We start from the raw sequence: 42363 nt of genomic DNA, 5'->3' as shown, positions 1-42363 counted from the left end.
TAAGGTACGCCGCATCATGCGTGACTTGGGATTGGTATGCAAACAACCAGGGCCTCATTCATATAAATTAGCGACGGTGGAGCGGCTAGATATTCCAAACATACTTAACCGTGAGTTTGACGTTGATGGCCCAAACCAAGTTTGGTGTGGGGATATTACGTATATTTGGACAGGTAATAAATGGTCTTATCTAGCTGTTATTATCGACTTATTTGCTCGTCGTGTGGTTGGCTGGGCAATGTCAGATAAGCCTGATACTGACTTAGTTATTAAAGCATTAGATAGAGCATACGAGCAACGAGGCAAGCCACTTGGGCTTATGTTTCATTCAGACCAAGGCAGTCAGTACAGCGCAAAAAGGTTTCAACAAAGGCTGTGGCGTTACCGTATAGAACAAAGTATGAGCCGCCGAGGAAATTGCTGGGATAATGCCCCGATGGAGCGCCTATTTAGAAGCTTAAAAACGGAATGGGTTCCTTCGTTAGGTTATAGTAATTACCAAGAAGCTGAAAAAGATATTAGCTATTATTTAATGAATTATTATAACTGGCGCAGGCCACATAGCCACAACCAAATGGTTGCCCCTGCTATAGCAGAAGAAAAACTTAATTTACTGTCCGGAATTAGTTGACCACAACATTATAGTCTGGATAAAAAATCTCTACTCTGTCCCAAAATTGCTTACTGTGATTTAAATACCTTAAATGAGCAAGCTCATGCACTATTACATAATCAATAATTCTATGAGGTGCTCCTATTAAATGTAAATTAAACGACAATTCTCGCTTACTGTTACAACTGCCCCAACGACGCTTGTAAACAGCTAACGTTAATTTTTTCGGCAACACCTCATCCATTTTTTCACAATAAAAAGCAATACGCATTTCCACATAAGCCGCTAACTTTTCTTCTAAATAGCGTTTAATTAAACTCTCATATTTATTTTTATAATTTTTTACACGACTAGAGTGTGTAACATATAGCGCGTTATTATGCTCTTTCACGTCAGATGATGGGCCTTCACGAAAAATTAATTCAACCGACTCAGAAAAAATCTTTATTTTATTTTTCTCAATTGGGTACTGTTTAGTGTCTATTACATTAAGCTGCTTTTTTAATTGTGTTTCTATCCAATGTTGCTTTTCGAGTAACCAACTATCGATTTGTTTTATCGGCACATAATGAGGTGCGAATACGGTTACTGTTTGATTATATATTTTTATAGCCACTGTCTTTCTGCGCTTACTTTTTTTAAGTTGATAATCAAACACTACTTTCTCTCATTAATTTAATTCTTTGGCCCGTTTCAACGCTATTGGTTTTTACCCTGCTTATTTTTCATTTTAATTATTAACTTTACTTAAAATAAATATAAAAAATAATAACTTGAAAACTATACGTTAAAAATTGAAACGAACTCACCTTTTATACCGCACTCGTCAATTAAGTATTTATTTATATGATAATTATATTAAACTACTCACTTAAAGACTAATTTTTGAGCCAATATGCTATCTGCGTTTTTTGTAACAGACCATGACCCTAGCCTGATAATTAACGGGGTATATGACCCACTTTTAGTATCTATATCTATTTTAATAGCGATATTCGCCTCTTTTTTTACAACTAGGCTCATTGATTTAGCAAAAGAAACAAAATTTTATAATTATAGGCGTTTAGCAAAATTCACTGCCGCAGCAATATTTTCAGCAGGCATTTGGAGTATGCACTTTATCGGTATGCTGGCCTTCTCTCTGTGCACAAATATCAAATACGACCCAACAATAACTATTTTATCTTTTCTCCCTGCTTTTTTTGCTTGCCAATTTGCTGTATCTATTTTAATTAACAAAAAAGCGACCTTCAAAATACTTGGTTTATGTTCTGTATTATTAGGCGCTGGCATAGGTACAATGCATTACAGCGGCATGGCCGCTATGGAGTTGGCGCCTTTGTTACGCTACGACCCACTTACCTTTGTTTTATCGCTCTTTGTTGCCGTCGCTTTATCATTTATCGCCCTGTATAGCCGGTTTAACCTTACTAAGGTTTTCCCTAAATTAACAGCGCTACAAAGCCGTACCATAAGCGCAATTATTTTAGGCTTCGCTGTTGCAGGAATGCACTATATGGGCATGGCCGCAACACGCTTTGTTGCAACATCGCCTTTACTATTTAACGATGCTAATGCGTCTGCAGGCCTTACATTTGTTGCAATAGCCGTCGCAACCGCAACGATAGCAATTACGAGTGTGGTTGCCGTTATAAATGGCATGGTTCGCTATAAAATGTTGTTAGAGGAAAAGTCTGCCGATGAGTCTCGGTTAAATGCCATTCTAGAAACCGCAATTGACGCAATAGTCACCATTGACCATGCAGGAATTATTTTAAGTTTTAATACCTCCGCCACTTATATTTTTGGCTGGCAAGAGCAAGAAGTTAAAAACAAAAACATAAAAATGTTAATGGATGATAAAATTGCAAAGCATCACGATCAATACCTTGCTAATGCTGAAAATACTTACTCTGAAAAGGTTCTTGGTGTTAACCGTGAAATTTTTGCAAAGCATAAAGAAGGTCATCTTTTCCCTATTCGTATCGGTATTGGCGAAGTTAACCAGCCCGGACAAACTCCTCTATACGTAGGTTATATTACCGACTTGACCGAACAGCGCGAATTACAACGCAGCCTTGTTGAAAAAGAGCAAAAATACCGTTCTTTAATAAACAATATGCCAGGTGCTGTATTTAGATGTAGGCTAGATGATAATTGGAGTATGTTATTTATAAGCCCAAGTATTTTAGAGCTAACAGGTTACCAATCAGATGAATTTACTGAGCATTGCTTAGAGTTTAATGATCTTATTCTAAAAACAGATCAGCAAGCCGTTATGGATGCAGTATTAAAAGCAGTCCAAGATAAACGTCAATACTCTATCGAGTATAGGATTCGTCACAGAAATGGCAAAGTGTTATGGCTATTAGACCAAGGTAGCTTTTATTATAATAACCAAGATAAAGCTCAGTGGATAGACGGCGTACTTATTGATATCACCGAGCGTAAAGAATACGAAGACAAACTCGAAAAAGCTAAACTCCAAGCTGAAGAAGCCGCACAAGCTAAGCAATCATTTATGGCTAATATGAGCCACGAAATACGCACTCCTATGAACTCAATTATAGGTTTTAGCGACTTGCTTATGGATACACCGCTAAATCATGACCAGCAAAAGCATCTTGTTACTGTTAATAATGCAGCCCGTTCACTACTTCGCTTGCTTAACGAAGTACTCGATTCAGCAAAATTAGAGCGTGGCAAGCTAACAATAGAAGCGGTACATTTTAGCCTTAAACCCGTTATAGACAGTATTATTTCAACCTTTTGGTTAGAGGCAAAAAAGAAAGATCTTATACTCAATCTAACTATTAAAGAGTCAGTGCAAAACACTTACTACGGCGATCCTGACAGGTTAAGACAAATATTAACCAACCTGATTGGCAACGCGATTAAGTTTACAGAGCGCGGCTCTATAACCATAACAGTGAGTACGACACAAAACGGGCACTTATTTTTTGAAGTACAAGACACAGGTATTGGTATTGCACCGGACAGAGTAAGCGCTATTTTTCAGCCTTTTGTTCAAGCCGACGGAACTACAACACGTCGCTTTGGTGGAACAGGGCTTGGTACAACCATAAGTAAACAATTAGTTGAACTTATGGGGGGGACTATAAATTTAGTCAGTGAGTTAAATAAAGGCACCTGCTTTTATTTTTCGCTTCCTCTAAAGGTGGGTGATGAAAATAAAATTGATCATTTTGATGGCCTTCACACACAATTGCCTGCGCTAAGAGTATTAGTCGTTGACGATATAGAACAAAACACAGAGCTTCTCTCGTTATTACTCTCAAGAGATCACCATACTGTTACGAAAGCGAGTAACGGGTTTGAGGCCATTGCAACTTTCCAACAACACGATTTTGATGTGATTTTGATGGATATCCATATGCCGGAATGTGATGGGATTGAAGCATCTATAAGAATACGAGAACTAGAAAAGCAAAAAAAATTGAAAAACACCCCAATCATTGCATTAACAGCCAGTGTTTTGCAGCAAGACAAACTTTCGGCCAAAAAAGCGGGGATGAATGGGTTTGCAAATAAGCCGATTGATATTAATCAGCTAAACCAAGAAATCGCGCAAGTACTGGGTTTAGGCGTTTCTAAAGAAATAGAAATTGCGCAAACTGACCCTAATGCTAAACATATCGACTTTAAAAAAGGGTTAGCCTTATGGGGCTCTAAATCTAAACAACTAACTGAAATTACTAAATTTACAAACGATAGTGATAATCGATTTGAACTTTTGTTAAATGAGCCTCAGCTAAACTCTCAAAGTAGCTATAGTTTAATACATACACTAAAAGGCATTTCTGGCAATTTGGGCCTAATTGCGTTGATGAAGCTTTTATCCAACTTAGAGCAAGCTATTAAGCAAGGTAATAGCGTTGATGATATTTTAAAAGCAATAAAAGCTGAGTTGGTTATTATTTCTAAGTTGTTAACAGTCAAAAAAACTGAACCACTCAGTAATCCTGAAAATAATCAAACAGTTACTTCCAACACTGAACTAAAATTATTGTGTGAAACACTCATCGAATCCGCAAGAAATGCTGAATTTAATGACACTGCACTTAGTGGTCTTCAAAGTTGTTCAAATGGTTCATTCGTGAGTAATATTCAAGCAATAACCGACGCCTTTGATGAATTTGATTTTGATAATGCACAGGTTAAGTTAAACGAATTACTAAAAAAGCTAAACGATATATGAGTATATAAATGATTTTTTCTGCACAAAGTCCCAGAGTATTAATTGTTGATGATGAGCCGGCAAACCTAAAAGTGATGCGTGAAATATTAGGCGATCAGTACCGACTGTCGTTTGCAAAATCTGGAACAGCGGCCTTAACTTTACTTGAAAAAGAGTTACCTAAGCTTATTTTACTCGACATTATGATGCCAGACATGAATGGGTTTGAAGTATGTGAGCACATTAAAAGTAATCCAAAAACAGCGCATATTCCCGTTATTTTTGTCACTGCGCTCGGTGACGAAAGTGACGAGTATAAAGGGTTTGAATTCGGTGCTGTTGATTACATAACCAAGCCAATAAGCCCTGCAATTGTAAGAGCGCGTGTTAAAACCCATCTTTCATTAGTACAAGCTGAGCAATTAAAGCAGGCACATGTAGATTTAGTTCAACGTTTAGGGCGTGCAGCTGAGTATAAAGATACCGATACGGGTGAACACATAGTTCGTATGAGTCAGTATAGTAAAGTTCTTGCCTTAGGAATTGGCATGTCAGAAAATCAAGCAGAGCTCTTGCATCAAGCAGCGCCTATGCATGATGTTGGAAAAATAGGTATTCCTGATACAATTTTATTAAAACCCGGAAAATTATCTGTCACAGAGTTTGAACACATGAAAGAGCATGCCTTAATTGGCGCAAAGATTTTAGCTAACTCATCTTCCCCGCTATTACAACTTGCTCACAAGTTAGCAATTGAGCATCACGAAAAGTGGGATGGGTCTGGTTACCCATATGGTTTAAAAGGTGATGAAATATCCATCGAAGGCAGAATTATTGCTGTTGCAGATGTATTTGACGCACTGACTTCGAAGCGCCCTTACAAAGACGCGTGGAGTGTAGAAAAGACAATTTCACATATGAAAGAGCAAGCAGGTAGCCACTTCGACCCAGCTATTATTGACTTATTAGTTGAAAAACTGGACGAAATACTCACTATTAAACAAAGGAATCAAGAAAGTTAAACCTTTTTAGCACTGTGCGAACCTTGTTCAACATCTGGATAAAACGCCTTTATATATTCATAATCATGAGATGTTATTTCATGGCTATTACCGCTTTCATCTTTAAAATACATTGAAAACGTAACACCGTGGTCGGCCAATACTGCTTTTACATCCATTGCTTTAAAGTGCGCAAGCCACGCAATAAATTGCTCCCCAGTTGCAGCAAACGCGATACCCTTGCTACGAACTTGACCTTCAAACAATGCTAACCGTGTTGTCGCATTTTTATCTTGTAACGTTAATGGGCCTTTTCCGGTTTCATCCCAAAAGGCAAGTTCTTCTATAACCTTAAAGCCAAGAACTCGCTCAAACCACACTACTGCGCTGGGCAAGTTATCTACATTAATATGGCAATGGTCAATTCCTGACAAAAAAGGGATTGTTTTGTTACTCATACTATTCACCTACCTCAGACCTTAACTGCTCTAAAAATGCGTGCATATAGTGGGTGCGTTTATTCGCCTCCTCTTTCGCTGAGGGGGTATTCATACTCTTGGCAATATTTAAAAGTTTTATAAAAAAATGATCTAGAGTAAATTTATTATCGTCTGGCTTTCTAGTTGTACAAAATGGATCATCAGCGCTATAAAGTAGGCGATTAATAGAGCCCCCTACTTTCATGCAACGGCTAATACCAATAGCGCCTAAGGCATCCATTCTGTCTGCGTCTTGTACTATTTGTGCCTCAACCGTTTTAATTTTAATATTGGCGCTAAAACTATGTGCAGCTATTGCATGATGAATATCTTCAAACAACCTTTCGTCATAACCTAAGCCTTGTAAAAACCCAATTGCTTTATCTGCTGCCATAGTCGACGCTTTGGCCCTGTCAGGGTGGTTTTTAGCAACAGCGACACAGTCATGCAACCATGCTGCGGGTAGCACAACAGCCATATTCGCTTTTTCAGCGTTGCAAAGCTGTATCGCCACTCTAACCACACGCTCTATATGGGTAATATCATGGGCTACATCGGCATGTATAAGCGATTTAATAAAGTCACGGCATTGCTCAGAAAGTAATTGTAATGACGGAGTTAACGTAGTTTCAACCAAGGTATTTTCCAAAAATTTATTAACACATTGAATTAACCTTACTTTACCGTGCTTTGCAGTTTACTTGCAAAACATTCATTGTATGTTGACCTTGCCTTGACTAAAATACAGCGCTTATTTACTACAACAGAGAAGTCTTATGTCATCTGCCGTTTACCTACAAGCTGGTCGCGATAAATCATTAAAAAGAAAACATCCGTGGTTATTTTCAAAAGCCATTAAAAAGATCAAAGGTAAACCAGGGCTTGGCGACACAGTCACCATCCATGATAGTGAAGGTAAATATTTAGCAACAGCAGCATACAGCCCGCACTCTCAAATTCGAGCTCGTGTGTGGAGCTTTGACGAAAAAGAAACTATTGATCAACACTTTTTTGAACGACGCTTACGCCGTGCATTAGAAGCTCGTAGTCAAGTAATCGAAGAAGGTGGATTAACCGGTTACCGATTATGTGCCGCTGAGTCTGATTACTTACCAGGTGTGACAATCGATAAATTTGATAATGTGCTCGTATGCCAACTTTTAAGCGCAGGAGCTGAGCGCCATAAAGGTGAAATTGTAGGCGCACTGATGGCTATATTTCCTGGCAGCAGTATTTATGAACGTTCAGACGTAGACGTACGCACAAAAGAAGGTTTAGAGCCAATTAAAGGTGTGCTTTGGGGCTCTGAACCAACACAACCAGTACTTATTGAAGAAAATGGTTTAAAGCTCGAGGTAGATATTTTAGAAGGCCATAAAACCGGGTTTTATCTAGATCAACGCGATAGCCGTGCAGCACTTGAGCGTTTTTCAAAAGATAAAACCGTGCTTAACTGCTTTAGCTACACAGGTACATTCTCACTTTATGCGCTTCGCGGTGGCTGTAAGCATGTTACTAATGTTGACGTATCACAACCGGCACTCGATACCGCAAAACGTAATGTTGAGCATAATAATTTAGATCTAAATAAAGTCGATTTTGTTAAACAAGATGTATTTAAACTTTTACGCCAATACAGAGACGAAGGTAAACAATTCGATACTATCGTTATGGACCCACCTAAATTTGCCGATAACAAGGCACAGCTAACAGGTGCATGCAGAGGCTATAAGGATATCAATATGATCGCTATGCAAATATTAAAGCCGGGCGGCACACTATTAACGTTCTCTTGCTCGGGCTTAATGGAACAAAATTTATTTCAAAAAGTAGTTGCAGACGCAGCACTGGATGCTGGAAAAGACTTGTTAATAATGGAACGTTTAAATCAGGCAGCTGACCACCCAATTGCGGGCAGCTACCCTGAAGGCTTTTACTTAAAAGGGCTTATTTGTAAAGTTTATTAATTAACATTTAATTGGTTAATTAAACTCTATTATCTCAAGCCCTGCTGTAATTGTGCCATCATCTTCTTTGCTGGCACGTATTACCTTAGCGGTCGCTTTTAACGGAGCAATACTTGGATGAGTTGATGCAATATCAACAGACAAAAGTGTATCAGGTTCTAGCAAATCATCTAAATGCAGCGATAAACCCGTTGCACTTAAGTCTACGCATTCAGCGGTATATGTTAAGCCTGCAACTGGCTCAATAGTTGTAAGCATAGCAGTAGCGTTTACCTGCATGCGTCTATAGTTTCGTTTATCTTCTGTGAACATAATTCCCTCTAAACTATTGTGTTTATTTGCTCTAACAGTGCGCTTATAGCGAATGGTTTCACTACATAAGCATCACATCCAGCGTCAAACCCCATTCTTTTCTCAAGCTCAGACTCAAGGCCTGATACCATAACCACAGGAATGCTTTTAGTTTCTGGCGTATGTTTTAGCATTCTGCATGTATCATAACCATCAAGGCCTGGCATACATACATCAAGTAAAATAATGTCAGGAGGATTGGCAATTGCAGACGCAAGACAATTCTGACCTGAGTCAGCATAACTAACGTCAAATTTAGACTCTAGTGCAGATTCAAGCATTTCATAATTGAAATACTCGTCATCGACTACTAGCAGCCGTTTTGTTTTTGGTTCAATCACCGAGGACATGCTTATGTCGTTTCCTTCTCAAAACAAAAATAAATCCTACCTTTAAGGTACTAACCTTCTTAATAAATGCAAGCATTATTCTATTTCTTTTATAGCATTTAAAATTCGTTTAGACGAAATAGGGTAAGGCGTTCCTAACGTTTGTGCAAATAATGAGACTCTAAACTCTTGTTGCATCCAAAATATCGCTTCTATGTCGCTGGGTATCGGCATACCTTTGGGTATTTTATTCGTTAGCTTTTTATATTCAGTGGCCACTTTATCAAGCTCAAGTACACACAACCTGTCTCTATTAGGATCAACCGGAAGTTTTTCTAATCGCTTTTGAATCGCCTTTAAGTAACGAATTAAATCAGTGAGTTTAGTCGCGCCATGTTGACTAACAAACCCTTTAAAAATTAACGACTCAAGTTGCGATTTAATATCGCCATGAGCGGTGATCATGGTTAAATCAACCCGCCCTTTCATTTTTTTATGCAGCGCATGTGCAATACTGAGAACTTGTTCAACATGTATTGCTATGTCGACTACGGCATCACCTAGCTCGCCACGTATCTCCTCTTTAACGTTTTCAAACTCAGCGCTTGTTCTAATGTCGCCATACTTAAGTAACAAACTATCAACGCCTGCAGCAATGCAATCGTTAATTAAGTCGGCTATTTTTCCAAATGGATTAAAGTACAATCCCAACTTAGCCTTGTTAGGTAGATTCTGTTGTAAATATTTAATTGGTGAAGGCACGTTTAATAGTACCAATCGGCGAAGACCTTGTTGGTGAGCAGCCTGTGCCTTTATTTCGTTATCAAATAGCTCAACCGCAGCACTTGATTTTTTATCCACCAGCGCTGGGTACGCTTTTATTTCATACTGGCCTTGCTTTTTAACGTAAGACTTAGGCAGTTCACCAAAGTTCCATTGTGTTAAGTCTGCTTTTTCAATACCATCATCAGCTACTTTTGAAAGTGTTTCGGTTACCTCTCCTTGAAGCTCTGCCTTGAGCTTCGTAAGGTCTAAACCGCGAGCCAGTAATTTATTGTGCTCATCGCGCACCTCAAATTGTAAACGTAGATGAGGAGCAAGTGATGTTAAATCCCACGCTTCAGGGTCAACGCGCACACCAGTCATTCGCAATAAGCGTGTAGTTAGTGCGTCAAGTAAAGTGCCTTGCATTGGCTCTACCGCTGCAAGTACAGCATCTGCATAATTGGGAGCCGGTACAAAGTTACGACGAAGTGACTTTGGCAGTGATTTAATCAAACCACTTATTAATTCGTGCCTGAAGGCAGGAATATGCCAATCAAAGCCGGTTTCTTGCACTTGATTTAATAATGCAACAGGGATTTGTACAGCAACACCATCAACCGCTTGACCTGGGTCAAAGTGATACGTAAGCGGTAATATTAAATTATCTTGCTGCCACGTATCTGGATAATCAAATTCTGTAATACTGTTTGCGCCATGGCGCATTAACTCATCCCGAGTCATGTGAAGATAGTGTTTGTTTTGTTGTTTTTGGGTTTTATACCACTTTAAAAAAGCGGCTCGATTATTAATTTCTTTTGGTATTTTTTTATCGTAAAACTCAAATAAGGTTTGTTCATCAACTAAAATATCACGGCGGCGCGACTTGTTTTCAAGGACTTGTATATCTTCAATTAACTCACGATTAAACTGTAAAAAACGCTCGTTTAAACCAAGTTCTTGTTCAACAAGTGCAGTTCGCACAAACAGCTCTCGGCTAACCTTAGGGTCTATATTGCTATAAACACAGCGGCGTTTATTAACAACTAACAATCCGTATAAAGTTTGTTGCTCAAAGGCAATAACAGCTCCAGGTTTTTTCTCCCAATGGGGCTCAGAATAGCTGCGTTTTACCAGGTGTTGAGCTAAGGGTTCAACCCAATTGATATCGATTTTTGCATTAGTGCGCGCATACAATTTACTCGTTTCAACAAGCTCTGCTGACATAATCCATTTAGGCGCTTTTTTAAATAAACCCGAACCCGGAAAAATATGAAACTGACTATTACGCGCACCTTTATAAGCTTGTTTTTCGTCTTTAAAACCAATATGGCTAAGCATACCGCTTAGTAAGGCTTTATGTACTGCTTCGCCATCAGCAGCATCACTTGTTGCCTTCATACCCATTTCGTTACACACAGTACTTATTTGATAAACAATATCTTGCCATTCACGCAGGCGCATATAAGCTAAAAAATCTTTTTGGCATAACTTTCTAAACTGACTATTTGTCAGCTCACTTTGTTGCTCTTCTAAGTAATTCCATAAATTTAAAAAGGCAATAAAGTCTGAATCTGGATCATCAAAGCGACCGTGTTTTTCATTCGCTGCCGCGCGTTTTTCTTGAGGGCGTTCACGTGGGTCCTGAATGGATAAAGCAGCCACAATAATAATAACTTCACGCAGTGCACCTAGCTTATGCGCTGTTAAAACCATTTTAGCTAAACGCGGATCAACGGGTAATCGGCTTAACTCTCTACCCGATTGCGTTAACGCGGTTTTATTATCACGCTTAGCCGACTTTACTGCTTGTAACTCCTCAAGCAGAGTTAAGCCATCGCTGATATTTCTACTGTCTGGCGCTTGAACAAATGGAAATTGCGCCATGTCGCCCAAGCCCAAAGCAAGCATTTGTAAAATAACAGAGGCTAAGTTTGTACGCAGTATTTCAGGGTCGGTAAATTCAGGGCGAGATAAGAAATCATCCTCTGAATATAAACGGATACAAATACCCGCTTCAACACGTCCACAGCGGCCCATCCGCTGATTAGCACTTGCTTGTGAAATAGGCTCTATGGGTAAACGCTGTACTTTTGTGCGGTAACTATAGCGGCTAATGCGCGCAGTCCCTGGGTCTATAACATAGCGAATGCCAGGCACGGTCAGTGACGTTTCAGCCACGTTAGTCGATAAAATAATGTGACGGCGAGAGTGCGGCGCAAATATTCTGTTTTGCTCTGTATTTGATAAACGCGAGTACAGCGGTAATACATCGGTGTGCTTAAGATTACGTTTGCTCAACGCATCCGCAGTGTCGCGAATTTCACGTTCACCGTTTAAAAATATGAGTATGTCGCCGGGGCCTTCTGCACATAGCTCATCAACTGCATCAAAAATACCTTGTAACTGGTCGCCTTCGGCTTCCATATCGTCTTTTTTAATATCGCTAATTGGGTTGTAGCGAACATCAACGGGGAAAGTACGACCCGATACCTCAATAATTGGCGCATCGTTAAAATGCTTAGAAAAACGCTCTGGGTCAATGGTTGCTGAAGTAATAATAATTTTTAAATCAGGACGCTTTGGCAGCAAGTTTTTTAAGTATCCTAAAATAAAGTCAATGTTTAAACTACGCTCGTGGGCCTCATCAATAATGATAGTGTCGTATTGATTTAAAAAACGATCTTGCTGAATTTCGGCAAGTAAAATACCGTCAGTCATCAGTTTAATGTATGTATTGTTAGAAACCTGATCGCTAAAACGGATTTTAAAACCCACTTGTTGACCTAGTTCACACTTCATCTCATCGGCAATACGGTTTGCAACGGTGCGAGCGGCTAACCTACGCGGTTGCGTGTGGCCAATAAAACCATCGACGCCGCGGCCAAGCTCTAAACACATTTTAGGTATTTGCGTCGTTTTTCCCGAGCCTGTTTCACCAGCAATAATAACAACTTGATTATTTGCTATCGCGTCTTTAATGGCTTGTTTTTTTTGGCTTACAGGCAGCTGTTCTGGGTATGTTACCTGTGGCAAATTTGCTAAGCGTTTTTCTTTTGATTGTTGGCTGCGGGTTATATCTGCGGCAATTTTTTCAAGCGCATTGGCTTGTTTAGTCTCGTCGACGATTTTTTTAACGCCGTGAAGGCGTTTTTTGAAGATGAATTGATCTTTTTTTAAGCACGTTTTTAGCTCGCCAAACAACTGACCTAGGTTAACCACCCGCATACCTTATAAAATATGTTAAAGAGCCGTAATTGTATCAAAATTAACGGCTGGGGTTAATCCTACAAATCATTAAACGCTCAGTTGTTTGACATTTAATCACATGTACAAGGCCATATTTCTATTCGCCTTTAAAAATGCCAACATAAGTTGCTTGCGTATTCGATTTACTTGCGCGATACATCCCCGACGTATTAAACGGTAAGCTAATGTTGCCTTGCGTGTCGATAATAATCACACCGCCTGTGCCACCTATTGGCTTTAATACTTTGTTTATTACTTCATCACCGGCTTGCGCGATTGTACTGCCTTGGTATTTAACACGAGCGCAAATATCACTTGCCACGTTGTAGCGAATAAAATATTCACCGTGGCCGGTCGCCGATACCGCGCATGATTCATTTTCAGCAAACGTACCTGCACCTATAACGGGTGCATCTCCAACACGACCATAACGCTTTGCAGTCATTCCACCGGTTGATGTACCAGCAGCTAAGTTACCATTTTTATCAAGGGCAACAGCGCCAACGGTGCCCATTTTAAAGTTATTAGGGAGCGCATTGTGCGCGGCTTGATATGATCTACTTGTTGCTTTGGCTGTATCAAGCTTTTCTTTTGCTTTAAGCAGTGCATCATAACGGTGTTTGGTATCAAATAAATTATTTTCGATAAGTTCAATACCTTGCTCTTTTGCAAACTCCTCAGCACCTTGACCACTGAGCATAACGTGCACTGAGTTATCCATAACTAAACGGGCAAGCTCAATTGGGCTTTCTACATGTTTTACACCTGCAACAGCCCCTGCTTGACGGTTACGTCCGTCCATAATTGACGCGTCGAGCTCGTGCCCACCATCGTATGTATATACTGCGCCGCGTCCGGCATTAAAAAACTCAGACTGCTCTAATACTGTAATTGCAGCAGTAACCGCATCTAAGCTTTCCCCGCCTTTTTCTAGTATGCTGTAACCTGCCTCAACGGCCTCGGATAATTTAGCACGATAAGCTTTTTCTTGTTCGGGGGTAAACTTTGCTTTATCAATTGTTCCTGCGCCACCATGAATTGCAATGGCAAGCGGAGATTCTTTACTTAATGCACTGTGAGTAAACCCTATACATGCACTGGCTAAAATAGATAATAAGATTATTTTTTTCATGACTGTCCTTTCTCATCAAAGTAATAAAACTAATGTGAACGGTTAAAAAGCAAATTTCAACTAAAGTAAGTTTAAAGACATAAAAAAAGCGCCTTAAGGCGCTTTTTATTATTAACGTGTTTAAAATTAAGCTTGTTTAGCTTTTAAACGCGCTAAACGTGCTACTTGGTGAGTAGACGTTAAGAAAGAATAAATTGGTGCTAAATAACCGCGCTTACGAAGTTCTAAGAAGTCTTCATCGCTTAGCTCATTTAGTTTTTTCTCGTCGATAAGGTAGATACCGTTGATGTCTTTTTTCTCGCCTTTAATGTCTACTGTTAACGTTTGAGCAATTAGTAGCTCTTTATCAGCAAGAAATTTAGTGAATGCATCGGTTACCTGAGAAAACTCAATGAAAGACACTAGCGACTCTTTACGACGCTTTAAGTAATCTGTTTCTTCGCCGTTTTCAAATAATGCATTGCCATCTGTTTCACTTACAAGCGGGCTTGCTTCATCAATAACAATACCAAATTGGTCTTGATCTGGGTGTTTAACTAAACCAAGTGGGTAACGTGTAGAGGCCATTGGTGCAAAAGAAGCTGTCCACTTATCGCCTTCAACAAATAAGTTCTCGCCTGGCTCTAAACCAAACATTGCTACTGCTTGGAAAGTACCTGCTTCGTTATTTTTAACAAACGACATAGGAAACTCATTTGCTACGCGTGCAAACTCATGTGCAACTACAGGCACTAAATGTTGAGTTTTCATGAAATCTACATTGATGCCGTTTTGAATTTTAATGTTGGCATGTTTTTCGTTGTGTAAAGGCTGTACTTGTTGCTCCGCCATGTTACTGCTCCGTTTTTTTAAATTTATAAGTTTCATTGTTAATGCCTTAAGGCTAATGCTTTTGAGGTAAAAAAGGAAGGGAAAGTTTTATGACACAAGCCATCTAAAAATAAAATTTAAATAAATCTGCATGTTGTCAAAAAACATACAAGTAATAATTTTAAAACATGCTTAAAAATAAAGCGTTACACGGTTATTTAGCATACAAAGGGAGGTGGCTTATTTACAAACGTTAACAGACTTCTGTCTACAACCACGCTCATTGTGATGAATATTTAGGCAAAGAAAAAGGCAGCTAATTTAGCTGCCTTTATAAAATGGGGTAAGCGATACAAATTTACTTAAATTATGGAGCCCAATAAACTTCGATATTGATGCTCGGATGATTAAGTACTGCACGCAGTGGCATATCGTTAACATCACCACCGGCTTTAGCCTGCTTGTACACAGCAAGCTTTTCATCGCCGCTGATAAGTAGTTTAACTTCTTTAGAGTTGGCTATTGCATTTAGAGTAAGCGTCATTCGCTCGGTAATACTACCCGTTACGTCACTTTGAATTGCGTTAATCGCACAAACCGTTTGAGTGGTTGTTAAACCATGCTCTAACCCATCTGCATGTGGGAATAAAGACGCAGTGTGACCATCTGGCCCCATACCTAAAATAGTTACATCATAAGGCGTTTTCAGCGCACTGTATGCGGCTTCACACTTTTCAGCACCTTGTTGTGCAGTAGAGGCGTGGTTTTTCATTGTTATAAAGTTGGCTGCATTACCAAAGTTTTGCAACAACGTACTTTTAATAAATGCTTCATTACTTTTTTCGTGATTTGGCTCAACCCAGCGTTCATCAACCATGGCTACATCAACGTTATGCCAATCTAAATCAAGGGTTGATAAATGCTTATATGCTGCAGCCGGTGATGAACCACCCGATACCATCAGTACAGCGCGACCATCGTCTTTAATGCCATCTAATAATGATTGCTCTAAAGTTGCCGATAACTCTTTTGTTAATGCATCTTTATCATCAAAAAATTTTTCAACTAATGTAGCCATAATTATGCCTTATCACCTGTGTTAAACCACAGGTGGTTGTTCTCTGCTAATAACTCATCGGCATCATCTGGCCCCCACGTACCAGCACGATAAAGTGCAGGCTTGCCTTTTTCTTGCCAACGCTCAACAATCGGATCAATCCATTTCCATGCTTGGCGAACTTCATCACGATGAATAAACAACGATGGGTTATTCGCAGCCGCATCAAGCATTAAACGTTTGTATGCATCAGAATGAAAACCATTGCTATAAGCTTGTGATAACTCAATGTTCATAGTTACCGGCTCTAATTGCATTTCAAGGTTATCTAAGCGCTTTGACATAAGCGTTAGCTGAATCGTTTCTTCTGGCTGAAGGCGAATAACTAAGCGGTTTGGTTCTATGTTGCCAACATTTTCTTCATAAATATTGTGCGATACTTTTTTGTACTCAACCACAATTTCAGCACAGCGTTTTGCCATACGTTTACCTGTACGAAGGTAAAATGGTACGCCAGCCCAACGCCAATTATCTATGTGTGCACGTATAGCAACAAAGGTCTCTGTTTTACTAGCGCCCTCGTTTAACTCTTCCAAGTAACCAGGGACAATTTTACCGTTTAAATCCCCTGGTACATATTGGCCACGCACAATATTACTGTCAACGTCAGAGTCAATAAGTGGTCGAAGTGCTTCAAGCACCTTTAGTTTTTCATTACGAATGCTATTAGCGTTAAGCTTATTAGGTGCTTCCATTGCAACAAGGCATAAAAGCTGTAGCAAGTGATTTTGAACCATGTCACGAAGTGCGCCAGCTTTGTCGTAAAACCCTGCTCTGCTCTCAAGACCTACTGTTTCTGAAAGACTAATTTGGATATTATCAATCGACTTTGCATCCCACATATTTTCAAATAATGAGTTTGAAAAACGCAGTGCCATTAAGTTCTGTACTGTTTCTTTACCTAAATAGTGGTCTATACGGAAGATTTGGTCTTCTTCAAAAAACTCAGCAATTTTAGCGTTTATTGCTTCTGCAGATTCCCCGCAGTACCCAATTGGTTTTTCTACAACTACACGCGATGTTGGCGTAATTAAATCTTTAATAGAGAGGATTTCACAGCATTTGCCATAAACGGCTGGTGGTAGAGATAAGTAAAACACACGAGATTTAGTGCTATCGTGCTCATCTAAAATACCTTTAAGCACATCCCAGTTATCGTCAGCTTCAGTAACATTACTCACCACTGGCACTAAATAATTTGAAAATGCTTTCCAATCTTTGGCGTTAAATTCACCTTTACTTAAAAACTCTTGGAGTGCTTTATGCGCTGTTTCTATGTATTCAGCGCGTTTGCTTTCTCCACGAACTGTTGGCAGGATGCGTGAGCCTTCAGGTAAATTCCCTTCTTGATATGCTCGATACATTGCAGGTAGTAATTTGCGTAACGCAAGATCACCACCGCCCCCAAAAATTATGATATCAAAAGGATTAAGCATAGTTACTCTCTACGTTGTGATACCCCGCCCTAAAATAAGCTCGTGGGTATGCCTGTTTATTACTTGGATTATGATAGCTTTTATAATGTGTAAAAAAAGCCTGCTGAATTGTTCTTAATTGATGATGTATTATCGTTTTTTATCATCTACGCTTTATTAAATGAGCCTTAGGATTCTGTATCTCCTCTCACAAAAATACAGACCCTAAGCACTCCAGCGCTACCCGTTCAAAGGTACTCGGTTTACCTACTATTACGTAGGCTAAATTTTTACTGCGTACGATGTTGCTTGTAGTACGCCATTAATCCACTTGTGGAGCTATCGTGATCGTGATTTAAACTATCATCGATCAGCTCACTTTCAATCTTAGATGCCAAACCTTTACCAAGTTCAACACCCCACTGATCAAATGAACAAATATCTAATATTATGCCTTGGCAAAAAATCTTGTGTTCATATAACGCAATTAAACGTCCTACTGTTTTAGCATCTACTGTATCTAGCAGCATTGATGTTGTTGGGCGGTTTCCTTGATGAATTTTGTGATTTAGTAATTCATCAATTTGCGCCTGCGATTTACCTTTAGCAGTTAAATCGGCTGTAACTTGCTCTGCATCAACACCGCTCATCATTGCTTCCGTTTGAGCAAAAAAGTTTGATAATAAAATATCATGATGCTTATCAACATGTATTTGTGGTTTTACAGATGCGATAAAATCTGCTGGCACAATCACGTTGCCTTGGTGCAGGCATTGATAAAACGCGTGCTGACCGTTAATGCCAGTCATACCCCAAATTATTGGAACCGTGGTATACGGTACTGTTTCGCCTGCAAAGTTAACATGCTTACCGTTACTTTCCATCTCACCTTGTTGTAAATACGCAGGTAACATGTGAAGAGATTGGTCGTAAGGTAAAATAGCTTGCGACGTGTACCCTAAAAAGCTGCTATTCCAAACACTTAACAGAGCCATTATCAAAGGAACATTCTGCTCAAGCGGCGCATTTTTAAAGTGTTCGTCAACTTCAAAAGCACCGGCTAATATTTCTTCAAATGCATCATAGCCTAGGTACAACGCAATGGGTAAACCTATCGCACTCCATAATGAAAAGCGACCACCAACCCAATCCCACATGGTGAATACGTTTTCATTGGCAATACCAAAAGCAGCTGTTTTTTCTAAATTTGTACTTACCGCAACAAAATGTTTCGCAATTGTACTTTCATCTTTTGTTGTTTCTAAAAACCAATCCACCGCTGTTTTAGCGTTCGTCATAGTTTCTGATGTAGTAAATGTTTTTGACGAAATGACAAATAATGTTGTTTCGGGATCAATATTTTTAAGTACCGAAGCAATTTGTACACCATCGGCATTTGATACGTAGTGCACCTTTAAAGTGTCATCAGCTAATGCTTTTAATGCTTCAGTTGCCATTTGAGGACCTAGGTTCGACCCGCCTACCCCAATACTAACAACGTCTTTTACCGCTTTGCCCGTATAACCAAGCCACTGGCCGCTTCGTACTTTTTCTACAAATACTTTAATTTTAGCAAGCTCGTTATCAACCGCTTGCGTTATATTTTCTCCATCAACAATTAATGGAGTATGCGCACGGTTACGCAATGCAGTATGCAAAACAGAGCGCTCTTCGGTGATGTTAATTCTCTCGCCGCTGAACATCTTGTCTCGCCAAGAAGCAATTTCGCACTCTTTAGCAAGTGACACTAAATTAGCAAAAACATCGTTATCAATTAATTGTTTAGAGTAGTCGAATAATACACCGGGGATCTGAGTTGAAAACTGAGAAAAGCGGTCACCGTCCTGTGCAAATAACGTTTTAAGATGTGTTTGTTTCATCTTAGCAGCACTTTGTTCAAGGGCTTGCCAACTTGCTAATTGCGTTCGGTTCGACATTTAAATATCCTCTAAAAAATTTAACCGGTTGATTTATGTATTCTTTTTATATTATAAAACTGCTTAACACGTTCTAAACACACTAAAATAAAACGCCAATAGTATAGTTAAAAACGAAAAAAAAGCGCTGCTTTTACTATTTTATACGCAGATGATAACGCAATTTTTACCTTTTGACACCGGTATCATAAATATTTTGCAAATTATTTTCCCCGCAATTTCAAAGGCACCCACAAAGCTTAATCGGTTAAGTTAGTGTATTCGTGAATTTTACTAAACGTTCAGTACTTTTTTAATAATTATGACATTTATGTGAATAAATAAAAAATCGGCTACTGGAGCCGATTTTATGCAAACCTTATAAGTATTGTATTTTAAAGGCTCAATGCCAAACCACCTTCTAAATTATACACTGTTCGATACCCTAGCTGCGTTAGGTTAGCAGCAGCAAGCCTTGAGCGGTTACCGCTACGACACAACAATATGTATTTACCGCGTTTATTTAGCTGACCTTCCATCAACGCGTTAGCCATACGACTAAGCGGTATGTTAAGTGTTTTTGTTTCACTAATGTGAAAAAGTTGCGATACATTATTTGCACCATGTTCGTAAGGCTCTCTGGTATCAATCAAATAAGTGTCATTATTACTGAGCATGGCTTTTGCACTATCAAAATTTAATTGCTGAATATTTAACTCGGGCAACGCAGTAACATAACCACATAATTGTAACCTTGATTTTTCTTTTACCTCATCATCAAGCTGTTTTTTAATTACAAATTCATCAATACTAATTCGGCGATTTATTAATCGGTTTAATAAAGGTGTTTGTTGCTGCTCTGCGGCCCAGTTCATTGCAAAGCATTGCAAATAATCGTGCCCTGAACATATCACACTCGTTTCATCTAATTGCTCAGCAAGCGCTAAAATAGAATAAGCCATAGCCTTGGCATTACCACCAGCTAAAGAAGTGTTACCCAAGCCACCGGGTAATATTAGATCACCACAAAAGCAATAATTAATGTGGTTATCTTTACTTTTTAAAACATAACTTACGCTATCTTCACTGTGCCCGGGTGTGGCTATTTTTTCTAGTCGTTCGTTATTTAGGTCAATATGCGCTGCATTTTTCGGCCAACCTAGTTTATCTACTGCAATTTCGTCGCATCGACTTGCTAATACACTGCGTAATAAAGTAACGGCACAACTTCGCTCTTGGTGAACATGCGTATTAAGTACTCCTTTAATAGTCAGGTTTTGTGTATTGGCTATTTTTTCTATACGCGGTATGAGCTCTACAATAGGATCTATAATAACTGCTTGTTTATTAGCATTTACATATAACCAACAACACGCTCCTTGGTGCCTAAACTGCGTTAAACCGAGCGCGCACACATCTTGTTGAGGTGTTGTACTATCAGATACTATTAAACAATTAGCCTGTAAAATGGCTTTTAATGCACGTATAGATGCACACGCATTTGCTATTTCAGCGGCAGTGGCAGCGGGACCAAACGATAACCTAATTGCATTTTCACTTTGCCATTGGTTAACTCCCATCGCATCAAGCACAAAACTCGTTGAAGAGCCCGTGCTGCATGCAGAGCCTCCACTGACACGAATACCAGCGGCATCAAATAAATCAATCACTTCTTTGCTTGTTAACTCATTTACAGCAAAGTTTAATGTTGTTGGTACCGAGTGTTCAAAGCTATGATTAAACGTTACTTCATCAAATGTTTCTTCAATAGCGTTTTTTATTTGAGCTCGGTAATTACTAAGCACATCGATTGATTTAAATGTGGTGTCTGACTTATCTAGCAATAAACTAAACAATTTATTTAAACCGGCAATACCAGGTAAGTTTTCGGTGCCAGAGCGCATTCCGCTTTCTTGCCCTCCACCCGCTATAAACGGGGTATAGGCACTGCCAGCACGAATATATAAAAAACCAATACCTTTGGGGGCATAAAGTTTATGGCCTGAAAAAGGCGCGTAATCTATTGTGGTGGCGCTCAGGTCGAGTTGTTTTTTCCCAAGCGCTTGCACACAATCTACCATCCAAGACACTTTCGTATTACCAGAACGAATAGTTTGTTCAATGGCATCTAAATCTTGATAAACTCCCGTTTCGTTATTAACCGCCATGGTGCATATCATTAACGCATTAGGTATATGTTCAGCGATAAACGCTAAGTCTAAAATGCCATTATTATCCACCGGAATAGCCAAAACTTGAGCATGAATGCCCAATACACTATTCCAATGCTTTAATGTGTTAGGAACCGCTTTGTGTTCAGTGGCACCGTAAAGTAATACGGGTTTAGCAATATTATGATTTTTAGCGTTAATAAGCGTAGATACAACAGCGGTTTGAATGCCTTCGGTCGCGCCAGAGGTAAATAAAATATCTCCCTCTATTGCCCCAATCACAGTACGTGCGTTTTCACGGGTTTGTTCTAATAAATGCTTGGCCTGAATACCCGTAATATGAGGGCTTGAAGGGTTACCAAAACAAATTTGCATTGTATGAGAAACCACATCGGCTATGCATGGCAACACAGGCGTTGTTGCGTTTGCATCAAGGTAAACTTGCTCGGAGTTTAATAAAGAGTCAGACATCTAAAAACGCACCTTATTACTAAAAGATATATCTTATTACCAATATTACATAACTTTAGACGTATTGAGTAATAATCAATTAGTACTGACGGTGCGTTTTCTATGCCTTTTTGAACTAACCTTCTGTCAGTTTATTATTTAGCTCTTCTTGCGTTGAAGACCACGCTGTAATCAATGCTTTAACCAACGAGGCCAAAGGAATAGCAAAAAATACGCCCCAAAAGCCCCACAAGCCACCAAAAAATAGCACAGCCACAATGATAAATACCGGGTTCAAGTCAACGGCTTCTGAAAACAATAAAGGGACTAACACATTTCCATCAAGTGCCTGAATAATTCCATAAATAACTAAAACCGTCCAAAATTGGGTCTCTAATCCAAACTGGAATAACGCCACGGCAGCAACCGGAATAGTCACAAGCGCAGCACCAACGAACGGAATTAACACAGAAAACCCAACCAAAACGCCTAACAAGGCCGCGTAGCGTAAGTCTAAAAAAGTAAACGCAATGAACGAAACACCGCCTACAATTAAAATTTCAAACACTTTACCGCGAATGTAATTCATAATTTGCTGGTTCATTTCGTTCCATACTTGCAATATTAAACGACGCTGTTGCGGAATTAATTTAGCCACACTGCCCGTTAATTCCAGCTTGTCTTTAAGCATAAAAAACACCAGCAACGGCACAAGCACTAGGTAAATTAGCCACGCTACAACATCTTTTAATGACGTTAACGAAAACGATAAAACCACTTGGCCAAACTCAATAACTTTAGCCTCAACTGTAGCAACAATCCCTTGTACTTGGTCGGCATTAATTAAACTTGGGTATTGCTCTGGTAAGGCAATCAAATATGACTTGCCTTGCTCTAACATATGAGGGGTTTCTTGCACTAAATTGCTGGTTTGTTTCCAAAGAACAGGACCAATTACTAAAATTAAAGTGAGCATAATACCTGTAAATATAAGCATTACGATCACCGTAGCAGTAAAACGGCGTAAACCAAGACGCTCTAAGTGAACAACTGGCCAATCAAGCAAATAAGCAATAACTAATGCTACTAAAACCGGCACAATTAACGAGCCAAAAAAGTAAAGTAAGGCAACAGAAACGAGTAGTAAAAATAATAAGGTGACCGAATGAGGATCAGAAAATTTTCTTTCGTACCATGTTTTTATATATTCAAACACGTAATGGCTCCACTAATAATAAACCTTGTTGTTTATCTAAGTTGTAACTGTAAGCATATTTTTTTAAATATCGCTCAATATCATCCATGCTCTCATCACTATTTACACTAAAAGTGATGGTTTGCTGTGCAGATAATGCTTCACGTAGCCCTAATTTAAACTGAACAAACTGTTGAGGACATCTATAACTTCGTAAATCTTGGTGTAACATACTCGCTTTACCGATTTATTAAAATGAATAATAAGTCGCATTGCTGTGTGTTAATAGTCAAAAACATCAACAAATGTAACTTTTTCTTAAAACAACGCCTGCAATGGTTTATTCTGTAATACATAGTTAGCAGTAAGGACAGGTTAATGTCTCGCACGCATAATAAAGCGCATCTACCAAGTAATCCAACACTCAAAGAGATTAATTGGTTTAAAAAACAAATAAATTGGGGGGAGCTTCCTCCTTTTTATCATTTAGTTGCCTCTTCGGTTAGCGAGTCTGAAGGTGTTTTAGAGCATGGATTTGATAACGCCGTAAAACAACTTATAGACAGACGTAACTGGAATCTAGACATACTCGACGGCTTTGAGGACGACTTAGGTGAGATCCACACCCAGCATAAACCGCGAATTGCGTTACATCAGGTATTTACAGACCGAGGCTTTGAACTGTGGGCACTGCCTTATGCAAAAGATATTGTTGTTGACCAATACATAAAAGATAACCGCTTTATGGAATTTAGAGTGTGGGATCCGCATTCAATGAAAGTACTATTAAGGTTAAATCAATTACATAAGTTTATTGGTTTTTACTTTGATCGCGGTGATAAAGCCGATAAAGCCCTTATTTTGCACTCACACAAAGTTGTTCATAAAATTATTACTTTTTTACAGCGAGAGTTGAACGTAATAAAGGTTGATGGAGTCTCAATAAAAGAACTCTACCAATTGTGCGAAAAAGACAGCCGTGCAAGCAGTGACGAAATAGACATAGCCAAAATTGCCATTGGCGAGCCAATAAACAAGGAATAAGATGCAGCTAAAATCAGCCTTTATCTCTTTATGCAGTGCCGTCCTTACATTTAGCCTTTTAGTAAGTGAGCCATTAAAGGCGCAAACTAATTTTAATCTTCCTGATTTAGGAACTTCTGCATTACAAGTACTCCCCCTCGAAAAAGAACAAGCGATTGGGGAAGTAATGATGATGCAAATTCGCGGCGGTTCTCCAATTATTAACGACCCCGCATTAGATGAATACCTAACCACCATTGGTAGAAAGCTCGTTGCAAACGCAAACGATGTTCGTTTTCCGTTTTCATTTTTTTGGATCAATAACTCAGATATTAACGCATTTGCCTTTTACGGCGGACATGTAGGTGTTCACACTGGTCTAATTGCACAAGCCGACAGCGAAAGTCAGTTTGCATCTGTACTTGGTCACGAAATCGCCCACGTTACTCAGCGCCATTTAGCACGTAGGATCCAGCAACAGCAAGATAACAGTGCAATGACCATAGCGGGGATGATAGCCGGCATTTTAGCGACTATTGTTGCCCCAGACGCTGGTATTGCCATTATTTCAGCAAGCCAAACACAATCTGCTTTTAGCCAATTAACGCACAGCCGTTCTGCTGAACAAGAAGCTGATCGAATTGGCATGCAAACACTTAACAATGCAGGATTTGATGCACGTGCATCTAGCGACTTCTTAACTAAGCTGGCTGCACAAATTCGTTATAAGTATAAGCCACCTGCATTCTTACTCACTCACCCCCTACCAGAAAGCCGAGTGTCTGACGTGCGCCTTCGTGCTGAGCAGTATCCAATGCGCCACCTACCTGCAAGCCTTGAATTTAACCTTGCTAAAAGCCGAGTACTCGCGCGTTACGACAACAAACCAGAAAACGCTGAAGCCTTATTTAGAAAATTACTTCGTGAGAACAGCTACAGTAATACAGCCCTTAATTATGGTTTAGCGTTAAGCTTACTTGACCAAGAAAAACTTGACGAAGCAGACTCTATTTTAAGTAAGCTATTAAAAAACGACCCTAAAAATTTATTTTATATTGATACGCAAACTGATTTACTCATCGCGCAAAAAAAAGCAGACGAAGCCGTTTCATTTTTAGCTGAACTACATAATTACCGTCCTAACAATCAAGTAATTACGCTCAACTATGCAAATGCAGCACTAGAGGCTAAGCAATACGAACTTGCCGAAAACGTGCTTAAAGGTTTTTTATTAGAAAAACCAGAGCACAGCTTAGGTAAGGAGCTACTTGCTGACGCCTACAAAAAACAAGATAAATTGGCAGCCTACCACGAAGCAAACGCTGACGTGCTATCGCAATACGGTGCCTACATGAAAGCCGCTGATGAAATCCAAAAAGCGCTTAACTTCGTAGAATCAACAGAGCTAATAAAACAGCAGCGATTAAAGGCATTACTTACCCAGTACCGCCGTTTACAAAAAGAGCTTGCAAGGCTTTAAGTCTGCAAGCTGTTGCCCTAAAATAGAGGCAATTCACACTATGGAAACTTTTATGTCTGTTACTATTTATCATAATTCGCGTTGTTCAAAGTCGCGTGAAACACTTGCCCTTTTACAAAGCAAGTCAATAGAGCCCACCGTTGTTGAATACTTAAAAACGCCTTTAACTCATGATCAAATAAGCACACTGATAGATCAACTTGGTTTTAGCTCTGCTCGTGACTTAATGCGCACAAAAGAAACCGAGTACAAAACACTCAACCTTAAAGACGAAACAAACGAAACCACGCTTATAAACGCAATGGTTGAGCATCCAAAATTAATTGAACGCCCTATTGTTGAGCACAATGGTAAAGCCGCTATTGGCCGCCCACCAGAAAACGTATTAAGCGTTTTATAATGAGCACAAACATAGTGGTACTTTACCACTCGAGCCATGGCTCAGTTGAAGCAATGGCCCATGAAATAGCTGAATCAATAGAGCAACAAGGCGCAACAGCCCTACTGAGAACGTTTGTAGCTAAAAACCCACACGACATTGTTATTACCAAAGATGACCTTATACAGTGTGATGGCTTGGCTTTTGGTACACCTACCCGATTTGGTATGATGGCGTCTCAGGCAAAAGCATTTTGGGAAACCACCAGCGAGCTATGGCTAAAGGGTCAACTAATTGATAAGCCTGCGTGTGTGTTTTCATCGTCAAGCAGTATGCACGGGGGTAATGAGGCCACACTGCTTAATTTATCATTACCCTTACTTCACCACGGAATGATGTTACTTGGTGTACCTTACGATGTGCCTGAATTATTAGGCACACAAACTGGCGGTACTCCGTATGGTGCTACGCATGTTGCTGGTAGTAACAATAGTGCTCAGTTAAGTAAAGACGAAATTAAAATATGCCAAAGCGTTGGCATTCGCCTGACAAAAATTGCGAGTAAACTTCAATGAACACAGTGCCCCATCCTGCAAAAAAGCCAATAACCGTAAAGTTTCAGCGTACTGCTTTAATTGGTTATGTTGGCCTACTTATTTTAATGCCATTGTGGATGTATTTTGTACCGCCTCAAGAAGGCCCGCTCGATATTATGTCGCTATTTGTACCTATAATTCCTCTATTACTTCCACTTAGAGGGATTATTAAAGACAGTACATATACCTACGCTTGGGCAAACTTTGTTGTTATGCTTTATTTTATTCATGGCTTAACCATGCTTTGGGTTTCACCTAATGAGCTAATTTGGGTGTTGCTAGAGTTATTATTTGCATCATTCATGTTTATTGGATGTACTTATTATGCAAGACACCGCGGGCAAGAGTTAGGCTTAAAAATTCGCAAATTGAAAGAAGATTTAGCCGACGAAAAAGCCGCAAACGAATTTAATAAATAAAATAAAAAAGCGCGTTTACTCTCTAGTAAACGCGCTTTCAACCATTACTTAATTGCGTATAAACTACTTACACCAATTCACTCAGTGCGGCCAAGGTCACGATACCCGCTAAACCAAGCTGAGCTAATAAACTCAAAAGTGAAAAGCCCCTCAATACAAATAAACCCCAAGGGTGTTTTATATGTGGATACAAAGCGCAGCGCTTTAAGCTCATAGCAAAGAAAAAACAAATCACCGTTACCATAGTTAAACCAAGCGTAAGTTCACTTTTTATGGTCAGCGCTTCATCAAAAAAGAAAAATAACTGCAAAGGTAATAATAACGTCACAATAGCATGTAACACATGTACTTTTTTAATGCGATCAAACTGCCCATCTGGCGATAACTCTTTAATACCAAAGTCACGCTCTAGGCATTTAACTAAATTTTGCGCTTTGATACTCACAGCCAACCTATAACAACTTAAGCCCTCGTTATTACGCGCTCTAAAATCAAACCCGGCTTTAATTAGCATCACCATTAACGATTCATTTTTAGAGAGCACAGCATAATGCAATGCAGTGTTACCCAAGCTATCTGACGCTTTTTTATCTTGCTGAGGTAATAAGGTTTGCACCACGTTTACAAAACCACGCTCTGCCGCCCACATAAATGCAGTTTTACCGTTTTCATCAGCTAATGTGCCTGTTGCTCCTTGCTCAATAAAACGCATAGCCATTGTTTGCTTAGCCGTTTTTTTACGCAAATGTGTTAGTAATGCTTGCTCAAGTAAAACTACAGAATCAACATCAGGCGACACTTGTTTTAATAAAGTAAAATAGTCTTTACCCATTGCTACTTTGTCACTTGCAAGTTCACTTAACACGGCTAGGTCAGCAATTGACTCTGGTATAAAGTGACTTAAGCGATCTCTAAAATCAACTTCTTTCCAAAGCGATAACGCATCAACAGCACTGAGCTTACTGCCATTATTTAACGCATGTTCAATCAGTGTAAAATAGCGTTTGCTAAAAAATAAGCTTAATAATGAAAGCGGTGTTTCAACGGCATTTTGTGCAGCAACACTTGCGTATTTTTCTAAACGTTGGCACAACAAAAGCACTAAGCTTTCTGGGGTATATTCATTATCGTAAAAATGAGTTTTCATTGCGCCAATATACGCTTGTGCATCTTCGTCGTATTCACAAATATGTTGGAAATAACACTCTTCAAAAGGCTCAAGCGGGGTTAACCAGGCCAAATAATAAATAGGGGGCAAAACAGTGGTACACACACCATCGTCTTCATTGGTAGAAAGACAAGCAGGCCAAGCTTCTAATGCATCTAAAATAAAGGCACCGTTTTGCTCTACAAGGCCTTTAATAAGTAACGGATATTCCTTTGGCCAAATCAGTACATTTTCCATTAAAACAACACAACTCCAGTGTAGCTTAGGTAAGTGGTCAGGTTATAACAGCTTTCAGCTGACACCACGCTTAATCAAAGAGGCAATATTCTAGCACACCCAGATCGCCACGCTAGAACAAAGTAGATGAATAATCAAAAATATAAAAGCAGCCAAGTAACTAATTACTTGGCTGCTTTTTAGGTTGGAGCTGGGCTTGATCTTTTTCACACAAAAAGATTAATTATTTGTTCTTTAACTCACTAATTACTTGGTCAATGCCTACATCTGAAATGCGCTGGATGATCTCTTTTTGCTTAGCACTTAAAAGCGAAATACCTTCAGCAACAATGTCGTACACTTTCCATTGGTTGTCTTTGCCTAGGCGTAACTTAAAACTTAGATCAATCGTGGGGGCGTTGGGTTCTATAATTTGCGTATTAACCGTGGCATATTCTGAGTCGCTTTGTGCATTATTGTGCTCAAACACCACTTTTTGGCCTGTGTATTTCATTAATGCACCGGCATACGTACCAGTTAAGTAATGCTCAACCGCGTCAATAAAATCAACCGCTTGTTGGCGCTCAATGCCTTTAATATGTTTACCTAATAATTTAAAAGACACAAACTTAATATCAATGTGTGGCATTAAACGTTTTTCAACAATTCCCGACATTTCACTTTTACTGGCATTACCTTTGCTGTTCACCTTACCTATATCGGCAAAAAGGGTGTCTGCAACAGACTCTAAAAGTATATCTGGTGATTGCTGAGCTTGTGCATAAAGCGATGTGCTTAAAAGTGCGATAGCAATTAAAAATGGTTTAATAAGTTTCATAATATGTTTGTTTGTGTGATTAAGATAACGCTAATTTACGTCATTCATACGCAATAAAACAGGCACAAATAAGCAACTTATTAATGCCTAAAAAGCACCAATAAATTAAGTGATTAAATTTCAATAAGTTAATAAAACCTGTTAACACGCAGTATACATCCCTGTTTTCGCTTGCCTTGAATTTACAACCTACCCACCCTCATCATCTGTTTTTTCGATTAACCAACTATCAGCGAGCAGCTATGAAATCCTTTATTAAAATAATTATTTTATTAATCGCCTCACTTTTTATTAATAACACAGTATCAGCACAATCAAACCATGGCTACGCAGTCGATGTACTTAAAGGCACTGGCAATATAAATGGCATAAAATTAGCCTATCAGTACCATATGCCAAAAATGCAAAACTTAGTTGGAGATGCCCGTTTTTACATCGAAACCAGTGTAAACCTGTGGGAATTTGCGCATAACCACCACTCACAATCCAACTTAGTATTAGCGGTATCGCCTGTATTGCAGTTTCCAGCGTTTAGTTTTAATAACACCCCATTTTATGTTGAAGCTGGCATTGGCGTATCACTCATTGACGAAACACAATTTGGTGGTAAAAACCTAAGTAGCCATTATCAATTTGAAGATCGTATTGGACTCGTTGCTGACTTAGGCGATACACACATTGCTTTACGAATTATTCATTACTCTAATGCGGGCTTTCAAAAACCTAACCCCGGACTTGATTTTATGACCTTATCGGTTGCCAAGCGCTTTTAATAACCATTCGTTTAATTAAGTGATCTATTTTAACCGTGGGTAAATGTGTTGATAGCTAAACAAAAGAGTCGCTATTTAGTTACTTTAAAAGAGAATTTTTAACGCAGTTAGCGACACGTTTAGCCGCGCAAAGTCATTAAATATTATAGCGAATAGGTAAACTACCCAACTGATGTTTTTGCTGGTAATTACAGTTTAAAAAAGTAGAATAGCCAAAAAATAAAAATGAGAAATTAATATGCAAACATGGCAAATAGTACTCATTGTAGTGATGGTATTTGGCGTTGTGATAGGTAATATTGCCCTAATAAAACACAGTGCTAATATGGAATTTAAGAAATCAGACACGCACTTAAAAAACAAGCAAGACACAAAAAAGCCCTGATAAATCAGGGCTTTTAATTTAAATAATAAGCTTAACCAACTAGCCAATGTGCCATTAACGAAATAATCGGCAATGTTATTAGCGTTCTGAGAATAAATATTACGAACAGCTCAACAATGTTTACTGGAATCTTGCTTCCTAACAGCAACGCCCCCACTTCAGACATGTATATAAGCTGAGTCACACTCATAGCAGCAATAATAAAGCGTGTTACATCACTTTCAATAGTCCCAGCGGCGAGGATAGAAGGGATAAACATATCGGCAAATCCAACCATGATTGTTTGCGCTGCAGCCTCAGCTTCAGGCACTTGCAACAATTCTAAAAATGGAATAAACGGCATACCTAAATATTGAAATAGCGGCGTGTATTCTGCAATGATTAATGCAAATGTACCCACTGCCATAACAACAGGTAGTACAGCAAATACCATATCAAGTGCATTGTGTACGCCTTCTTTTAATGTCCCCACTATACCCGGCGATTTTTCTGCCTTGGCCAGCGCAATATCTAAAGAATGACCCACTAATGATTTACCTTCAGGCACCAGCTCTGCGTTTGCATCAGGCTCTGAGCCATCAATAAGTAAATCTTTTTTAAACCTAAGCGGTGGCAAGCGCGGCACAATAATAGCAGCAGTAATACCTGCCAAGCACACCGTTAAATAAAACGGAGCAAATAAATACTCAAGCTTTACTTGGCCAATAACCACTAAACAAAACGTAATTGAAACAGCAGAAAATGTAGTACCAATAACAGCCGCTTCGCGTTGTGTATAGTATTTATCTTCGTACTGGCGCGCAGTCATTAATATTCCCACACTGCCATCACCTAACCACGATGCCACACAGTTAACGGCACTTCGCCCTGGAACGCCAAATAACGGGCGCATTACTTTAGTTAATAACGTACCTACCAACTCAAGCAACCCAAAGTTAAGTAACAAAGGGAGTAAAAGCCCTGCCAGTATAAATACCGAAAACAACACAGGAAGTAAGTCGTTTAACACCAGTGCCCCTGTATTTTCGGACGTGATAGCATGCGGCCCCACGCCTAAAAAGGTCATTAATACAAATGCAGTACCAAATAAACGTGTAAGCAACCAAATCCAACTAACATTAAATAAGTGGTTTAACAGTGGTACTTTACAAATCACTTGAGGCTTAAAAACACTTACAATGAGTGAAAACACACCCGTTATACAAATTATGGCAGTAATAATGGCTTGTGCTGTATCTGCAAAAAATACTTGCATGGCTTTGGCCATCATTGCAATAGGAATGGTCATTGCTTCACCGCTCGACACCGGCGTCATAAACAAAAACACACCAATTAGCGAAGGCACAAGGAACGCAAACCAAGTACGCCAATCGTACTGAGGTGAAGTTGATAACTGAGACATATTTTTAACCTATAAAAACCACAAAAAGAGCTAAGCGCTCTTTTTGTGGTAAAACGTATTATTATTTATATTTTAATGCCGCGCTTAATAAGTGCTGCTTCTAGTGCTTGCTGTAGACCATTCATGGTACCTGGCTCTAGCGTTTCGCCTTTATCGTCCATCCAGGTTAAGCTTGTACCACCTTGCTTAGTTTTACTCACTAAAATTTGGTACTGGCCTTCATCTATTGGTAATTGCGCAACATCGTCGCCCCAAATAGAATCCCACATACTGCTTTCTGGTGCTTTATAGTCAGCTGTAATTAAACCTGTGTCTTGGTTTATTTCAACAATAGTAAAAGACAAACGCTCTAAAAAGCCTGAAAAACGATCAAATACCGCATCGTAAGATTGCTCAGTAACCAGTGCTGCATTACCTTTATTGTCAAAGCCCATTTCTAAAGAAATAATACCTTGGCGCTTGCGCATATCAACTTCAAGCTGGCGATAGCGGTAATCAAATTCAGTAATAACTTGGTTAAGCGCGCGCACTTCTAGCTGCTGCTTAAGCAAGTCTGTAAGTGTTGTATCACCTTTAAAATCTATTAATTCAGCGCGTAAAGAGGCTGTACGTTCATGCGATTTTTTTTCAATGGAAAATCTAAAACGTTGAAGGTCATCATTCTTTTCATCACCCCACAACCAGCTTTCTTCGGTTTTAATAATTGCGTACCAATCGGTCTCTATAATACCAAGTAGCTTATCTTCTTTGGTTGTAACCGTGTTATTCTCAGCTAGAACAGCTTTAATTGAATCCCAAATAAAGTCATCTAAATCAACAATGCCATCGTTTTTATCAAAATATACGCGTGCTAAATTATCCGCTTCTTCGACCCAACTGCCTTTAGCTACAGTGAGTACTTGAGCTGGTGGACGATAATTGGTTGCGTCTGGATTATTGTTATATTGACCTACTTCCATTTTATAAACTGGATCTTGAGCCGGCTGAGATAAAGACGCTGGCGCTTTTACTGGTTCATATGCGCGGTAATTACGTTCATTATGCGCATCGTTAACAAATACACTACACCCTGATAAACTTACCAATACACTTACTGCAAGTGCTTTTGGGATCCAATACTGCACAGATATTTCTCCTTAGCATACCCTTTAATTGTTTTAACAAATATATGAGTGGGTTATGCCGATTTGGTTCAGTGTAAAATCAATATTAACTTTACATTTTTATTTGGCTACTTAATTGCAATAAAGTTCAGCACCTCAACTTAGAAAAAAAACTAAGGGCAAATAAGCAAATTTTAGCTATGGTACTTTCCTGTGCCAGTAAAAACAAGAAACACCGTACTTTAAACGCGCTTAATTAGCCCGCATTATAGTTTACACACCGTTTTGTGTTAAACTTCGCCGCCGAGCATGTCCTCGAGTGTATTTAGTAGTGTTATCCATTGCGTTGTTATAACCCTTGTAACTTAGGTATTTTAACCCATGACTGCATTTTCAAATCATCAAATTGTGTTAACCGCTATCGGCGAAGACAGGCCGGGTATTGTCAGTGAGCTTACGCAATTAGTCAGCGACTGCCACTGTAATATTATAGACAGCCGCATTGCCATTTTAGGCTGTGAGTTTACCTTTATAATGTTATTGCATGGTGACATGTCGGCCATAAGCCGCATTGAACACGTGTTACCAACCAAGGCAATGGAACTTGGCCTGCTAACCATGATGAAACGCACTACAAGCCATACCCCTGGCGAGTTTTGTGCCGGCTACACGCTCGAATACACAGGTATAGACACCCCGGGCACACTAAGCAAAGTGACACGCTTTTTTGCCGATAACCACATCAGCATTTGTTCTTTAAAGTCAGATACTTTTAACGAAGAAACTGACACAAAAATGCGCTGTGAAGTAGAATTTAATATCCCAATAGATGTAGACATAGATAAATTTAAAATTAGTTTTGAGAGCCTTTCTCATACCCTAAACGTAGATTATATTTTTAAACGCATTCGTTAAGGAAATAGCATGAACACAATTAGTCCATTACAAGCTGGTGATACAGCACCCGCTTTTAGCTTACAAAACCAAAACGACGAAACAATCACTTTAAGTGAATTGTTAAAAGAGCAACAAGTACTTGTGTACTTTTACCCTAAAGCTTCTACTCCGGGTTGTACCGTACAAGCAGAAAACCTGCGCGACCAACAAGACGAGCTTGCTAAATTTAACACGCGTGTTGTAGGCATTAGCCCCGATCCAATTAAGCGCCTTAAAAACTTTGAAACTAAAAAAGAGCTTAACTTTGATTTATTAGCCGATGAAGATCACGCCATTGCAGAAGCATTTGGTGTATGGGGTTACAAAAAATTTATGGGTAAAGAATACGATGGTATTCACCGCCTAACATTTTTAGTAGGCCAAGACGGTAAAATTAAACACTTATTTGATAAATTTAAAACCAAAGATCATCATCAAGTGGTGCTTGATTATTTGGCAGCAGAATAAGCTAGCTAATTACTACCAAAAAAAATACATAAAGCGTTGCCCTAGAGCAGCGCTTTTTTATGTTATTTACTAAATATCTTGGTTAAATAAAGTATCTTCGAGAGATAAATAAACAGTTGCTAGTTTTGAATTTGAAGTTACAGTTTGTCCCTTTTTGTTTTCACCAATACGCTCTATTAGGTTACTTATTTATGAGACAAGAATTAAGAACTAAAATCATTGAAGTGTGTGATAAAAAAATTGCCAGTAAAGGTGATAATGTAGGCCTGTCTTTCTATGCTTTTTTTGCTAATAAAAACAACAATCCTGAACTTTTAATGGAAGCAGCGACTTGGTGGATTCAAACCCATCAATTAGATCACTTTGTAAAAGCTCATAAAATAAAACAAATGGTGCTGGATAATTTATAAGCCCCAAGTGCTCATATTCCATGTGCATAATGCTTTAAGCAACAATTAAAAGCGCGAATTAAAGCTTCTAAATACAGCGATATGTTCTACTGTAAAAGTTTTATACGGTTACTTTTTCTCGCATATTATTCTCTATGGATAGACTTTCACGATACTCGGCAGCTTCTGCTTTCAACGTCCAATGAACATCTAAAATACCATTAACCTCTACCGCTTGCTTCACTTCAGATATCGTTGTTTTAAAGAACTCTTTCCTTGAGTTAACCTTATTCACGGAGCATAAATCGAAACGACGATGAAGTTCTTTTTCCAAGGTTGGTGCGTCTTCACTAAATATCATTGCATGAACATCAAAAGAAAATGGAACCGATGCATCACCAAGCTCCTTAACACGGTCCATGGGTTCTAACCTTCTCGTCATACCTATTTTAAATACCTCTTCACCAAAACTGCCGATGTTACTGATAACATAAACATGACCACGTCTAGTCTGTTGTGCCATTGATAGCGCACGCTGCCCTTTTTCTTCGGCTTCTTTTAATTGATTTTCTAAATCATACAGTTTTGCTTCGTAATCGGCCTTTTGCTCATCGTTAGCAGCTAAAAGCTCTTCTCTAACTTTTTTTAGTGCTTTTTGAATTAATCGCTCTTCTTTCTCGGCTTCTTTTTTTGCTTTTTCTATATCTCGTAGAGCCTTTTCTTCTTCACGAATTTGCGCTCGAATTTCGGCCTGCTCTTCTCGCTCAATTCTTTTAAGTTCACTCGCGGCTACCGCCCACTTAAGCTCTGTTAAACGTGCGTTTAAATACTTTTCATTAATCCGAGCTTTTCGAAACGGTACACCATTGTGATTTACTAGTGCAAAGGCATCTAAAATTTCTTGGTTTATCTTTCCAAAGTTGTCGTGTTTTACCTTTGACAATGCACTATCTACTTTGCCGTTAAATGCATCAACCACAAAATGTATTGCGTAAGTTTTTCTATGCTGCTCAACATAATCGCAATCACCTGCAAAACCATCTTTAACCATTTGACGGATATTTTGCCGTATCAATTTCAACTCGGCGCCAGCCTCTTTATGGCTAAATTCATCAGCTAAGTCATCTAAAACTGAGTGATTTGGGATTATATAATCATCTTTATACCCATCTATAGTGTTTCGCATAGCTTTAATTGCTTGCTCATAGATATCAGCTTTCTCTTTTGCTTCATAAGCGTCACCTGCGATTTCTTTAGCTTGCTGAGCTGCAAATAATGTAATTCGGTCAGCTTCTTGATTTGCATCGAAACGAATTTTTTCAGCTTTTTCTTTTGCTTCTTTAAGCTTTTGTTTCCCTTCAGCTTTGTACCCTTTCAGTGTTTCTCTAGTATTAGCAGCTTCTGTTTCAATGTCATTTGCTAAATTCATTGCATTATTTTTGATAGTCTCTGCTTTCAACTCAGCTTCTTCTAAAAGGTCTTTAATATAGTTTTCTGCTTGAATAATTGGGCTGTATTTATCAAGTAGCTCTTTATTTTTCATTGATGTGTTCTTAACTTCTGCTCTTAACACATCAAGCTTATCATTCAATGAATCTATATTTTTATTAGATTGCTGTTTTAGATTTTTAATCATGCTGTACCAACTAAAACAAATGATTAAAACTAAAAATGCGAGTATTGAAATAAGAAGCTCCATGTCTAAATCCTTTTATTAAACTTACTACAAACCGTAACACAGTCTCCTAATTTTATTTAAACTTAAATGGCTAAACACCAACCTATTTGATAAAAACATATTAAGAACAAAATATCAGGATTTAAATTTGAAAAAAGCAGTTAGGTTTAAAGCGTATTTAGTGGCTTTGATCACATGTATTATTGGGTTTCAGTTTTCGACGGCAAGTAATCAGTTTTATACAAACCCGTTTTATATTGGCGGTTTTATTTTTGCAATCGTACTGGTTGTGAATGTTATTAATTACTTCTGCCCAAAGTGTAAGAAAAACCAAGTAATGCAATCGGCTACAAGCTATCGCCTGCCAACAAGTAAGTGCTATCACTGCGGGGAAAAAATTAACTAGCCTTGTCGGATGGCGTTTCGTTTATTCGACCTACGTGTTTAATTAATAAATTATGAGGTTTGGTATCAAAGGGATGGAGTGAGCATTAGGGTTGTAGTGTAGTGTTGGGTTTCGTTTCACTGAACCCAACCTTGTATCTACGTAATATAAATTAACGCCGAGCAGCTTATCGCATTACATACTTACAGCTGCCCTTGCGCTTTAACTAATCCCTAAATACTTATGCACTTGGATTGATAAGCGCCAGTTTTTGGCAATACAGGTATCGATGGCTAATTTGGTTGCTGATACTTTTTGACTAATTGGCTGTAAGTAAACAAGCTTGGGGTTAACGCCTGTTTTAACAAATAACGCTTCTAGCTCTTCTACGTGCTTTTGCATGGCAACAGGGTGCTTAATTTCGTTAGCGCGCTTCATGGCGCTGGTAAGTACTTCATAACCGCCGCGCATGTTTATCTTTGGCGATACTGTCACCCATGTTTGCTCAGGGGCAAGTATTTCAAACGTGCCGCTGGTCTCTATTTGCGTCGTAAAACCGTTATCGTGTAATAAGTCACATACTGGGTTTAAATCAAACATGCATGGCTCGCCGCCGGTAATTACTACGTGCTTTGCGGTATAACCACGTGATTTAAATAACGCGAGTACTTGTTCTGCGCTGGCATCGGCCCAATGATCTGAGTCGGCTTTTTTTTCTACGGTTTCATCAAGTGATACTTTGTATACATTGTCTACATCCCAGGTTTGTTTAGTATCACACCACGAGCAACCGACTGGGCAGCCTTGCAGGCGCAAAAATATTGAGGGTGTGCCAGTAAAACTTGCTTCACCTTGGATGGTTTCAAACACTTCATTAATTTTGTACAAAAGAGATCTCACTTACTACCTAGTAGCCAAATTGCTACTATTAAAGACGAAAAAGCGCTGTGCAAAAATTGTTATTTAAGCTGCGGCCGTGTAGTATATCGCGCCCTGATATAAACCTCTATTAAAACTAAGAGCAAAACAGATATGACGCAAAAAGTAGTTGTTATTTATTCCGGCGGTATGGACTCATTTACCGTATTAAATAAAGCCCTGCAGCAAGGCCATGATGTATATGCCCTTTCGTTTGACTATGGTCAGCGTCATGTAAAAGAGCTTAAAGTGGCTGCACAAGTGTGTGAAAAACTTAATGTTCCGCACAAAATTGTGGATATTTCGGCTATCAATCAGCTTATTGGTGGTTCGTCGTTAACCGATAACATTGACGTGCCAGAAGGCCATTACGAAGAAGAAAGCATGAAGAGCACGATTGTGCCAAATCGTAATATGATTTTGCTCTCGCTTGCAGTTGGTTACGCGGTATCACTTAAAGCAAGCCAAGTTTATTACGGTGCTCATTCTGGGGATCATGCTATTTACCCCGATTGCCGTCCTGAATTTGTGCAAAAAATGGATGATGTATGTCGTATTGCAAACTACGATGCAGTAGAAATTTTTAGCCCGTATTTAAATAATACCAAAATTGATATTTTAACCGATGGCATAAAAATGGGTTTAGATTACAGCCAAACATGGACGTGCTATAACGGCCGTGAAAAGGCCTGTGGTAAGTGCGGTGCGTGCCAAGAACGTTTAGAAGCATTTGCACTTAATAATATTACAGACCCATTAGAATACGAATAAGCAACAAATAAATAGTTATTTAGGTTTAAATAAAAAAGGCTATGTTACGTAGCCTTTTTTATTGCATAGCATTTAATTACACGGCGTATAATTAAAAATTACAACCAGCGCCTTACGCGTGCTTTGTAGGCAGTAAATTCTTCACCAAATAATTTAGTAAGCGCGCGTTCTTCTGGCATTATTTGAAACAACGTTAAATAACCAATAAAGCCAACAACACCTAGCATTGCCCAAACCGAACTTAACCACACACCCCACCCAGCTAAAATAAATGCAAACCCTAAATACATTGGGTTACGTGAAATACGGTAAATACCGCTGGTAACTAGTTTTGATGCCTGTTCTGGTTTACTGGGATTCACTGTGGTTTTGGCTAACTTAAAGCTCACTACACCTGCAACACAGCTTGCACACCCAATAATAACTAAACTTGCCGCTAAATAGGCAACAAACACAGTGAAGTCAATGACACTGTAATGCGCTATGAGCGCCATAATGCCTGCAAAAAATAGAACAACGATAACGGGGGGGATTTTATTATTTAGCATAATAACTCACTGATAAAATTAGTTTATAAAATAATATGTTAATAACTATATGGCGATTAATTTAATATTAAACAACCCTGTTACTGTATAAAGTATGAACACCACACGTAAGTATTTGTGTATACGTATTTAGCCACAGTATTAAGCGGTTAATTTCACCGTACAGCTCTTTACAAATAAAGTTACAATTGTCAGCTTTAACTAAAGTGGGGAAAGCGTATACTTTAATAAATAAAATTAAAAAGGAATATAGTTATGTCTGGTACTACGATGATTGTACTTATTGTGCTTATATCTGTGGGTTCGGGTGTGGTTTACGATATGTATAAAAAGCATTTAGAGTTTAAACATAAAATGCAAAACAACAATAGCGACGCTCATAAACAACTTGCCGAAACTAAAGCAGAAGTGGTTGCACTAAGAGAACGTGTACAAACGCTTGAAGCTATTGTGACTGACTCAAGCTTTAACGTTAAACAAGAAATCAATAAACTGTAAGCGTTATTAAACGCTTACTCGTTCGCTAAATTTATTAAAGGTAATTTGGATATAGATGGGCATTTTCTGGTTGCTCTATTCCATGGGCTGCTAAAAACCCACCTATAGCTTGTCCACACCCTTGAGGGGCACGCCCACTGTCTATTTCAAAGTTTAATTGATTGGCTTCTTGCTTACCCATTGAGCACAAATCAACTGTACTGGGGGAACGCATTGCAATACTTAACTTACCAATGTTCTCTACTGCCACGTTTTTACTAAATCGGGCAAACCCTTGATATTTAAATTGCTCGCTCACATAGTCATTGCTCGTGTTAACTAAAGCGGTGATAAAACCGTGTAAAAAATGGTTACTTGACGACCCTGTAGTTAAAAACGCGATGGATTTATTGTTAAACTCGCTTAACTGAGCACCATTACAATGCAATTTTACTGTATACAAATGTTGTTCGTCAGTAATGGCTTGATAACCTGTTAGTTCAACAGCCGAATCAGCAAACACAATGCGGCTCACCAAATCGGTAATATTATCGCTATGGTGCGTGTGTAAAACTAACTCTGGGTTTTGCGCCATGACGGGTAAATCGTGATGGTTATTAAACGGTGTGCTTATTGCACCATTTTGTTTTAACTGGAATAACTCTCTCACTTCGTGCTCACGCGCCACTTTTAAAGCCAAAAAAGCGGTTTGAATAAGTTCTGACGTAGGTAAGTTTTCTTCTACAATCCAGCGTCTACCAAAAAGCAGTTTTTTTGCTTTGTCGGTATTTTGATGACCGCTTTTTTTGTAGTTGTCGGGGCTGAGTACCGCAACTTGAAGGTATATCTCATCACCTTTTTGAGCGGCAAGCACCCTAAAATGCGCCGAAAACTCAATACTTTCGAGCACTTCGTTCACACTTTCAAGCGTATGTTTGTAACGTAAAAAATGCTGTGGAACTATCCAATTATTATTCGCTAATTGCACAAGCGGCGCATACGGGATTGGCTGCTCGTAACTATGTTGCCATTTTTTGTCGTTACTGAGTAACGTATTTAGGTGACTATTTTTATCTGACATAAATAAACCAAATAAACTCGCACTGGGCAAGATATTAACTGTGTTTACATTACGTGTTTTGTTATGTAATTAGATCACAGCCGCCCGACAAAATTGGGCTTTTTTAACTATCGTAAAGGCTTTGATAGTCGCTTATAACTTTTTGATAATAAAGCTCATCTTTATTGAGTATTTTATTATAATGATTTAATAGTCGTTGAATGTAAGCCGTATGCTGTTTATCATTTAAGTCCCACATGGCATCACCTGTTTTACTCACCGGTTGGCTGCTTTTAAAGCTAACCTCTAGGAGTTCATAAACACGGTTTTTGTCACTAATAATTTGCTCGCTATGCAAACCCAAATTAAGCGTGTGTAAACCACTGCGCAGTAAATAAGTATGGTGAATTGGGCATAAAATAAAACGCACATGCTGTAAACGCTCTGGTGAGTTATTCGCTATTATTTGCTTCACCAAACGCAGCGCTAATTCACCACCAATACCGGCTATAACAACGACCTGATTTTTTACATCATCCAGCTTTATACTTCCAACGTCCTGACACAAGACCTGCCATTCTGGCTTTTTATTACCAGGCACCCTAAATTTTTTATTATTGGTTAATCGCGCTTCTAAATCGGTCATCACATTAGGCAAAATATCAACAAACATGACCTTGTCGGCAGCTGAGCGCTTCAACAAAGCCATACCTAAATAGCCATGATCGCAGCAACAATCCCAAATAGTGTTTTGCTGGCGTGTTATAAGCGCATCAATCGCAGTCAGTCGTTTACTGAGTTTCATTTAATCAGGCGAATGTGACATTTTATAGACGAGCGCTTTTAAACTTTTATCACTGTCTATTTCAATAAAGCGGTCGGTGGGTGCAAGGCGTTCTACGAATGTAATCGCACCTTGTGTGTGCTCGTCAATCAGGGCTTTAAATGCATCCTCTGAGAGCTCGGGGCTATTGGCGCATAAAAGCAATTTTGTTGTTTGATTAAGTAACTCTGGGAGCCTGCGAAGCACTTTTTGGTAGTCTTTAGTTAAAATAAAGCTGCCTTTTTGAAAACTTGGCGGATCGACAATAATTAAATCAAACGGGGCTGCTTTTTTTAATTTACCAAAGGACTTTAAAATATCGTGAGGTAAGTAACTCACCCCTTTGTCAAAACCATTTAACTGGTGGTTTTGCTTACCTACTTTGAGTACCCCTTTACTCATATCCATATTCATTACATGATCGGCACCGCCTTGCATTGCTGCTAACGAAAAACCGCACGTGTACGAAAATAAATTAAGTACTTTGCCATGCTTACTATTAGCCATTACAAACTCGCGGCCGCTTCGCATATCGGGAAAAATCCCTGTATTTTGGCGGCTTTGCAAATCGACTAAAAAACGAATTCCGTTTTCGGTTACTGTATGCTTATTAGGGAGCGTTCCAAACATGACTGTGTTTTGGCTTTGCACACCCGCGCGTTGCTGATAAACAAGCGAGGTAATTAATTCTGGGTGGTGTGCTTGCACCCATTGCCAAAGCGTTTCGGTTAACTGATGAAGCGTTTTTTCGTCTATCTCATCGTACGATACTAAAAATAAGCTTGGTGGATAAAAATCTAAATTTAAGTGGCTTAATGCCTCAATACTATGGCCTCGCCCGTGAAAAACACGACACAATTCGTTATTTAAAATAGGGGCGCTTTCAAGTGCCGTAATTAGAGGCGTAAAATTTGTAGTCATTTTTTAATTAATCAACTGTTGTTGTAGTTCGTGTATTTCGTCGCGCACAGAG

At 39.0% G+C, this 42363-nt stretch carries 42 protein-coding genes (1 of these 42 only partly in view); 17 read left to right on the top strand and 25 right to left on the bottom strand.

Going from position 1 to position 42363, the window contains the following annotated elements; translation table 11 throughout:
- A partial coding sequence (locus ATS76_RS15035; protein WP_152995655.1) for an IS3 family transposase occupies positions 1-631 on the top strand: 631 nt, incomplete at its 5' end.
- Here the strand turns inward: ATS76_RS15035 and ATS76_RS15030 are convergent.
- Positions 624-1271: a M48 family metallopeptidase gene (locus ATS76_RS15030; protein ID WP_058552730.1), complete on the bottom strand. Its 648-nt coding sequence runs from the start codon at positions 1269-1271 to the stop codon at positions 624-626. The two genes, ATS76_RS15035 and ATS76_RS15030, sit on opposite strands and share 8 nt — an antisense overlap.
- A 237-nt stretch (positions 1272-1508) precedes the next feature.
- On the opposite strand from ATS76_RS15030, the gene ATS76_RS15025 reads away from it, so the two are divergent.
- The gene (locus tag ATS76_RS15025; RefSeq protein ID WP_058552729.1) at positions 1509-4832 is read left to right on the top strand and encodes an MHYT domain-containing protein; all 3324 of its coding nucleotides are present in this window, start codon (positions 1509-1511) and stop codon (positions 4830-4832) included.
- Between the two features lie 8 nt (positions 4833-4840).
- Positions 4841-5833, top strand: coding sequence for a response regulator (locus ATS76_RS15020; RefSeq protein ID WP_058552728.1), 993 nt, complete (start codon positions 4841-4843; stop codon positions 5831-5833).
- Here the strand turns inward: ATS76_RS15020 and ATS76_RS15015 are convergent.
- The gene (locus ATS76_RS15015) at positions 5830-6270 is read right to left on the bottom strand and encodes a VOC family protein (RefSeq protein WP_058404678.1); all 441 of its coding nucleotides are present in this window, start codon (positions 6268-6270) and stop codon (positions 5830-5832) included. The genes ATS76_RS15020 and ATS76_RS15015 overlap by 4 nt on opposite strands.
- Position 6271: 1 nt before the next feature.
- A complete protein-coding gene (locus ATS76_RS15010; RefSeq protein WP_058552789.1) occupies positions 6272-6928 on the bottom strand; it encodes an HD domain-containing protein in 657 nt (218 codons plus the stop codon).
- A 139-nt stretch (positions 6929-7067) separates the two neighbouring features.
- Here ATS76_RS15010 and ATS76_RS15005 point away from each other — a divergent pair, with 139 nt between their 5' ends.
- The gene (locus tag ATS76_RS15005) at positions 7068-8258 is read left to right on the top strand and encodes a class I SAM-dependent methyltransferase (protein ID WP_058552727.1); all 1191 of its coding nucleotides are present in this window, start codon (positions 7068-7070) and stop codon (positions 8256-8258) included.
- A 15-nt stretch (positions 8259-8273) separates the two neighbouring features.
- Here the strand turns inward: ATS76_RS15005 and ATS76_RS15000 are convergent, their stop codons facing one another.
- The 11 genes from ATS76_RS15000 to ATS76_RS14950 form a co-directional block, all read right to left on the bottom strand.
- The gene (locus ATS76_RS15000; protein ID WP_039036718.1) at positions 8274-8570 is read right to left on the bottom strand and encodes a PilZ domain-containing protein; all 297 of its coding nucleotides are present in this window, start codon (positions 8568-8570) and stop codon (positions 8274-8276) included.
- Between the two features lie 8 nt (positions 8571-8578).
- Positions 8579-8959 (bottom strand): response regulator, encoded by a 381-nt coding sequence (locus ATS76_RS14995; RefSeq protein WP_058552726.1) that lies wholly within the window; start codon positions 8957-8959, stop codon positions 8579-8581.
- Positions 8960-9034: 75 nt separating this feature from the next.
- Entirely contained in the window at positions 9035-12922 is a 3888-nt protein-coding gene (gene hrpA / locus ATS76_RS14990) for an ATP-dependent RNA helicase HrpA (protein ID WP_201023511.1), read from the bottom strand.
- A gap of 124 nt (positions 12923-13046) precedes the next feature.
- Positions 13047-14081: an isoaspartyl peptidase/L-asparaginase family protein gene (locus tag ATS76_RS14985; protein ID WP_058552724.1), complete on the bottom strand. Its 1035-nt coding sequence runs from the start codon at positions 14079-14081 to the stop codon at positions 13047-13049.
- A 126-nt stretch (positions 14082-14207) separates the two neighbouring features.
- Positions 14208-14912 (bottom strand): SapC family protein, encoded by a 705-nt coding sequence (locus ATS76_RS14980; RefSeq protein WP_058404160.1) that lies wholly within the window; start codon positions 14910-14912, stop codon positions 14208-14210.
- 346 nt (positions 14913-15258) lie between these two features.
- Positions 15259-15969, bottom strand: coding sequence for a 6-phosphogluconolactonase (gene pgl, locus ATS76_RS14975; protein WP_058552723.1), 711 nt, complete (start codon positions 15967-15969; stop codon positions 15259-15261).
- Between the two features lie 2 nt (positions 15970-15971).
- Positions 15972-17444 carry a glucose-6-phosphate dehydrogenase gene (zwf, locus tag ATS76_RS14970; protein WP_058552722.1) on the bottom strand — a complete coding sequence of 491 codons (1473 nt, stop codon included), beginning with the start codon at positions 17442-17444 and terminating at the stop codon, positions 15972-15974.
- A gap of 269 nt (positions 17445-17713) precedes the next feature.
- Complete coding sequence (gene pgi, locus ATS76_RS14965) at positions 17714-19360, bottom strand: glucose-6-phosphate isomerase (protein ID WP_058552721.1); 1647 nt, start codon at positions 19358-19360, stop codon at positions 17714-17716.
- Positions 19361-19734: 374 nt separating this feature from the next.
- A complete protein-coding gene (locus tag ATS76_RS14960) occupies positions 19735-21981 on the bottom strand; it encodes an aminotransferase class V-fold PLP-dependent enzyme (RefSeq protein ID WP_058552720.1) in 2247 nt (748 codons plus the stop codon).
- Positions 21982-22096: 115 nt separating this feature from the next.
- Positions 22097-23176 (bottom strand): AI-2E family transporter, encoded by a 1080-nt coding sequence (locus ATS76_RS14955; RefSeq protein WP_058404155.1) that lies wholly within the window; start codon positions 23174-23176, stop codon positions 22097-22099.
- Positions 23169-23387 carry a hypothetical protein gene (locus tag ATS76_RS14950; RefSeq protein ID WP_058552719.1) on the bottom strand — a complete coding sequence of 73 codons (219 nt, stop codon included), beginning with the start codon at positions 23385-23387 and terminating at the stop codon, positions 23169-23171. The genes ATS76_RS14955 and ATS76_RS14950 overlap by 8 nt, the downstream gene beginning before the upstream one ends.
- 146 nt (positions 23388-23533) lie before the next feature.
- Here ATS76_RS14950 and ATS76_RS14945 point away from each other — a divergent pair, with 146 nt between their 5' ends.
- Genes ATS76_RS14945 through ATS76_RS14925 form a run of 5 tightly spaced genes read left to right on the top strand, consistent with a single transcriptional unit; the run spans position 23534 to position 27052 of the window.
- The gene (locus ATS76_RS14945; protein WP_058552718.1) at positions 23534-24199 is read left to right on the top strand and encodes a hypothetical protein; all 666 of its coding nucleotides are present in this window, start codon (positions 23534-23536) and stop codon (positions 24197-24199) included.
- Position 24200: 1 nt separating this feature from the next.
- Positions 24201-25658 (top strand): M48 family metalloprotease, encoded by a 1458-nt coding sequence (locus tag ATS76_RS14940; protein ID WP_058552717.1) that lies wholly within the window; start codon positions 24201-24203, stop codon positions 25656-25658.
- 52 nt (positions 25659-25710) lie between these two features.
- Positions 25711-26058, top strand: coding sequence for an arsenate reductase (glutaredoxin) (gene arsC / locus ATS76_RS14935; RefSeq protein WP_058552788.1), 348 nt, complete (start codon positions 25711-25713; stop codon positions 26056-26058).
- On the top strand, positions 26058-26612 hold the full coding sequence (wrbA, locus tag ATS76_RS14930; protein WP_058404151.1) for an NAD(P)H:quinone oxidoreductase: 555 nt from the start codon (positions 26058-26060) through the stop codon (positions 26610-26612). The genes arsC and wrbA overlap by 1 nt, the downstream gene beginning before the upstream one ends.
- Entirely contained in the window at positions 26609-27052 is a 444-nt protein-coding gene (locus tag ATS76_RS14925) for a DUF2069 domain-containing protein (RefSeq protein WP_058552716.1), read from the top strand. Before wrbA ends, ATS76_RS14925 begins: the two co-directional genes overlap by 4 nt.
- Before the next feature lie 67 nt (positions 27053-27119).
- Here the strand turns inward: ATS76_RS14925 and ATS76_RS14920 are convergent, their stop codons facing one another.
- Both ATS76_RS14920 and ATS76_RS14915 read right to left on the bottom strand, forming a co-directional pair.
- A complete protein-coding gene (locus tag ATS76_RS14920) occupies positions 27120-28457 on the bottom strand; it encodes an ankyrin repeat domain-containing protein (protein ID WP_058552715.1) in 1338 nt (445 codons plus the stop codon).
- A gap of 223 nt (positions 28458-28680) precedes the next feature.
- On the bottom strand, positions 28681-29274 hold the full coding sequence (locus ATS76_RS14915; RefSeq protein WP_058552714.1) for an MlaC/ttg2D family ABC transporter substrate-binding protein: 594 nt from the start codon (positions 29272-29274) through the stop codon (positions 28681-28683).
- Between the two features lie 242 nt (positions 29275-29516).
- Between ATS76_RS14915 and ATS76_RS14910 the strand changes: the two genes are divergently transcribed.
- Both ATS76_RS14910 and ATS76_RS19115 read left to right on the top strand, forming a co-directional pair.
- Positions 29517-30047, top strand: a complete 531-nt coding sequence (locus ATS76_RS14910; RefSeq protein ID WP_058552713.1) for an acyloxyacyl hydrolase — start codon at positions 29517-29519, stop codon at positions 30045-30047.
- Between the two features lie 238 nt (positions 30048-30285).
- Positions 30286-30432 carry a DUF2897 family protein gene (locus ATS76_RS19115; protein ID WP_082653601.1) on the top strand — a complete coding sequence of 49 codons (147 nt, stop codon included), beginning with the start codon at positions 30286-30288 and terminating at the stop codon, positions 30430-30432.
- 31 nt (positions 30433-30463) lie between these two features.
- Here the strand turns inward: ATS76_RS19115 and ATS76_RS14905 are convergent, their stop codons facing one another.
- Positions 30464-31834: a YjiH family protein gene (locus ATS76_RS14905; RefSeq protein WP_058552712.1), complete on the bottom strand. Its 1371-nt coding sequence runs from the start codon at positions 31832-31834 to the stop codon at positions 30464-30466.
- A gap of 65 nt (positions 31835-31899) precedes the next feature.
- On the bottom strand, positions 31900-32958 hold the full coding sequence (bamC, locus tag ATS76_RS14900; protein WP_058552711.1) for an outer membrane protein assembly factor BamC: 1059 nt from the start codon (positions 32956-32958) through the stop codon (positions 31900-31902).
- 360 nt (positions 32959-33318) lie between these two features.
- Here bamC and ATS76_RS14895 point away from each other — a divergent pair, with 360 nt between their 5' ends.
- The 3 genes from ATS76_RS14895 to ATS76_RS14885 all read left to right on the top strand — a co-directional run bounded on the left by ATS76_RS14895 (position 33319) and on the right by ATS76_RS14885 (position 34751).
- A complete protein-coding gene (locus ATS76_RS14895; RefSeq protein WP_058404145.1) occupies positions 33319-33852 on the top strand; it encodes a glycine cleavage system protein R in 534 nt (177 codons plus the stop codon).
- A 9-nt stretch (positions 33853-33861) separates the two neighbouring features.
- A complete protein-coding gene (gene bcp, locus ATS76_RS14890; RefSeq protein WP_058404144.1) occupies positions 33862-34341 on the top strand; it encodes a thioredoxin-dependent thiol peroxidase in 480 nt (159 codons plus the stop codon).
- A gap of 191 nt (positions 34342-34532) precedes the next feature.
- The gene (locus ATS76_RS14885) at positions 34533-34751 is read left to right on the top strand and encodes a DUF6500 family protein (RefSeq protein ID WP_058552710.1); all 219 of its coding nucleotides are present in this window, start codon (positions 34533-34535) and stop codon (positions 34749-34751) included.
- A 100-nt stretch (positions 34752-34851) separates the two neighbouring features.
- Here ATS76_RS14885 and ATS76_RS14880 read toward each other — a convergent pair whose 3' ends face one another.
- On the bottom strand, positions 34852-36429 hold the full coding sequence (locus ATS76_RS14880; RefSeq protein WP_058552709.1) for a DUF4041 domain-containing protein: 1578 nt from the start codon (positions 36427-36429) through the stop codon (positions 34852-34854).
- A gap of 127 nt (positions 36430-36556) precedes the next feature.
- On the opposite strand from ATS76_RS14880, the gene ATS76_RS14875 reads away from it, so the two are divergent.
- Positions 36557-36814, top strand: coding sequence for a hypothetical protein (locus ATS76_RS14875; RefSeq protein ID WP_058552708.1), 258 nt, complete (start codon positions 36557-36559; stop codon positions 36812-36814).
- A gap of 201 nt (positions 36815-37015) precedes the next feature.
- On the opposite strand, the gene queE is transcribed toward ATS76_RS14875, so the two are convergent.
- Entirely contained in the window at positions 37016-37681 is a 666-nt protein-coding gene (gene queE, locus ATS76_RS14870; protein WP_058552707.1) for a 7-carboxy-7-deazaguanine synthase QueE, read from the bottom strand.
- A gap of 144 nt (positions 37682-37825) precedes the next feature.
- On the opposite strand from queE, the gene queC reads away from it, so the two are divergent.
- Complete coding sequence (gene queC / locus ATS76_RS14865; RefSeq protein WP_006792320.1) at positions 37826-38482, top strand: 7-cyano-7-deazaguanine synthase QueC; 657 nt, start codon at positions 37826-37828, stop codon at positions 38480-38482.
- 98 nt (positions 38483-38580) lie between these two features.
- On the opposite strand, the gene ATS76_RS14860 is transcribed toward queC, so the two are convergent.
- Positions 38581-39030 carry a methyltransferase family protein gene (locus ATS76_RS14860; RefSeq protein WP_058552706.1) on the bottom strand — a complete coding sequence of 150 codons (450 nt, stop codon included), beginning with the start codon at positions 39028-39030 and terminating at the stop codon, positions 38581-38583.
- 255 nt (positions 39031-39285) lie between these two features.
- Between ATS76_RS14860 and ATS76_RS14855 the strand changes: the two genes are divergently transcribed.
- On the top strand, positions 39286-39528 hold the full coding sequence (locus ATS76_RS14855) for a hypothetical protein (protein WP_006792318.1): 243 nt from the start codon (positions 39286-39288) through the stop codon (positions 39526-39528).
- Positions 39529-39562: 34 nt separating this feature from the next.
- Here the strand turns inward: ATS76_RS14855 and ATS76_RS14850 are convergent, their stop codons facing one another.
- The 4 genes from ATS76_RS14850 to uvrB form a co-directional block, all read right to left on the bottom strand.
- Complete coding sequence (locus ATS76_RS14850) at positions 39563-40588, bottom strand: hypothetical protein (protein ID WP_058552705.1); 1026 nt, start codon at positions 40586-40588, stop codon at positions 39563-39565.
- 103 nt (positions 40589-40691) lie between these two features.
- A complete protein-coding gene (locus ATS76_RS14845) occupies positions 40692-41372 on the bottom strand; it encodes a tRNA (adenine(22)-N(1))-methyltransferase TrmK (protein WP_058552704.1) in 681 nt (226 codons plus the stop codon).
- Entirely contained in the window at positions 41373-42311 is a 939-nt protein-coding gene (locus ATS76_RS14840; RefSeq protein WP_058552703.1) for a class I SAM-dependent methyltransferase, read from the bottom strand. It abuts the gene before it with no gap.
- 3 nt (positions 42312-42314) lie between these two features.
- Positions 42315-42363 carry the final stretch of an excinuclease ABC subunit UvrB gene (gene uvrB / locus ATS76_RS14835; protein ID WP_058404136.1) on the bottom strand. The gene runs 1946 nt beyond the window's last position, so only the last 49 of its 1995 coding nucleotides appear in the window; its start codon lies off the right edge, out of view — the gene reads right to left on this strand; it ends in the stop codon at positions 42315-42317.

Origin of the sequence: Pseudoalteromonas sp. 10-33, from assembly GCF_001469195.1 — a bacterium.
GTDB lineage: Bacteria > Pseudomonadota > Gammaproteobacteria > Enterobacterales > Alteromonadaceae > Pseudoalteromonas.
Note: the sequence above shows the minus strand (reverse complement) of the source record. Positions and strands in the feature narration are given on the sequence as shown.

Bases quoted from the DNA above. Each gene is read 5' to 3' on its own strand.
- ATS76_RS14920 (WP_058552715.1), bottom strand. From the start codon at position 28,457: ATGGAAAATGTACTGATTTGGCCAAAGGAATATCCGTTACTTATTAAA.
- ATS76_RS14840 (WP_058552703.1), bottom strand. From the start codon at position 42,311: ATGACTACAAATTTTACGCCTCTAATTACGGCACTTGAAAGCGCCCCT.
- ATS76_RS14985 (WP_058552724.1), bottom strand. From the start codon at position 14,081: ATGAAAAAAATAATCTTATTATCTATTTTAGCCAGTGCATGTATAGGG.
- ATS76_RS14905 (WP_058552712.1), bottom strand. From the start codon at position 31,834: ATGTCTCAGTTATCAACTTCACCTCAGTACGATTGGCGTACTTGGTTT.
- ATS76_RS15005 (WP_058552727.1), top strand. From the start codon at position 7,068: ATGTCATCTGCCGTTTACCTACAAGCTGGTCGCGATAAATCATTAAAA.
- ATS76_RS14980 (WP_058404160.1), bottom strand. From the start codon at position 14,912: ATGGCGGAGCAACAAGTACAGCCTTTACACAACGAAAAACATGCCAAC.
- ATS76_RS15000 (WP_039036718.1), bottom strand. From the start codon at position 8,570: ATGTTCACAGAAGATAAACGAAACTATAGACGCATGCAGGTAAACGCT.
- ATS76_RS14940 (WP_058552717.1), top strand. From the start codon at position 24,201: ATGCAGCTAAAATCAGCCTTTATCTCTTTATGCAGTGCCGTCCTTACA.
- ATS76_RS14880 (WP_058552709.1), bottom strand. From the start codon at position 36,429: ATGGAGCTTCTTATTTCAATACTCGCATTTTTAGTTTTAATCATTTGT.
- ATS76_RS15020 (WP_058552728.1), top strand. From the start codon at position 4,841: ATGATTTTTTCTGCACAAAGTCCCAGAGTATTAATTGTTGATGATGAG.
- ATS76_RS14915 (WP_058552714.1), bottom strand. From the start codon at position 29,274: ATGAAACTTATTAAACCATTTTTAATTGCTATCGCACTTTTAAGCACA.
- bcp (WP_058404144.1), top strand. From the start codon at position 33,862: ATGAACACAATTAGTCCATTACAAGCTGGTGATACAGCACCCGCTTTT.
- pgl (WP_058552723.1), bottom strand. From the start codon at position 15,969: ATGGCTACATTAGTTGAAAAATTTTTTGATGATAAAGATGCATTAACA.
- ATS76_RS14960 (WP_058552720.1), bottom strand. From the start codon at position 21,981: ATGTCTGACTCTTTATTAAACTCCGAGCAAGTTTACCTTGATGCAAAC.
- queC (WP_006792320.1), top strand. From the start codon at position 37,826: ATGACGCAAAAAGTAGTTGTTATTTATTCCGGCGGTATGGACTCATTT.
- ATS76_RS14925 (WP_058552716.1), top strand. From the start codon at position 26,609: ATGAACACAGTGCCCCATCCTGCAAAAAAGCCAATAACCGTAAAGTTT.
- ATS76_RS14945 (WP_058552718.1), top strand. From the start codon at position 23,534: ATGTCTCGCACGCATAATAAAGCGCATCTACCAAGTAATCCAACACTC.
- ATS76_RS14995 (WP_058552726.1), bottom strand. From the start codon at position 8,959: ATGTCCTCGGTGATTGAACCAAAAACAAAACGGCTGCTAGTAGTCGAT.
- wrbA (WP_058404151.1), top strand. From the start codon at position 26,058: ATGAGCACAAACATAGTGGTACTTTACCACTCGAGCCATGGCTCAGTT.
- ATS76_RS15015 (WP_058404678.1), bottom strand. From the start codon at position 6,270: ATGAGTAACAAAACAATCCCTTTTTTGTCAGGAATTGACCATTGCCAT.
- ATS76_RS14910 (WP_058552713.1), top strand. From the start codon at position 29,517: ATGAAATCCTTTATTAAAATAATTATTTTATTAATCGCCTCACTTTTT.
- ATS76_RS14950 (WP_058552719.1), bottom strand. From the start codon at position 23,387: ATGTTACACCAAGATTTACGAAGTTATAGATGTCCTCAACAGTTTGTT.
- ATS76_RS14895 (WP_058404145.1), top strand. From the start codon at position 33,319: ATGACTGCATTTTCAAATCATCAAATTGTGTTAACCGCTATCGGCGAA.
- pgi (WP_058552721.1), bottom strand. From the start codon at position 19,360: ATGTCGAACCGAACGCAATTAGCAAGTTGGCAAGCCCTTGAACAAAGT.
- ATS76_RS14885 (WP_058552710.1), top strand. From the start codon at position 34,533: ATGAGACAAGAATTAAGAACTAAAATCATTGAAGTGTGTGATAAAAAA.
- ATS76_RS19115 (WP_082653601.1), top strand. From the start codon at position 30,286: ATGCAAACATGGCAAATAGTACTCATTGTAGTGATGGTATTTGGCGTT.
- ATS76_RS14845 (WP_058552704.1), bottom strand. From the start codon at position 41,372: ATGAAACTCAGTAAACGACTGACTGCGATTGATGCGCTTATAACACGC.
- ATS76_RS15025 (WP_058552729.1), top strand. From the start codon at position 1,509: ATGCTATCTGCGTTTTTTGTAACAGACCATGACCCTAGCCTGATAATT.
- zwf (WP_058552722.1), bottom strand. From the start codon at position 17,444: ATGCTTAATCCTTTTGATATCATAATTTTTGGGGGCGGTGGTGATCTT.
- ATS76_RS14850 (WP_058552705.1), bottom strand. From the start codon at position 40,588: ATGTCAGATAAAAATAGTCACCTAAATACGTTACTCAGTAACGACAAA.
- ATS76_RS14860 (WP_058552706.1), bottom strand. From the start codon at position 39,030: ATGCTAAATAATAAAATCCCCCCCGTTATCGTTGTTCTATTTTTTGCA.
- arsC (WP_058552788.1), top strand. From the start codon at position 25,711: ATGTCTGTTACTATTTATCATAATTCGCGTTGTTCAAAGTCGCGTGAA.
- ATS76_RS14855 (WP_006792318.1), top strand. From the start codon at position 39,286: ATGTCTGGTACTACGATGATTGTACTTATTGTGCTTATATCTGTGGGT.